General features: G+C 67.7%; 44 protein-coding genes (1 of these 44 running past the window's edge). 23 read left to right on the forward strand and 21 right to left on the reverse strand.

Going from position 1 to position 57,671, the window contains the following annotated elements; genetic code table 11:
- Together LLH23_04420 and LLH23_04425 are read left to right on the forward strand one after the other, a co-directional pair.
- Positions 1-838 (forward strand): CPBP family intramembrane metalloprotease (locus LLH23_04420; protein MCE5237718.1); only part of this gene is annotated, 838 nt, incomplete at its 5' end.
- A gap of 35 nt (positions 839-873) precedes the next feature.
- Positions 874-2,178, forward strand: coding sequence for a hypothetical protein (locus LLH23_04425; protein MCE5237719.1), 1,305 nt, complete (start codon positions 874-876; stop codon positions 2,176-2,178).
- A gap of 66 nt (positions 2,179-2,244) precedes the next feature.
- Here the strand turns inward: LLH23_04425 and amrA are convergent, their stop codons facing one another.
- Entirely contained in the window at positions 2,245-2,793 is a 549-nt protein-coding gene (gene amrA / locus LLH23_04430; protein ID MCE5237720.1) for an AmmeMemoRadiSam system protein A, read from the reverse strand.
- Positions 2,794-2,857: 64 nt separating this feature from the next.
- Positions 2,858-3,880 carry a site-specific DNA-methyltransferase gene (locus tag LLH23_04435; GenBank protein ID MCE5237721.1) on the reverse strand — a complete coding sequence of 341 codons (1,023 nt, stop codon included), beginning with the start codon at positions 3,878-3,880 and terminating at the stop codon, positions 2,858-2,860.
- Between the two features lie 117 nt (positions 3,881-3,997).
- On the opposite strand from LLH23_04435, the gene LLH23_04440 reads away from it, so the two are divergent.
- From LLH23_04440 to LLH23_04450, 3 genes are all read left to right on the forward strand, one after another.
- Positions 3,998-4,474 (forward strand): hypothetical protein, encoded by a 477-nt coding sequence (locus tag LLH23_04440; GenBank protein ID MCE5237722.1) that lies wholly within the window; start codon positions 3,998-4,000, stop codon positions 4,472-4,474.
- A 147-nt stretch (positions 4,475-4,621) separates the two neighbouring features.
- A complete protein-coding gene (locus LLH23_04445; GenBank protein MCE5237723.1) occupies positions 4,622-5,827 on the forward strand; it encodes an argininosuccinate synthase in 1,206 nt (401 codons plus the stop codon).
- Between the two features lie 114 nt (positions 5,828-5,941).
- On the forward strand, positions 5,942-6,280 hold the full coding sequence (locus tag LLH23_04450) for a hypothetical protein (GenBank protein MCE5237724.1): 339 nt from the start codon (positions 5,942-5,944) through the stop codon (positions 6,278-6,280).
- 111 nt (positions 6,281-6,391) lie between these two features.
- Here the strand turns inward: LLH23_04450 and LLH23_04455 are convergent, their stop codons facing one another.
- From LLH23_04455 to LLH23_04520, 14 genes are all read right to left on the reverse strand, one after another.
- Positions 6,392-7,108 carry a ThuA domain-containing protein gene (locus LLH23_04455; GenBank protein MCE5237725.1) on the reverse strand — a complete coding sequence of 239 codons (717 nt, stop codon included), beginning with the start codon at positions 7,106-7,108 and terminating at the stop codon, positions 6,392-6,394.
- 59 nt (positions 7,109-7,167) lie between these two features.
- Positions 7,168-8,304, reverse strand: a complete 1,137-nt coding sequence (gene mnmA, locus LLH23_04460) for a tRNA 2-thiouridine(34) synthase MnmA (protein ID MCE5237726.1) — start codon at positions 8,302-8,304, stop codon at positions 7,168-7,170.
- A gap of 214 nt (positions 8,305-8,518) precedes the next feature.
- Positions 8,519-9,382 carry a metallophosphoesterase gene (locus LLH23_04465; GenBank protein MCE5237727.1) on the reverse strand — a complete coding sequence of 288 codons (864 nt, stop codon included), beginning with the start codon at positions 9,380-9,382 and terminating at the stop codon, positions 8,519-8,521.
- Positions 9,383-9,404: 22 nt separating this feature from the next.
- On the reverse strand, positions 9,405-10,415 hold the full coding sequence (locus LLH23_04470) for a hydrogenase expression protein (protein MCE5237728.1): 1,011 nt from the start codon (positions 10,413-10,415) through the stop codon (positions 9,405-9,407).
- The gene (locus LLH23_04475; GenBank protein ID MCE5237729.1) at positions 10,412-12,523 is read right to left on the reverse strand and encodes a right-handed parallel beta-helix repeat-containing protein; all 2,112 of its coding nucleotides are present in this window, start codon (positions 12,521-12,523) and stop codon (positions 10,412-10,414) included. Before LLH23_04475 ends, LLH23_04470 begins: the two co-directional genes overlap by 4 nt.
- Before the next feature lie 14 nt (positions 12,524-12,537).
- Positions 12,538-13,206, reverse strand: coding sequence for an HAD family hydrolase (locus LLH23_04480; GenBank protein MCE5237730.1), 669 nt, complete (start codon positions 13,204-13,206; stop codon positions 12,538-12,540).
- A gap of 65 nt (positions 13,207-13,271) precedes the next feature.
- Entirely contained in the window at positions 13,272-16,265 is a 2,994-nt protein-coding gene (locus tag LLH23_04485) for a UPF0182 family protein (protein MCE5237731.1), read from the reverse strand.
- Between the two features lie 53 nt (positions 16,266-16,318).
- Entirely contained in the window at positions 16,319-16,828 is a 510-nt protein-coding gene (locus LLH23_04490; GenBank protein ID MCE5237732.1) for a bifunctional nuclease family protein, read from the reverse strand.
- Between the two features lie 152 nt (positions 16,829-16,980).
- The gene (locus LLH23_04495; GenBank protein ID MCE5237733.1) at positions 16,981-17,769 is read right to left on the reverse strand and encodes a hypothetical protein; all 789 of its coding nucleotides are present in this window, start codon (positions 17,767-17,769) and stop codon (positions 16,981-16,983) included.
- A 403-nt stretch (positions 17,770-18,172) separates the two neighbouring features.
- Positions 18,173-19,162, reverse strand: coding sequence for an MtaA/CmuA family methyltransferase (locus LLH23_04500; GenBank protein ID MCE5237734.1), 990 nt, complete (start codon positions 19,160-19,162; stop codon positions 18,173-18,175).
- Between the two features lie 99 nt (positions 19,163-19,261).
- The gene (locus LLH23_04505) at positions 19,262-24,607 is read right to left on the reverse strand and encodes a fibronectin type III domain-containing protein (GenBank protein MCE5237735.1); all 5,346 of its coding nucleotides are present in this window, start codon (positions 24,605-24,607) and stop codon (positions 19,262-19,264) included.
- 208 nt (positions 24,608-24,815) lie between these two features.
- Complete coding sequence (locus tag LLH23_04510) at positions 24,816-27,563, reverse strand: hypothetical protein (GenBank protein ID MCE5237736.1); 2,748 nt, start codon at positions 27,561-27,563, stop codon at positions 24,816-24,818.
- A 63-nt stretch (positions 27,564-27,626) separates the two neighbouring features.
- Positions 27,627-28,052: a protease inhibitor I42 family protein gene (locus LLH23_04515; GenBank protein MCE5237737.1), complete on the reverse strand. Its 426-nt coding sequence runs from the start codon at positions 28,050-28,052 to the stop codon at positions 27,627-27,629.
- A 27-nt stretch (positions 28,053-28,079) separates the two neighbouring features.
- Positions 28,080-29,105: a hypothetical protein gene (locus LLH23_04520; GenBank protein ID MCE5237738.1), complete on the reverse strand. Its 1,026-nt coding sequence runs from the start codon at positions 29,103-29,105 to the stop codon at positions 28,080-28,082.
- Positions 29,106-29,254: 149 nt separating this feature from the next.
- Between LLH23_04520 and LLH23_04525 the strand changes: the two genes are divergently transcribed.
- The 17 genes from LLH23_04525 (at position 29,255) to LLH23_04605 (ending at position 46,262) form a co-directional block, all read left to right on the forward strand.
- Positions 29,255-30,772: a DUF2817 domain-containing protein gene (locus LLH23_04525; protein MCE5237739.1), complete on the forward strand. Its 1,518-nt coding sequence runs from the start codon at positions 29,255-29,257 to the stop codon at positions 30,770-30,772.
- A 67-nt stretch (positions 30,773-30,839) separates the two neighbouring features.
- Complete coding sequence (locus LLH23_04530) at positions 30,840-31,607, forward strand: sugar phosphate isomerase/epimerase (GenBank protein MCE5237740.1); 768 nt, start codon at positions 30,840-30,842, stop codon at positions 31,605-31,607.
- A gap of 53 nt (positions 31,608-31,660) precedes the next feature.
- On the forward strand, positions 31,661-32,371 hold the full coding sequence (locus tag LLH23_04535; GenBank protein MCE5237741.1) for a glycosyltransferase family 2 protein: 711 nt from the start codon (positions 31,661-31,663) through the stop codon (positions 32,369-32,371).
- 79 nt (positions 32,372-32,450) lie between these two features.
- Positions 32,451-32,615: a hypothetical protein gene (locus LLH23_04540; protein ID MCE5237742.1), complete on the forward strand. Its 165-nt coding sequence runs from the start codon at positions 32,451-32,453 to the stop codon at positions 32,613-32,615.
- 99 nt (positions 32,616-32,714) lie between these two features.
- Positions 32,715-33,374: a methyltransferase domain-containing protein gene (locus LLH23_04545; GenBank protein ID MCE5237743.1), complete on the forward strand. Its 660-nt coding sequence runs from the start codon at positions 32,715-32,717 to the stop codon at positions 33,372-33,374.
- A 48-nt stretch (positions 33,375-33,422) separates the two neighbouring features.
- Positions 33,423-34,376 (forward strand): uroporphyrinogen decarboxylase family protein, encoded by a 954-nt coding sequence (locus LLH23_04550; protein ID MCE5237744.1) that lies wholly within the window; start codon positions 33,423-33,425, stop codon positions 34,374-34,376.
- Between the two features lie 77 nt (positions 34,377-34,453).
- A complete protein-coding gene (locus LLH23_04555; protein ID MCE5237745.1) occupies positions 34,454-35,488 on the forward strand; it encodes a hypothetical protein in 1,035 nt (344 codons plus the stop codon).
- Positions 35,489-35,500: 12 nt separating this feature from the next.
- Entirely contained in the window at positions 35,501-36,721 is a 1,221-nt protein-coding gene (locus LLH23_04560) for a hypothetical protein (protein MCE5237746.1), read from the forward strand.
- A 61-nt stretch (positions 36,722-36,782) separates the two neighbouring features.
- Positions 36,783-38,093: a hypothetical protein gene (locus LLH23_04565; protein ID MCE5237747.1), complete on the forward strand. Its 1,311-nt coding sequence runs from the start codon at positions 36,783-36,785 to the stop codon at positions 38,091-38,093.
- Positions 38,094-38,107: 14 nt separating this feature from the next.
- Complete coding sequence (locus LLH23_04570) at positions 38,108-39,886, forward strand: long-chain fatty acid--CoA ligase (GenBank protein ID MCE5237748.1); 1,779 nt, start codon at positions 38,108-38,110, stop codon at positions 39,884-39,886.
- Between the two features lie 3 nt (positions 39,887-39,889).
- Positions 39,890-40,756, forward strand: coding sequence for a hypothetical protein (locus LLH23_04575; protein ID MCE5237749.1), 867 nt, complete (start codon positions 39,890-39,892; stop codon positions 40,754-40,756).
- A gap of 4 nt (positions 40,757-40,760) precedes the next feature.
- Positions 40,761-41,885 (forward strand): cellulase family glycosylhydrolase, encoded by a 1,125-nt coding sequence (locus LLH23_04580; protein MCE5237750.1) that lies wholly within the window; start codon positions 40,761-40,763, stop codon positions 41,883-41,885.
- A gap of 11 nt (positions 41,886-41,896) precedes the next feature.
- A complete protein-coding gene (locus tag LLH23_04585; GenBank protein MCE5237751.1) occupies positions 41,897-42,589 on the forward strand; it encodes a creatininase family protein in 693 nt (230 codons plus the stop codon).
- A 46-nt stretch (positions 42,590-42,635) separates the two neighbouring features.
- A complete protein-coding gene (locus LLH23_04590) occupies positions 42,636-43,910 on the forward strand; it encodes a hypothetical protein (protein MCE5237752.1) in 1,275 nt (424 codons plus the stop codon).
- Between the two features lie 44 nt (positions 43,911-43,954).
- On the forward strand, positions 43,955-45,106 hold the full coding sequence (locus tag LLH23_04595) for a hypothetical protein (GenBank protein ID MCE5237753.1): 1,152 nt from the start codon (positions 43,955-43,957) through the stop codon (positions 45,104-45,106).
- A 9-nt stretch (positions 45,107-45,115) separates the two neighbouring features.
- Positions 45,116-45,979 (forward strand): hypothetical protein, encoded by an 864-nt coding sequence (locus LLH23_04600; protein ID MCE5237754.1) that lies wholly within the window; start codon positions 45,116-45,118, stop codon positions 45,977-45,979.
- Between the two features lie 64 nt (positions 45,980-46,043).
- Entirely contained in the window at positions 46,044-46,262 is a 219-nt protein-coding gene (locus tag LLH23_04605; GenBank protein ID MCE5237755.1) for a ribbon-helix-helix domain-containing protein, read from the forward strand.
- A gap of 4 nt (positions 46,263-46,266) precedes the next feature.
- Here the strand turns inward: LLH23_04605 and LLH23_04610 are convergent, their stop codons facing one another.
- The 5 genes from LLH23_04610 to LLH23_04630 all read right to left on the reverse strand — a co-directional run bounded on the left by LLH23_04610 (position 46,267) and on the right by LLH23_04630 (position 56,711).
- Complete coding sequence (locus LLH23_04610; GenBank protein ID MCE5237756.1) at positions 46,267-49,848, reverse strand: hypothetical protein; 3,582 nt, start codon at positions 49,846-49,848, stop codon at positions 46,267-46,269.
- Between the two features lie 40 nt (positions 49,849-49,888).
- A complete protein-coding gene (locus LLH23_04615) occupies positions 49,889-50,665 on the reverse strand; it encodes a PHP domain-containing protein (GenBank protein ID MCE5237757.1) in 777 nt (258 codons plus the stop codon).
- A 129-nt stretch (positions 50,666-50,794) separates the two neighbouring features.
- Positions 50,795-52,408: an FAD-binding oxidoreductase gene (locus tag LLH23_04620; GenBank protein ID MCE5237758.1), complete on the reverse strand. Its 1,614-nt coding sequence runs from the start codon at positions 52,406-52,408 to the stop codon at positions 50,795-50,797.
- Positions 52,408-54,069, reverse strand: a complete 1,662-nt coding sequence (locus tag LLH23_04625) for a M48 family metalloprotease (GenBank protein ID MCE5237759.1) — start codon at positions 54,067-54,069, stop codon at positions 52,408-52,410. The genes LLH23_04620 and LLH23_04625 overlap by 1 nt, the downstream gene beginning before the upstream one ends.
- A 14-nt stretch (positions 54,070-54,083) precedes the next feature.
- Positions 54,084-56,711, reverse strand: a complete 2,628-nt coding sequence (locus tag LLH23_04630) for a hypothetical protein (GenBank protein MCE5237760.1) — start codon at positions 56,709-56,711, stop codon at positions 54,084-54,086.
- 282 nt (positions 56,712-56,993) lie between these two features.
- Here LLH23_04630 and nifS point away from each other — a divergent pair, with 282 nt between their 5' ends.
- On the forward strand, positions 56,994-57,671 hold the 5' portion of the coding sequence (gene nifS, locus LLH23_04635; GenBank protein ID MCE5237761.1) for a cysteine desulfurase NifS. Its footprint extends 498 nt past the window's final position; 678 of the gene's 1,176 nt are visible here — the first part of the coding sequence; it begins with the start codon at positions 56,994-56,996; the stop codon falls past the right edge of the window.

Genomic DNA, 57,671 nt, shown 5'->3' on the forward strand with positions numbered 1-57,671 from the left:
CGCCCCCCCCCCGCGACCATCGCCCGCAGGAGCCGTTGTGGGAGCGATCACCGACCGCGACCATCGCCCGCAGCAGCCGTTGTGGGAGCGGTCACCGACCGCGACCTGCCAGGAACACCACATGACCGACGAGACCACCGCTGACCAGCCCGAGCCCCAGCCCCGTGCGCCCTCCTGGTTACCGGCCTTTGACTGGAAAGGCGCCGTCATCCTCATCCTCGGCGTGGTCGCACTCACCATCGCCCACTACCACCCCGACCCGCTGGGCCTCGACCAGCGCTACCGGCTGTTCTCGTGGCATGCGCTCAACTTCCTGCTGCTGTTTGTGGTGCCGGTGCTGGTCATCAAGTTCGTCTTCCGCGAGCCTCTGGGCGACTACGGGCTGCAACTGGGCGACTGGCGCACCTGGGGCAAGTGGCTCCTGCTGTTCCTGGTGGTGTTCATCCCCTGTGCGGCCATTGCGTCGCGTCTGCCGGATTTCGCCCACTATTATCCGCGCTATCGGGCGATGCTCTTTGACCACCGGCTGGTCTTCGCCTCCATGGCCGGGTGGCTGGTGTACTTCTGCGCCTGGGAGTTCTTCTTCCGCGGCTTCCTGCTGTTCGGGCTGGGCAAGCGCATCGGGGCGCTGGCGATCTTCGTGCAGATGCTCCCCTTTGTGATGGCGCATTTCCCCAAGCCCGAGCTGGAATCGTGGGCCGCGGTCATCGCCGGCGTCGCGCTGGGGCTGATGGCCTGGCGCGGCAAGTCGTTCGTCGGGACCTGGTTGCTGCACTGGCTTGCAGCCACGGCGATGGACCTGTTCGTGGTCTTCTGGCCGCTGCTGCCTCCCAGGTAGTCCTGGCCGACACCTCGTTATCGGGAGTGTTCGTCATGTGGCGTTTCTGCCTGCCGTGCCTGCTGTGCGCAACGGTCGCCTGTGCCGCCGAGGCTGCCAACCCCTTCCCCCTCGGTGTCTACTGGCCGTGGGAGCGGGTGTGCGGCCATGCCCAGCGTCTCGGGATGGACAAGTGGCAACTGGTGGACCAGCGCCTGGCCGACATGCAGGCCCACCACGTGGACACCGTGTGGGTCGTGAACCTGAACATCAAGGACCTCGGGCCGCTGGCTGAGGCGTGCGTGGCCCACAAGATCAACCTGATCCCCGCCCTCGGCGAGCTGCACTACAGCCTCGAGTGGCGGCGCAACAACTGGGACTACCTGGAGAAGCAGTCGAAGGCGGCCCTGGCCGCTGCCGGCGAGAGCCCGGCGGTGATCGCCTGGGCCCTGTGTGACGAGCCCCGCAAGCCCATCGTCGCCGAGATGGAGCAGTTCCGCGTCAAGTTCGGCGCATGGGGCGCCAAGCAGCCCGGGATCGTGGTCACGATGTGGCCCGACACGCCCACATATGCCCGCGAGACGGGCTTCCCCCTCATCTGCACCGACATCTACCCGTTCTTCTCGGACAAGAACCCCAACGGCCCCAACCCCGCGAATGTCTCGCGCGGGTGGTACCGCCGGCAGGCGCAGATGACGGTCACCTCCGCCCTGGAGAACGGCAAGACCCCCTGGGTCATGCCGCAGATGTTCGCCGATGTCTGGGGGCCGTGGAAGTACGACGCAAAGGGTGACATGACGATCCTGCCGGGCGGGGTGATGCACTGGCGCGGACCGAGCGTCGGGGAGACGCGCTGGCAGATCTGGAGCGCTCTGGGCCTGGGCGCGCAGGGCGTGCTGTTCTATGTCCACGAATCGCCGGTCAAGGACAATGCCGACAAGCCGCCGTATGAGGGCAAGACGTTTCCTGAGAGCATGAAGGCGACGGAGGAGAAGGCGCTGCACATGGCCGGCGGGCTGATCCACCCCGATGGCTCGGCCACGGCGCAGTATGGCGCTATGTCCGAGGCCTTTGCGCAGGTGCGCAAGCTGCTGCCGGCGCTGCAGGGAGCGAAGCCGGTGGACATGTGGCCGGTGCAGGTGAGTGCGCCGGGCTGGATCGGGTTGCTGCAGACCCCGGACAAGAAGCAGCTACTCGTGGTCGTCAATGACGACACTGACCAGGCGCGGGAGCTGAAGCTGACCGGTGAGGTGAAGGGGCTGCGCAGCCTGCGGACGGGGAAGGTCCTGAAGGCGGGCAAGGACGGAGCGGTCCTGCTGAAGCTTGAGCCGGGCGACGGAACGGTGCTGGAGGCGCGGTAGGCCATCACGCCCGCCGCTTCGCGGCACCCCCTCTCCCACTGGGAGAGGGGGACAGGGGGATGAGGGCTACTTCTCCTCCCCAAACACCTCCGCCTCGAAGCACTCGATCTTCGTCGCGCTGTCTCTCCAGGCGTCCGAGGGCAGGCCGGCCTTCAGGCACGTATGCTCCAGGAACTCCTCACGGCCCCAGTTGTACTCCGTGGCGACCTGGGGCAGCAGCAGGCCGCGCCGGAAGCCTTGGCTCACGATGAGCCCGTGCCGCCCCACCTCGATGTCCTCGACGTCCCGCACCTCCGCGATGGGCGACATCACCGAGATCTCGAGCCGCAGGCCGGACACCTCAGCACACCGCACCGTGGGGAAGCGTGGGTCCTGCGTGGCGGCGGCGACGGCCATCTCGTGGACGGTCTCGATGAGCGGCAGGACGCCCTCGATGTGGCCGATGCAGCCGCGCAGGTCGCCGTCGGCGGTGTGGAGGGTCACGAAGGCGCCCTGGACGGAGGTCAGCATGGGGTCATCGGTCCGCAGGTCCGGGTCGGCGTCGCCGCAGCAGACGGCCCGGATAGACTGGCGGGCAACTTGCAGAAGACGCTGACGCTGCTGGTCGTTGAGCATGATGCACCTGCCGTTAGGTATTGCCCCGCAGACGGGGACAGACCCCCTGCGGGGTCAGCCCCCTTCAGACCTTCTGGTGTATCAGTATGTACTGATGGTGCACGTTCGACACGAAGGCATTCGGCACGCCAAAGGGGTACAGGTTCTTGCTGTCCTGCAGCAGGATCGTGATGCCCTTGAGCGGCACGCCGACTTGCTCGATGCGCCGGGCCAGATCGGCATGGAAGAGCACGAAGTGCGGGCCGTGGCGGAAGTCTGAGACGATGACCGCCATGTACCGCTTCGGCTTGAGCACCCGCCCGCACTCGCGGAAGATGGCGGCGAGGCGGTCCAGGAACTCGTCGTAGTCGGTGACGTTCCCCAGGTCGCTCTGGTCCTCGCTGTACTTGGTCGGTAGATCCTTGCTCGTGCGCTCCGCCTCCACCTTCATCCCCCGCTTGTCCAGGATGCTCCAGTACGGCGGGCTGGTGACGATGAAGTCGAAGGAGGCCCCCGGGACTGTGCCGAGCGTGGCGAGTGCATCGCCCTGGATGACGGTCTGCCCGGGAGTCAGGTACGCCGGACACTCCTGTCCGGCCTCCTGCGCCATGCGCCCGACAGGAGTGTCGGGCGTACCGGACTGCGCCAGTCGCTCCCGGGCTATCTGCGCCCATTGCTCGATCAGCTCGACGCCCGTGCCCACCCGCCCGCTGTCGCGGCAGGCGACCAAGGTCGAGCCGCTGCCCAGGAAGGGGTCCATCACGGTCTCCCCGGCCTTGGTGAAGAAGCGGATGAGGCGCTCGACATCCCGCTCGGAGAAGGTGGCCGGGTGCAGCAGCTTGCGCTTGTCGCGGGGCGGAGCGATGGAGGTCATGTAGCTGGGGAAGAGCTGACCGAGCATGTCCTGAGCGCGCTCGTCGCCCCGGGTCTCGCGCAGCCAGGCGGCGAGGTCGGCGACGTCATCCAGGGCCCAGCCGGGAGGGGCGTCCGGGCTGTTCGCGCCCACGCGGTCCGGGTCGGCGCCGGCGCGAGTCCACCAGAAGCTCTTGGTCTCCATGAGCCACTCGCGGTTTGTCAGGTCGTTGAGCTTGTTCGTGTACTTGGCCATGGCTGACGGGCCCGCTCCGGTGGGCGATTCGGCGGGAACTTGACGCTGGGCCGATTGTAGCATAAGGTGACTCGCAGTCACAACCGCCCCGGGCACGCAGTATGTGCGAGGTATGCCATGCGCAGTCGGCGCGCGCTCATCGGTGTCAGTCTCCTGATCCTCCTGGCCCTCGCCGCAGGGACCGCGCACTTCCTGGGGCGCCCCCCGCTTTCCGACCAGCAGAAGATCTACGCCCTCGTCGTGCAGGCCCAGAAGGCGGTCGAGAACCACAGCTCTGCCGGGCTCACCCGGTTGCTCTCCCGCGACTACGTGGACAGCTACGGCACCACGCGCCAGCAGCTCGTCGCCATGATCGTGCAGTGGATGCACGGGGGCGAGGAGGTGGTGGTGGTGCCCGAGATCACCGACCTGCAAATCCGGGAGCCCTTCGCCGACATGCACGTCCAGGTGCGCCTGTGGGAGGGGCGCGAGCCCGTGGGTCCGGGAGCGGAGTACGCCCTGGCGGTGCGCCTGCGCCGCGAGGGGCGGACGTGGAAGGTCATTACCGCCGACGGCTGGGCCGCGGCCCAGGGCGATGTCATGAACGACGAGTGAGGGTGGCCTTCGTCCGGAAGGCTTCCGCTGTCTCCGCCCGCCGTGCTATAATGCAGCCAAGGGAGCTGTTGCAGCGTTCCCTGGCGGTCCTGACCGGTACGGTCAGGACTGTTCTTTCCGCGCAGTCTGCGCCAGGAGTGAGCCGCCATGTCCAAACCGAAGTGCGTTCTGGCCTATTCCGGGGGGCTTGACACCTCCGTCGCCATTCGCTGGATCGCCGAGAAGTACGGTGTAGATGTCATCGCCGTGGCCGTGGATGTCGGCGAGGAGAAGGACTACGAGGGCATCCGCGTCAAGGGCGAGCAGGTCGGCGCGGTCGAGTCCCTCGTCATTGACGCCAAGGACGAGTTCTTCAACGACTACATCACCCGCGCGCTGCGCGCCAACCTGATGTATGAGCACAAGTACCCGGCCTTCACAGCCCTGGCGCGGCCGCTGCTGGCCCAGAAGCAGGTGCAGGTGGCGCTCGACACCGGCGCCGACTTCATCGCCCACGGCTGCACCGGCAAGGGCAACGACCAGGTGCGCTTCGAGGTCACCTACGCCGCGTTGGCCCCGCACCTGCAGGTCATCGCGCCGGCGCGCGAATGGAACATGACCCGCGAGGAAGAGATTGACTATGCCGAGGCCAACGGCATCCCCGTGCCGGTGGGCAAGAAGTCGCCCTACTCGACCGACACGAACATGTGGGGCCGCTCCATCGAGTGCGGCGTGATCGAGGACCCGTCGCTGGAGGCCCCCGAGGATGCCTGGGTGTGGACGGTCAGCCCCCAGAACGCCCCCGACCAGCCGACCTATGTGACCATTGACTTCGTCCAGGGCGTTCCCGTGGCGCTCGACGGGCAGCAGATGGGCGGCACGGAACTCGTCACCAAGCTCAACCAGATCGCCGGCGCCAACGGTGTGGGGCGGGTCAACATGATGGAGAACCGCCTGGTGGGCATCAAGAGCCGCGAGCTATACGAGACGCCGGCCGCAACCGTGCTGCTGGCCGCTCACCGCGACCTGGAGAGCCTGACCCTCGACCGCGAGACCGCGCACTTCAAGCCGATGCTGGAGCTGCGCTGGTCCGAGCTGGTCTACTACGGTCTGTGGTTCACGCCGCTGCGCGAGGCCATTGACGCCTTCATGACCGAGACCCAGAAGCTGGTCTCGGGCCAGGTGACAGTCAAGCTGTACAAGGGCAACTGCGAGGCCGTGGCGCGCACGTCGGAGAACTCGCTGTACGACTTCTCCCTGGCCAGCTACGGCGAGGCCGACACCTTCGACCAGAGCAAGTCCAAGGGCTTCATTGACATCTGGGCGCTGCCGGCCAAGGTGGCTGCGGCGGTGCGGCGCAGTCAGGAGCGCTGAGGGCGGGGGGGCGAAAAAGGCGGAACTCTGACCGTCACTTCCTGCGTCTATGTCCATAGTCCCGGACAGTCGCTAACGCTTCTTGACGAGCGTGGAGCACAGGAGGTAGACACGATGAGCCGCAAGGTGCTGTTGGTCGCAGTCGTGCTGTTGCTGGTGATGGCCCTGCCGGCCTTCGCCCAGCAGGCCGGACAGGGCGAGCAGGGCGGGCAGCGAGGTTTCCGCCCCGGCATGATGGGGCCGATGATGATGGGCGGCGGCCAGACCCCGGTCATGATGATCGCGGAAGGCAGCATCTACGTCATCTACATGGGGCAGTTGTCCATGTACAACGCCAAGACCCTTGAGCTGGTCAAGACCATTGCGCTGCCGATGCCGCAGATGATGGGTGGTCCTGGCGGCCCGCCGGCTGCCGGCGGACAGGGCGGTCCGCCGCCCGCGCCGCCCGGTTAGCCCGAAGGCTGTTGCCGAGAAGCACCAGGCCCCGACCATGATGGTCGGGGCCTTTCTCTTTTGCTCCTCCGCACAGCCGCCCGTACGGCAGGCGGCCTCGCCTGCCAGGCCCTACAGCGGTTCCAGCGGCGCCACATTGCCACGGGTGATCCGCGGCGGGTCGGTGGGGGCGGCCCAGTGTGTCGCGTTGGCGATCACACGCAGTACCTGCTCGTGGTAGTAGACGGGGTATGTCTCGTGGCCGGGCTGGAAGTAGAAGATCTTGCCCTGCCCGCGCGTGTAGCAGCAGCCGCTGCGACAGACCTCGCCCCCGGGGAACCAACTGATGAACACGAGTTCGTCCGGCGCGGGGATGTCGAACGGCTCGCCGTACATCTCCTCGTGCTCGATCTCGAAGTACTCCGGCAGACCCTCGACGATGCGGTGTCCGGGGGCCACGACCCACACCCGCGACTTCTCCCCCGCCTCCCGCCACTTGATCTGCCCGGTCGTGCCCATGAGCCTGCCGAAGAGCTTGCCCACGCACGCGGAGTGCAGGAAGACGGCGCCCATGCCATCGAGGATGCGCTGGTGCACCCGGGCGACGATCTCGTCGCTGAAGTCGGCCTGCGCGATGTGGCACCAGTAGACGAGCACATCGGTCTCGGCCAGCCGCGCCTCAGTCAGGCCGTGCTCAGGCTCGTCCTGGGTGGCGGTGCTGACCTGCAGGTCGGGGAAGCGGTGGAGGTAGTTGGCGATGGCCCCGTGGATGCCCTCGGGGTAGACCCTGGCGATGTGCTCACTCGTCTGCTCGTGACGGTTCTCGTTCCAGACCAGGACGCGGATCATCAGGGCACCTGCCTGCGGGAGATGGGCGCAGGTTCGCCACGGCGCGCCGCGGCCCCTGCTCAGGTAATCGTCCCGCCACCGAGAACATGGCCGTCGTCAGGGTCGTACAGCGTGAGGAGCTGCCCGGGGGCGGCCACCGCGGGGCGCTGCAGGGCGAGTCGCAGGCAGCGCGCGGCAGCCTCTGCCCGCTCCACGCCGGCCGCGATGGGCTGCTGCCGGTAGCGCAGCATCGCCAGCACCGGCCGCCCGGTAAGAGCTTCCGGCCAGCCGCCCTCGGGCAGGTCGCACCAGTTCACGTCCTCGATCTCGACCTGCCCCCGGCACACGTCGCCATACTCGCCCACGACCAGTGTGCCGTCAGCGACCCGCTTCTCGATGACGTACATGCGTCGGCCGCTGCTCAAGCCGAGGCTCTTGCGCTGCCCGACCGTGTAGTGGTGTAGGCCGCGATGCTCGCCCAGGACGTGGCCCTCTCGATCCACGATGGGGCCGGGGGCGTCGGGCAGGTCGTGCCGTCGCAGGAAGTCACCATAGTGCCCGCGCGTGATGAAGCAGATGTCCTGGCTCTCGGCCGTCTCGGCGGTGGGCAGACGCGCCTCGCGGGCCAGTTGCCGCACCTCGGCCTTCGTGTACTCCCCCACCGGCAGCCGCACATGGGGCAGTGTCGTCTGGTTGAGGTGGCTCAGGGCGTAGGACTGATCCTTCTCGGGGTCGCGGCCCGGCAACAGGAGGCAGCGGCCGGTCGCGGTCGGTGACCGCTCATACAGACGCGGCTCCTCGCAGTGGATGCGGGCGTGGTGGCCAGTGGCGATGCAGTCGGCGCCGATGGCCAGGGCCTGGCGCAGGAAGCGGCCGAACTTGAGGTGGCGGTTGCAGCACACGCAGGGGTTGGGGGTGCGACCGTCGGCGTACTCGCGCACGAACGGGGCAATGACGCTGTCGCGGAAGTCGGCGACGAAGTTCATCACATAGTGGTGAACGCCCAGGGCGTCGCACACGCCCCGTGCGCGCTGCACGCTGTCGAGCGAACAGCAGGGAGTGTGGGTGTCCAGGTCCGCCTCGACCTCGTCGGCGAAGAGCTTGAAGGTGACGCCCGTGACCGCGTACCCCTGCCGCTGCAGCAGCAACGCGGCGACGGAGCTGTCCACGCCGCCGCTCATGGCCACGAATACCTTGTGTGGTGGCGACTGGGTCATCGTTGCGGTTCTCGTCGCGGTCGGTGAGGGCTCGTACACCGGAGCTCCGGGGAAGGGCCGTTTCCCAGGGCCGTAGTGCGGGCTTCCAGCCCGCCAGAGAGGGGAAAGGGGGCGTCGGGTGACGGGGGCTTCCGCCCCCGCCTAGCATGAGCCGCGCCTCCGGCGCTGACGGCCCCGTTCCCGTCTTACCGTTCCCGCCTCACTGTTCCCGCCTCTACAGATTCAGCCGCTTGACTTGCACGCTGAAGCTCTCGTCGGTGCATTCCACCAGCAGGTAGTGGTAGAAGCCGCCGCTGGGCGCCTCGGCGTACAGCGGGGCGCCGCCCCCGCCGCTGATGAAGTAGTGGACCCCATCACGCTGCTGGTGGTTGTAGAGATGCTCGTGGCCACTGAAGACCGCGCTGACCTTCTGTCGGGCGAAGAGCATGTGCAGGCGGTCGCGGTAGTTGGGGTAGCGGTCCAGCGCGGAGCCTCGGTGGACGCTGACGGGGAACAGCGGCTGGTGCAACGTCACGAAGATGAACCGCGCCTGCGCCGCCGCGGTCAGGTCGGCGTTGAGCCACTGCCACTGTGTGCCGGTGATCTGCCCGTACTGACCAGGCTGCTGGGAGTCGAGGATGATGACATGCACATTGCCGACGTTGAACGAGAAGTAGCGCCGGCCGAAGTACCGCTCGAACAGCGGGCTGCCGTCATCGTGGTTGCCGATGGTCAGGGCCAGGGGGATGGGCGTCGGCTGCATCAGGGGAGCGATGGCCGCGAAGAAGCGCTGCCACTGCTGCTGAGTGGCGGCGAGGCCCTTGGCGCCGTCAATGTAGTCGCCCAGACCCATCACGAACTGGGGCTGCTCGACCGCCATGGCCCGGGCGATGCTGCTGGTGATGCGGAAGCGCGAGGCATCGCCGGCCGGCTGGCAGTCGCCGAAGACGCAGAAGGCCAGCCCCTGTCGGGTCGGCGCCAACTGGGGCTTCTGCCGGTTGATGGAGGACGGGAACTCGTCGGCCTGCAGCGCCAGCGGCAGGAGCAGGACGACCAGGGCAACAGTGATGCGGCGCAGCCGGCAAGGGTATCTCGGCATTCGTCAGCGTCCCAGCGCGGGGTCAGAGGATCCGGGTGATCTCATCCTGGTCATAGCGCGGCATGGCCCGCGGGCGGCCGCGCTCCACAAGTATAACACCGTCCGCAGCCTCAGTGGCCGACCCGATCTGCGCGCAGGGCACACCCACGGCCGCGCACGCCGCCACGGCCCGGTCCACATCGTCCGCCGCCACCGCCGCCAGGAGCGAGCCGGAGGCGATCAGGCCCAGCGGGTCAGCGCCGTACTCCGTGCACAGCCGCTGCCCCTCGGGCAGGATCGGGAGCCGCTCGGCCTCGATCCGCAGGCCCACACCGGAAGCCTCGGCCATCTCCCACAGCCCGGTCGCTACCCCACCCTCGGTGGGGTCGTGCAGGGCGTGGGGGCGCAGCGCCCCGCACAGCGCCCGGGCCTCGGGCAGGACCATGATCCCGGGATCGAGCAGCAGCCCCGCACAGCGGTCCAGGAAGGCGGGCTCGTACCCGCGCCCGAGCAGGTCCTCCCGCTTCTCGCGGGCAATGAGCGACACGCCCTCCAGCGGGAGGCCCTTGGTCAGCAGGATGGCGTCACCCGGGCGGGTCCCGTCGGGCCGCACGAGGGCGCCACGGGCAACCGTGCCGAGCATCTGCCCGATGAGGATCGGCCGGTCCAATCCGACCGTGATCTCCGTATGCCCGCCGATAAGGCTGATCCCCGTCGTGGCGCAGGCCTGGCGGAGCTGGGCGAAGATGTCCTCCACCCGCGCCTCGGTGGTGTGCTTCTCGGGCAGCAACGCCGTCACGAGCAGCCAGCGCGGCACGCCCCCGCTGGTGGCAAGGTCGTTGCTGTTCACCGCCACCAGGTAGTAGCCGATGGCGTCGGTGGCGAAGGTGATGGGATCGGTCTTGGTGAGGAGCAGCTCATCGTGGCCGAGGTCGAGGACGGCCACATCGCGCCCCACGCCGGGGCCGATGACGACCTCCGGCGGCAGCTCAACCTGCGCCAGCAGGCGCGCCAACAGGGCGGCATCCAGTTTGCCCGGGGCCAGGGTCTTCATCGCTGCTCAGGCGGACGCGGACCCACGTCCGACAGGTCAATTGGCACAAAGCCCAACGCGATGGCCGGCGAACCCTCGGCCAGCGTGAAGTCCGCATGGGCGGGATCGGCGCACTGCGGGTCGGCCACGACCGAGTGCAGTTCCAGCCCCATGCCGCGCAGTTGCGCCAGGCTCAGCTTCTCCTCGCCCTGTCTGGCGAACGGCGCGCCCGCGACGTCCCAGATCAGGTTCAGGTCGCTCTGCATGTTCGGCTCGGCGAGCTTGTGCCCGTAGCCGCCGATGTGGATCGGCTGCCCGTCGCTCAAGATGATGTTGCGCTCGAAGGTCAGCGAGTTGTGCACCTCGCCCCGGCGCGAGAGCTGGACCATGCCCTCGCGCCCGAAGGCCCAGATGTTGTTGCGCACGATGTTCTCGCGGCCGTAGTGTTGGTGGAAGACCGTGCTGCTCGTATTGTAGCAGACGTTGTTCTCGATGAGGATGTGGCTGCTGCCCTCGTCGGGGTAGATCGCCCAGCCGCCGTAGTTCGACTTCTCGATGTCGTGGATCAGGTTGCCGCGCAGCACCGTGCCCGGCTGCACCCCGAGCGTATAGATGCCCCCCATGTCGCTCAGGATGCCCTTGCCCAGGTCGTGGATGTGGTTCTTCTCGATGTGGTTGTCGTGGCTGATGTTGTCGGCGAAGCCCCAGATCCAGCCGCACGAGATGCCCGTGTAGTAGAAGTCGTGGATGTGGTTGTGGCTGACGTTGTTGCCGAAGCTGTGCAGCATGGCCACGCCACAGGCACTCAGGTACACATGCCCGCCATCGTGGAGGTGGTTGTCGGTGAGCTGGTTGTGACCATTGCGCCAGGCGGGGTTGCCCTCGAAGTCTGCGCCGTCGAGCTTCAGCCCACCGGCGCCCAGGTCAGTGATCTCGCAGCCGACGATGCGGTTGGAGAAGCAACCCTCCTGCATGTCGAGCCCATACCCGCCGACGTGGGCGATGCGGCAGTTCTCGAACGCGCACTGCTCCGCGCCCTGGAGGACGACCGCGCCGGGCACATGGAACGCCGCCTGCGGCATCGCGGCGTACTCCTGGTAGGGGTCAGCTTCATTGGCGAGGACGAAGTGGCGGAAGGAGTCGCGCTGGCGCCACTGCTCTTCGGGGCGGTACGGGTCCACCCAGCGGCCGAAGCCGGTCGTGTCCCGCCAGTCGGTGTGCTCGAAGGCGAGCCCTTCGAAGCGCAGGCCGGTGACGGGCTTGCCGCCGTCGAGGTCGCCCTGCACGCGCAGCAACTGCTGCAACTGCGGGGCCACGACGGTGGTGTTCTCCGGCGTCTCGCCTTCAAGGGGAAGGTAGTAGAGCTTCCGCTCGACGGGGTCCAGGTACCACTCTCCGGGCTCGGTCAGCGCCTCGAAGACGTTCTCGACGTAGTACTTCGCTGGGGAGTTGTGCACATCGTCTTTGAGCACGAAGATGCTGCGGTGGCACGAGTGAACCCATCCGGTCTCAGGATAGAAGTAGTCTATCGGCATGCGTTCCTCGACCCAGAAGTGCATGACGATGACGTCAATGTCTGTATAGTTGCGCCACTGCTGGATGTCGCCCGCCTGGGCGCGGAACCGGTCGGCGCCCTCGAAGAGCTGCCCATCAGGCACATGCGGCGCCTCGGCCATCCAGAAGAAGCCTTCCTTAGGCAGTCGCGGTCGCATAGCCCGTCGGCCATTGACGAACAGGGAGCGGAACGTCTCCCCGTCCTCCAGCAGGGCCGAGACGTCCGCCACCCAGGCCCGGACGCCGTTGACTTCCGTCTCGCCCCAGCCGGTGATCTCGACGCCGCCGTCGAAGACCGGCTGCTCGCCCGGATAAGCCGCGTACGTCGTCGGCCCGCTGTCTTCGGGGCCGAACTGCAGGGGCTTGCTCAGGCGGGTGCGCCCGCCGCGGATCCAGACCGTCAGCGGCCCGAGGCAGGCAGCGCTGCGCCGCAGGGCGCGCACCTTCTTCTGCGCCGCGCCAATGGTCGCCAGCGGACCGTCGGTCTTGTTGACGTTCGGCTCGGCCAGTCTGCCCGACCAGCCGTCGTTGCCGTCCGGCGACACGAACAGATCCTGGGCGCCGAAGTCGGACATGGTGCGGTCTCCTCTCAGCCAGACGCCAACAAATCCTCCACAAACGCCGGCACATCCGCATAGGACGCCTCGGCTCCGAGATCGGCGAAGTGCTCGGCCGTGGCGCCGGTGGTGTAGACGCCCACGCCGCGGCTGCCCGCCGCGTGGGCGCACTCCACATCGCTGCGGTGGTCGCCGACCATCACGGCCTGTCCGGGCGCGACCCCGAGCTGCGCCAGAGCAGCCAGCAGGTGCGCCGGATGGGGCTTGACGATGTCCACGTCATCCCGCGTCAGGCGCACGTCATGCGGCAGCGGGTGGCGCGCCAGCAGTTGCTCCACGCAGGCGCGGCAGTTGCGGGTGACGATGCCGATCTTCAGCCCCGCGTCGTGCAGGCGCTGGAGCGCCTCCGGCACGCCGGGATAGGGTGCGGCCAGCGCGCAGGTCTCCATCTCGACATCCACCAGCACCTGGGCGGCCTGGGAGGCGAACTCGTCGCGCCGGGCCGGGTCGTCCAGCTTCGCCGCGGCCGACTCGATCACTTCCAGGACATAGCGGTTCTCGCCCATGCCCTCTTCCCACAGGCCCCACTGGCGGACCAGGTCATAGATGCGGCGGCGCATCTCGCCGAAGTCAATGTTGGTCTCGGCGAGCGTCCCGTCGAAGTCGAAGATGACGGCCCGGATGTTGGGTGGGTGGTCCATGGTCCAGTCTTAGCCAAAGGGCGACACGTAACGTGCCGCCCCTGGGATGGTCACAAGAGCCGACCCTACTGAACGCCTTGCAGGGCCCGCCGGATCAGTTCCTGCTGCTGGCGCTGCTTGGCCTGGTAGCCGGCCAGATCGCCCTGCGCGAGGGCCTGCTGGGCCTGCCGATCCAGCTCCACAGCCTGCTCGAGCAGTTGCCTCACCGTGGACACGCCCGCACCGGCGACCGCGCCGGCGACCGGGGGCGGCGCCGGAGTGGCCGTGGCGCCCCCGCCCGCCGGGCGAGCGATGACTGACGACGCCTCCTGGCCGAACATGCGCGCCAGGGCCTCGTTGAGCGTCGATGCATTCACGATCCTGTCGCCGTAGGCCATGACGACCAGCTTGAGCTGCGGCAGCGGGCTGTTGGGCGCCTCGAGGTAGAAGGGCTCCACATAGAGCAGCGCGCTGTTGATCGGGATGACCAGCAGGTTGCCGCGGATGATGCGCGACTGTTGCTGACCCCACAGGGTGATGAGCTTGGAGATCTCCGCATCCTGCGAGATCAGGCTCTCCACCTGCATGGGCCCCGGCACCAGGGCCGCCTTCGAGAACTGGTAGACGACGAGTTGCCCGTAGTTCGGGGCGTCGCAGCGCCCGGCCATCCAGGCCACCATGTTCTTGTCGGCGCGCCCCGCCAGCGTGAAGGGCACCATGAGCAGGAACTCCTGGTGGGTGTCCGGCTCGCTGGGCAGGCTCATGTTGACGTAGTACGGCTCCACTTCCCGCTGGCTGTTGGCGTACACTTCGGGCGGGATGGCCCACATGTCTTCCTTCTGGAAGAACGTCTGCGGGTTCTTCATGTGGTACTTGGAGTAGACCTCCGCCTGCACCCGGAAGAGCAGCGCCGGGTAGCGGATGTGCCGCTGCAACTCCGGGGCCATCTGCGCGAAGTCGCTGAAGAGCGTCGGGAAGACGTGCCGCCAGCACTCGACGACGGGGTCCTGGCGCTGGCCGGGCCCCGGGGGCATCACGTAGAACTGGGGCAGCCCGTCATAGGCGTCGGTGACGACCTTGACGGAGTTGCGCACATAGTTGGCGCCGAACCACGAGGTCCGCGCGGAATACGGGTACAGGTTGCTGGCAGTGTAGGCGTCGCTGATCCACTTGAGTTCGCCCCCGGAGACGACCAGGTAGGGATCAGGGTCGTAGCCCATGATCGGCGCCAGAGCCATCAGGCGCTCGGGCAGCGCGCGGTTGAACAACACGCGGCTCTCATGTGTGATGGAGGGTGTGAGCAGAATGGGCAGGTGGCGGAAGCGCACGAAGAAGCAGAAGCGCCGGAAGAAGCTCGAGAGCTGTACGTCGCCCTTGCCGGTGTAGCGGGTGGTGGCATTGCCCGCCGCCGGGCTGGTACCGGGGTCCACCTCGCCCTTCTCATCGCCCTGCGGAAAGTCGAACTCGAGTTCCTTGGTGTTGACGATGGCGTACGACACGTCAGCCGTGGCCGGGCGAGCGCTGCGCGAGCCACGCGCGCTCTGAGAAGCCGGCTGCTGCTGGCCCGCCGGTGACGGCGGTCCCTCCGGCCCCGGCTCGGAGGGCGGCGCCGCGGCAGGAGCCTTCTCAGGCTCGAACTGCTGCTCATACGAGGTGATGTACTCGATCAGTCGCGGGTGCAGGCTGGTGTAGTAGTACAGTTGCGGGCGCTTGACCGAGAAGCCGACCGAGGACTCGGGCGGGAAGTCCTTCACCCAGTAGTTGGGCAGCCCGTCGCCCACGATCTCATTGACCGGCGCCATGCACAGCCCGTAGCCGTGGGTGTACAGCAGGTACTGGCTCACCCAGGTGGGCCGCACAATGCCCGAGTGATCCAGCTCGCGCGCCGCCAGCATGACCTGGCGCTCGCGCCCGTTCACCGTGTAGCGGTCTACATCCACGTCGCTGAACCGGTAGTAACTGCGCAACGCCTGCGTCTGCTGGAACGTCGTCTCCAGGGGCCGGTGGTCCCACAGGCGGATGTTCTCGAGCGTCTCGCGGTTCCGCACCAGGTGTTGGGTGGTGAGGGAGTTGAGCACCGTATGGGGCTGTGCCCTGACCGTGTCCAGCCCGTAGGCTTTGAGCGTAGCCGTGATGTTGTGGTTGATGTACGGCGTCTCCAGGCGAAGCTGGTCCGGGCGTACCACAAACTGCTGCACCATCGCCGGGTACATCCAGCCGCCCAGCAGGGACACCAGCAAGACAACCGCCAGCGCCCCCAGGGGGAGGTTGAAGCTACGCAGGCGCGTGCTGATGAACATGACGATGCCGGCCACCGCCGCGAGCACCACGAGGGCGTACAGCACCGGCAGCCGCCCATGCACATCGGCGTACGAGGCGCCGGCGAACTCCTGGCCGCGGGTCGAGTACAGCAGGTTGTACCGCGCCAGCCAGTACGAGACCGCCTTGACCAGCAGAGCCAGGCCCAGCAGGCTCAGCACCTGCACCCGCGCCCGCGGGATGGCGTGCAAGGTGTTGCCGACCAGGCGAATCGACTCCTGGTAGACGTGCACCAGCACGGTCACGACCAGCGTGATGGCGACCGCGTAGAAGACCGACTGGACGAGGTAGTTGAGGAAGCCCAGGCGGAAGACGTAGAAGCCCACATCGAGCCCGAACAGGGCGTCGCGGTCGCCAAAGGCCCCGCCGTGGCGCAGCAGCAGCCACTCCCGCCAGCGCCCGGAGGCGACGATGCCGGCCATGACGGCGCCGGTGAGGGCGAAGATCAGCAGGCCGCGGTCGGCATACTGCTCGATCTGCTGGCGCTCCTCCTCGGGCAGCAGGCGCTTGCCGATCAGCGTCAGGTCAGCGGGCAGGGGCCGCCGCGCCAGGCGCAGGTTCCAGTACAGGAACACCAAGAACAGCGCGCCCAGCAGCAGGCCCAGCCAGACCCGCGTGCCCAGGATCGTCACGAACACCGGGGCCTGGCCCAGAGCCTGGTACCACAGGTAGTCCGTGTACATGATGAAGGCTTTCTGAATCAGAATGAGAGCGAAGACAGCTCCCATCCCGTACGCCATCAGTCTACTCGAACGAGTCACGCCATTCCTCCAGTCATACACCCCGGGGGCGGACGAGGCCGTCTGCGGCCCGCCTACTCCTCCAGGTCCTCATTGTCCAGCAAGTCCGGCCCGGCGGGGAGGTCATCCAGTAGCTCCTGCAGCCGCGCGATCTCGGCGCGGTTCTGCCCGCCGGCTTCCACCTCATCATACAGTACCTGCGCCTCCGCCAACACCTCTTCGGCGACATAGATCGGCGCGTCGACCCGTAGGGCGAGGGCGATGGCATCGCTGGGGCGCGCGTCAATCTCCAGCGACCGCTCACCCGCTTGCAGGTTCAGCGTGGCATAGAAGGTGCTGTCGGCCAGCGCCGTGACCGCCACGTGGTCCAGACGGGCGCCGAGTTCCTCGATGACGGCGCGCAGCAGATCGTGAGTCAGCGGGCGTGGGAAGTCCTGTCCCTGCAGTTGCGTGGCGATGGCGTTGGCCTCAAAGGGGCCGATGCAGATCGGCAGCAGCCGGCGGACCTGCTCGTCGGCCAGCAGCACGAACGGCACCCGCCGCTGCGGGTCAACCCCCACCCGGTAGACTTGCATCCTGACCATGGCATACGTCTTCAACTTTCTCCCGGACGAATCCTGCCTGCCCCAGAGCGCTCCGCCGGGGACCGGCGGGGCGAACGCTCAGTAGGGCAGGCGATCTGCCTGCCCTACCAGGGGGAAGCGTCATCTTGAGGGAGGTTTCGCCGTCCGCCGCGCTATCCCTGCACACTCTCGTCATACGCGATGCCGGCGGCGCGCACGGCCTCGGCCCAACTGCCGAAGTTCTCGGTGCGACAGGCGGCTTCCATCAGTCCGCGGTAGCCCAGCCGGCGCATGTTGCCGTTGTGCACCGATTGTCCCTGTTCGTGCAGGCCGGAGATGGTGTGGATGATCTTCTCGCGGGTCCAGCGGTTGATCTTGCGGATCTGGTCGTAGTCCAGTCCGGCGGCGCGAATGGCTCCGCCCCAACTGCCAAAATAGCGGGGGCTGCTGGCGGCGGACACCAGCGCGCCGTGGTAACGCTTGGCGTCCTCGTGACTGAGCGACTCGCCGGCCTCGTGTAGCTCGCGGATGCGCTCACAGATGCGCTCGCGGTCCCAATACTCGTGCTTGCTGACCTCTTCGTAGTCAATCCCCGCGGCCTCGATGGCCTCGCGCCAACTGCCGAAGAAGCGGTCGCTGATGGCGACGACCACCAGGTACTGGTGGTTGCGCTTGGCGGCCGAGTGCGACAGGTCTTCACCGCTCGCGTGTAGCTGCCGGATGCGCTCGAGGATATGCTCCTTGGTCCACTTGCGCTTGCGGCGGCAGACTTCCTTGGGGTCCAGCCCCGCCTCGATGATCGCGTTGCGCCAACTACTGAAATACTCGGGCTTGTACGATGTGGTGACCATGCCACTGTAGCCCAGTTCGGCCATGCTGCGGGTGCTCAACGAGTGTCCTGCAGCGGCCAGAGTCCGGATGTCCTCCATGATCTTTTCCCGGGACCATTTCTTGCGGCTCATCTCAAACCTCCGTGGAATAGCAGCAACTCAGCAGCGTGGGCTGCTGATCTGGACGAGGTGTGGCGTTTGCTCGTCTGCTGTGGCCAAACTGCGAGGGCTGTGCCCTGGTGTGATCGGGCACCAGGGCGCGACGAGGGAGCAATACGGTCACTGAGTGCGCCCCGACAGTCAGGTCAATAAACCTGAGAAATGTACCACAGCCGTCTGAGACTGTCAACTGAACCTACGTGACCCGTCTGCCTGCCTGTCTGCGATCACCTCCGCTCTCGTGACAGGTTCGCCGTCACACGCACTCCCGGACATGCACGCACCCGAGATGCGGCGCTGGCGTATCAGTACACGAGGGGTATGACGCTCGTGCCTGGCGCGGGGTTCCTTCGTGCGAGCGAAGACGTCCGCGGGCTCAGAGGAACGCCTCGGCGATGGCCCGCAGGTTGGCCGTGGGCGTGGTCAGCGGCACGGCACACTCCGGCGCGACAATGTCCACCCCCGCCTCGCGCGCCTGGCGCACCGCCGTCCGCACGGCTTCCGGCGTGCCACGCAGCAACAGCTCCGGGTTGTTGAGGTTGCCCATCAGCGCGAGGCCTTCGCCGGCGAGCTGCCTCGCCGTCCCTGCCGGTACCTTGGACTCGAAGTGGAAGCAGGCGAGGCCGCTGCGCGCGATCAGGTTGATGCGGTCGGCGGTGTTGCCGCAGATGTGCAGGATCAGGGGCACGCGGCTCTCCCGTGCCAGACGGCAGTGCAGCGGCCACAGGAACTGCTCGTACATCGCGGCGGAGACCAGGTCGCCCGTGGCGTGGTCGGCCAGCGTGACCACATCGGCCCCCGCTTGCCGTTGAGCCTCGGCGAACAGCAACGGGACCCGCATGAGCGCCGCCAGGATGCGGTGCACCTCGGCGGGGTCGTCCAGAGTCAGCATCAGGAACTGCTGCACTCCGAACAGATGGTAGGCGAGCGTCCAGGGGCCGAAGACCTTCCCCACGAGGGCCACCTCGTCGCCATACCGTCCCTTCAGTCGGGCGAGAGCCTCCAGAATGACGCGCACCGGAGCGCGCTGGAGCAGGTCGTCGGGAATGACAATGTCCGCCGCCGTCCGGCACGGATGGGTGGTGGCGTCCGGCATCATGTCCCGTCGCCCCCAGTCCACCTCACACCCCAGGGCCGCTGCCTCGTGCTGGACCGAGAAGTATGGCATGGCTGTGTCGTAGCCGAGGATCTCGACACTGGTCGCCGCCAGCCCGGCCATGAGGTCGGGATCGAGGTGCGCCTCCGGGAAATGGCACCCACAGGCGTCCATGAGGCTCGTGGTGGCAGCGGACACGCAGTTGCCGACGGCGGGCCGGTCGGTGGGCCGACGCTGCAGGGCCGCGAGGAAACGCTGTCGCGAGTTCATGGGCCTAGGTTCGCTCCGGGGCCAGGCCAACCTGCACCCGTAAGCGATGGGGCCGCCGGCAAGCCGGCGACCCCATGCGGGGCGTGTTCGTCACACAACCTACGGACTGGCCGTGGCGATGGTCGCGATGGGCGAGGTGGCGGTCTCCTGTCCGGACACGGCCACGGCCCGGACCCGGATCGTGCTCCCCGGTGGCAGGGAACCGATCCTGAGCTTGAGCTGCGCCTGGTAGCTGCCCTGCCCGGTCACCGCGGCGGTGCGAGCCGCCGGAGCGCCGTTGATGCTGTACTGGAGGTAGACGCTGCTACCGCCGGTTCCCGTCACGTCGGCGCTGAGGACCAGGTCCTGGCCCACCAGCGCTGTCCCGGGCGTGTCGCTCAACTGCACCGACAGCGTCGCGGCGGCGGTGCTCAGGCTGCTGCTCTCGACGTCCGTGGACGACGGGCTCGCGCTGCTGCTCGAGGAGGTGTTGTTGACCGGGATCGCCGAGACCTCTGCGGTGAACCCCGAGATCTGGTTGTAGCGACGATAGCGCATCTTGTAGTAGTAGCGGGTGCCATTGGTCAGCCCGCTGTCCACGTACGTCATCGGGTCGGTGGTGCCAGCGGCCGACACGATGATCGTCGGGGCCGCGGTGTAGGCGGTGGTGCCCGTGCGGCGGTAGATGTCGTACTGGCCGCCATAGCCGCCTTCGGTGGTCACGGTCGAGGTGGAGAACGACGGGGGCGGCGGCGGCGGGCCTACCTCGTCCTCGCTGTCGGAACGGTACCAGGTCAGCAAGAGCTGTCCGCCCGAATCGGCCGCTACGTCCGCGACCGTGAAGCTGGTCGGCGGATCGAAGGCCAGCACGTTGTTGTTCTCGGAGGCGCACTGGGCGGCAGTGCAGGCCTCGGACTCCTGGCCGCCGTTGGACACGGCTGTGATCGTGTACTCATACAGAACCAGGTCTATGGGCACCGTGGTGTCCGACCAGGAGTAGCTGGCGGCATTTGTCGCCGTCACCGTCCCGACCACACTCGGCGTCTGCGACACGTTGGCCATGCAGCGGTAGATGCGGTACGAGGCGACGTGGTCGCGCCCGATGCCGTCGTCACTGGATCGCGTCCAGGTCAGGTCAATGACCTTCCCGGTGTCATACGGGTGGTCCACGGCGGTCAGACCGGACGGGGGCAGAACGGGGCGGTTGTCCACGGGCACGCCCGCTACCCTCGCGCTGGGCGCCGACGTTCCGGTCGCGCCGATCGCGACGGCCCAGCAGTAGTAGGTCTGGCCGGCGGTCAGGCCGCTGACCTGCGCTTCGTACCGCGCCGCCCGGGTGGCGACGACGGTGGCCCCGAACGTGCCGGCCCCGGTGGTGCTGGTGGCCCAGAAGACCGTGTACTGCGTGACCTCGGGGTCGGCGGCGGTGTCGTCGGTCGAGGCGGCGAACGAGACCTTCAGAGAGGTCCCCGCGTCGCTCGGCCAGTCCTCGACCACGACGCCCGTGGGCGCGGCCGGCGGGGTGTTGTCCACTGGCACACCGATGGCGCTCGCCCGGGTGGACTCGTACTGGCCGTCGTACGCCGACACGCTGATGTTGTATGACGTGCCGGCGGTGAGCCCGGTCACCGTGTAGGCGTAGCTGGCCGACTTCGTCGCCGTGATCTCGCCGATGTATGTCGGGTCGGAGGCGTCGGCGGTGGCGACGACACCGGTCACGCTCTTGTAGACGAAGTACTTGGTCACATCGTTGATGCCCTTGCCGTCGTCGGCCGAGGCGTTGAAGGTCAGCCGCAGCGCCACCCCGTCGTCTCCGGCGACATCGGCCAGAGCCACGCTCTGCGGCGCCCCGGGCGGCATGTTGTCCACCGGCGTGGCGTTCCCGCCGACCCGGGCTGACTCGTAGGCGCCGTCAAAGGCGGCGACCGTGATGTTGTAGGCCGTGCCCCGCGTCAGGCTGCCGATCGTGTAGGCGTAGCTGGCGGCGTCAGTCGCCGTGATGACCGCCACGCACACCGGGTCGGCCGTGTCGCTCGCGAGGCGCTTGTAGACGCGGTATCTGCTGACATCGTTCGCGCCCGCACCGTCGTCGGCCGAGGCGTCGAAGGTGAGCGTGAGTGACGTCCCGGTGTCGCCCGGGGTATCCGCCACCACGACGTTGCGCGGCACGCCAGGTGGCAGGTTGTCCAGCGGCGTGCCGTTCGCGCCTACTCGAATGGACTCGTAGGTGCCGTCAAAGGCCGCCACCGAGATGCTGTATGAGGTGCCCCGCGTCAGTCCGCCGACGGTGGAAGAGTAGCTGGCGGCCCCGGTCGCGGTGATGACCGCTACGCAGGTTGGGTCGGCAGTGTCACTCGCCAGGCGCTTGTACACGCGGTACCGCGTGACGTCCCTGGCGTTGGCCCCGTCATCGAGCGAGGCGTCGAAGGTCACGATCAGGGCCGTGCCGGCATCGCCGGGGACGTCCGCCACGACCACATTCCGCGGCGGGTCCGGGGCGATGTTGTCCGTCGGTACGCCGGAGACCCGCCCGGTCGGCGCCGACGAGCCCGTGGGAGCGACGGCGATCACCCAGAAGTAGTAGGTCTGCAGGGGCGTCAGGCCGGCGCACTTGGTCGCATACGTGGCCGAGCGCGTGGCCGTCACTTCCGCGACCTTGCTGCCCGCCGAGGTGGCGTCCGGCGCCTGGTAGATGTCGTACCGCGAGACCTCCCGGTCAGCGCTGGTGTCGTCGGTGGAGGCGTTGAAGGAGACGCGCAGCGCCGTGCCGTCATCATTCGGCCAGTCCACCACGGCCAGGCCCGTCGCGGGCGCCGGCAGGGTGTTGTCCAGAGGCGTGGCATCCCCGCCGACGCGAGCCGACTCGAAGGCCCCATCGTACGCGGCCACGGTGACGTTGTATGACACCCCGTTGGTCAGACCCGTGAGGTCATAGACATAGCTGCCCGCGCCGGTGGCGGTGATGACGGCCGCGCAGATCGGGTCGGCGGTGCTGCTGGTCGGCCGTCTGTAGATCCGGTAGCGCGTCACATCCTTGGCGCCGCTGCCGTCGTCCAGCGAGTTGTCGAAGGCGACCCGCAGGACGCCGCCGTCGTCATTGGGCACGTCCGCCACACGTACGTTCCGCGGCGCCCCCGGCGCCAGGTTGTCCAGCGGCGTGCCGTTCACGCTGACCCGCGTGGAGGTGAAGGTGCCGTCGTACGCCTCCACGCTGATGGTGTACACGAGGTTCCGCGTCAAGCCGCCGACGGTGTAGGAGTAGCTGGCGGCATTCGTCGCGGTGATGACGGCGACACAGGTCGGCTCGGCGGTGTCGGTGCCCAGGCGCCTGTAGACGCGGTATCGGTTCACATCATCGGCCCCGGCGCCATCGTCTGCCGAGGCGTTGAAGGTGAGCACCAGAGCCGTCCCGGCATCGTTGGGGGCGTCCGCGACCGCCACGTTCTGCGGCGGCCCGGGCGCCACGTTGTCCACCGGCGTACCGTTCGCGCTCACGCGTGCGGAGGCGTAGACGCCGTCAAAGGCCTCGACGAAGATGGTGTAGGTGGCGTTCCGGGTCAGGCCGCCGACCGTGTAGGAGTAGCTGGCGGCATTGGTCGCGGTGATGACCGCGATGCAGGTCGGCTCGGCCGTGTCGCTGGCTAGGCGCTTGTAGAGGCGGTAGCGAACGACGTCGTCGGCGCCTGTCCCATCGTCAGAGGAGGGCTGGAAGGTGACGTTCAGGGCCGTCCCGGCATCGGCCGGCGCATCGGTCACCGCCAGGTTCCGCGCCGGCCCCGGCGCCAGGTTGTCGAGCGGCACACCGTTCGCGCTCACCCGCGTGGACGTGAAGACCCCGTCAAAGGCCTCCACGAAGATGGTGTAGGTGACGTTGCGGGTCAGGCCGGTGACGGTGTACGAGTAGTTGGAGGCGTTGGTCGCGGTGATGACCGCGATGCAAGTCGGCTCGGCGGTGTCGGTGCCCAGGCGCTTGTAGACCCGGTACCGGTTCACGTCGTCGGCGCCGGTGCCGTCGTCGGAGGAGGCCTGGAAGGTGACGTTCAGGGCCGTCCCGGCGTCGCTCGGCGCATCGGTCACCGCCAGGTTCCGAGGCGGGCCCGGCGCCAGGTTGTCGAGCGGCACACCGTTCGCGCTCACCCGCGTGGACGTGAAGACGCCGTCAAAGGCCTCCACGAAGATGGTGTAGGTCGTGTTCCGCTTCAGCCCGGTGATGGTGTACGAGTAACTGGGGGCGTTCGTCGCCGTGATCACGGCGATACAGGTCGGGTCGGTGGTGTCCGTGCCCAGGCGCTTGTAGACCCGGTAGCGGTTGACATCGTCGGCGCCGGTGCCATCGTCGGAGGAGGCCTGGAAGGCCAACTGGAGCGCCGTTCCGGCGTCCCCCGCCACATCCGACACGGTCACATTGCGCGGAGCGCCGGGCGCCAGGTTGTCCACCGGCGTGCCGTTGGCGCTGACGCGCGTGGAAGTGTAGACGCCGTCAAAGGCCTCCACGAAGATGGTGTACGTCGTGTTCCGCTTCAGCCCGGTGACGGTGTAGGAGTAGCTGGACGCGTTGGTCGCGGTAATGACGGCGATGCAGGTCGGGGCCGTGGTGTCCGTGCCCAGGCGCTTGTAGACCCGGTAGCGGTTCACATCGTCGGCGCCGGTGCCGTCGTCCGAGGAGGGCTGGAAGGTGACGTTCAGGGCCGTCCCGGCGTCAGCCGCCACATCGGTGACCGCCAGGTTCCGCGGCGGGCCCGGCGCCAGGTTGTCGAGCGGCACACCGTTTGCGCTCACTCGCGTGGAGGCCGACGTGCCGTCGAAGGCGTCCACGAAGATCGTGTAGGTTGTGTTGCGCTTCAGCCCGGTGATCGTGTACGCGTAGCTGGCGGCGTTGGTCGCCGTGATGACCGCAATGCAGGTCGGATCGGTGGTCTCGGTGCCCAGGCGCTTGTAGATCCGGTAGCGGTTGACATCATCGGCGCCGGCGCCGTCGTCGGCCGAGGCGTTGAACGCCACCCGCAGCGCTGTCCCGGCATCGCCCGCCACGTCAGTCACCGCCAGGCTCTGGGGCGTCCCCGGCGGGGGGTTGTTGTTGACCGGGGTGGCATCGGCCGCGACTGCGCTGGACTCCGATACCCCATCGTAGGCCACGACGGAGATGTGGTAGGACACACCAGCGGTCAGGCCGCCCAACGTGCAGGCGTAGCTGGCAGCGTTCGTCGCGGTGATGGTGTAGGCGCAGGTGCCCAGCCCGGTGCCGCTGGTCAGCCGCTTGTAGACGCGGTACCGGATGACGTCGTCGGCGCCCGCGCCATCGTCGGCCGAGGCGTTGAACGCGACGCGCAGAGCCGTCCCGGAATCGCCGGCAACGTCAGTCACTGCCAGGCTCTGTGGCGCCCCCGGGGCAGGATTGTCGGCCAGTGCGAAGCCGGCCAGCAAGAGGATGAAAGCGAGTGACACGGCGAATCTGTGTGACCGCATAGACCACCTCAGTAAGGGGTGCTCAAGAACAAGACTTGCGACAGCCCGAGCCTGGCGCCACGCGGCATCGGGACAGCCCAGGCACGAAGCTGCCGCTCGTGGTTTCTGACCGCCGGCAACGGCGAAATGTTCCGTCACAACCGCATCTTGTTGGCGTCCTGTCCCCCCGTGGGACGGGATGTTGCCACGAAGGCTCGCCCGGACCCCACTACAGGGCTGCCCGGGCCACCTCGTCAGCCGGTGGCTCGTCGCCGTCGTCCGTAAGCAGCAGTGCATCCAGGCGCGGGTTGACGGCGGCCGTGCCGCGCCCCTCCCGGGCCACCACACGGAACGTGAACGGGCCTTTGGGCAGTTTCAGGCGGATGGGCGCTCCCGGCGCCTCGCTCGTTGAGCCGCCGCCGCGGCCCGTCCAGTGCCATTTGTCCACCCCGATGCCGCAGTTGCCGATTGCCTTCCCGCCTTCGAGCGACAGCGGCTCGGGCGGCAGCCACAGGCCAAAGGACATATCGCCCCCGCCAGGATACATGACGCGCGACCACAGCGTCCACATGCCCTCGTGCGGGATGTCCACCTTGTACTCAGCGTACCACTCCTGGGCCCGGTCGAAACTCGGGTGCGCCGCGCAGACGACGAAGTCCCCGAAGGCGCCCGGCTCGGACACCCCGGCCTTGCTGCCGAGGGTCATCTGTCCCACCAGCTTGCCGCTCTCGGCCTGGATCCACAGGCACTGCACCGGCCGATGGATGGCCTCGGCCGTCTCCAGCGCCGTCTGCAGTTGGGCCGCCGGCAGCGTCGAGATCAGCGCCAGTCGCCGGCTGCCCACATGCAGGCGCAGCTTGCCATTCAGTGCCTGGACAGGCACCGGCTGGCCGGCCACGTCCACCACGCGAAGCTGCTGCGGGGTCAACGGCAGGGCCAGGTCCGCCTCGCGGACATAGTGCCACAGAGTCGCGACGGAGCCGCCGCCCAGCGCCCCGATCGCCCCGCGCAAGTCATGACCGCCGGCGATGGTCGCTAAGGGCGTCACCGGCACGAAGTGGCGCTGCTTCCCGTCCACGACGAGTGCGAAGTCCCGGTCCTTCTCCTGCAGGCGCAGGCGGGTCTGCTCATCCACGCGCCGGTTCATGCGCAGGTCCTCGTAGGCTCCCACGATCTCCAGCACCCCGGGCGTCAGGGGGTGCTGCTCCATCTGGCCGAAGCCCGTCTCGAGCGAGATCGGGACATCGTGGCCCAGCGACTTGCACATCAGGTACTCGATCTCGTCCAGTTGCAGGCCGTCGGTGTTCTTCTGCTTGGGCCAGATCCCGAACCAGCCCAGCTCGCCCGGCATCATGTCTTCGCCGACGGACAGCATGTAGGCCACGGACTTGTTGATGTGCTCGCGCACGGTGGGCCACTTGTCAATCTGCGCCCCGGCCTGGATGGCCCCGTGCAGCGTGGCGAGGTAGACATCCACGGTGCTGCTGCGAGCGAAGGAGTGCCACAGCAGATGGGTCATGATCGTGCCCATATGGATGATCGGGCGCTTGGTGATCTTGCGCATCAGTGTCCCCTGGAAGTTGGAGACATAGGTGTTGAAGCGCGTACGGTCCACGTCCTCGCCGCCGTCGAAGTAGATCATGTCGAAGCCACAGTTGTTGAAGATCGAGGCCAGGCGGCTGGTCGTTTCATCCAGTAGCGTTGTCTCCTGGTCCACGATGTAGCCGTTGATGCAGCCATCCACGCCATAGTGGCGGGCCTCGGTCCCGGACGCGTGGGCGGCGGCCTTCGTCCCCCACGCCCCGCGCTTGCAGCCCAGGAAAGTGTCGTAGACACCCTCGGGGCCGATGCTCTCGTACTGGATGATCTCATCATCCAGGATGACCTCGCGGTGCTTGGCCACCCCGCCCTCCCACAGCTTCTGCGTGGCGACAGGGCTGCCAGGCCAATGACCTAGATCACCCGCCTTGATCTCGCTCTGGTCGGCCGTGATGCCGGCGGCGAGCGTCGTGCGACGGTCCACCCAGAAGCGCCGGTCGGGTACGGGCGTGACGTACGCATCGGTCTTGCTGATCTTCGAGGCGAAGCAGTGCATGCCCACCTTGATGCCGGCGGCGTGCAGCTTATCCACGAAGGCCTTCAGCGCCTGCTCGTCGCGGAAGCGCGTCTCGTTGAACGTGTAGTGCCCCACGTGGCGGCACCAGGAACCCGAGCCCATCATGACCTGCCTGAAGCCCGTCAGCTTGCAGTACTCGATTATCTTCTCGGCGTCCTGCTCGCCCAGCGTCATGAACCAGTACGAGCCGCGCCGCAGTTCCGTGTCCTTGGCCGGCGTGCCGCTGGCGTCCTCGTTGGTCAGGAGCCCGAAGGCGTGCGAGGCCTCGCGCAGGATCGGCTTGAGCTGCGGGGTCGGGCAGACGATCAGGGCGCAAGCCGCCCCCTCGATCTTGGGCCCGGGAGCGTCCTGGGTCTGGGCGCGGAGGGTCGAGACACCCTTGCCCCGCGCCGCCCCGCAGTCCGCCTGGTGGTTGGCCGCCATCAGGCACACGGCGCGCTGCGCGTCATAGGCTGCGCTCAGGCGCCGGCCGACCTTCTCGGTGAGGTTGACGGGGATCTGGCAGAGGGTCAGGCTCGTGGGCCGCTCGCCCGACACCCCGACGAGCTTGAGGACGAGCCAGTGAGCCGACGGTGTCACTTCATACGTCAGCTCCGTGCCCGTCTTGGCGAAGCCGAGGGTCAGCGTGTCGCCGGCCAACCGGGCCGACGAGCAGGGCCCGCTGCCCCTGGCGGTGCTGACCTGGGCGATGGGCAGATTGGCCGCCGCCACGCACAGCTCGGCCCCGTCAGCGCCCTGCAGTGACTTCCAGAGGCCTTCGTCACTCAGCGTGACCGTGGCGGTGGGCGCCTTGATGACGACATCGGCGGCGGCCAGCGAGGCAGCCGCCAGAAGGGCAACCAGCAGCGTAGTCCTGGACATGGGGGTCTCCTGGTAGAGGCTTGGGGGCCTTCAGGCCATCCGGGCGTCACGCGCCCCGGGGCGTTAGGGCACGACGTTGATGGTCAGCGTCTGCGGATCCTGGACCTCGCCGCCCGGCCACCAGCGTCCGTACTGCAAGGTCACCACGACCTGCCCCTCCTGGGCGGCCTGCAGCAGGAAGTAGCGCGTGCCTCCCCCGCCGACCAGCCACGGGCTGGCGGCATCGGCCACATAGGTGTCGCCGGCGAGGGTCAGCCCCGCCTCGGGCACCCACGTGCAGTGCCACGTGAAGCCCGTGGTGGGGTTCTCATCCAGCGCGACCTCGACCGTCTCCCCAAGGGCGAGGTTGATGGTGCCACCCAGGCCGCCCCCATCCACGCGGACCGTGGCCTCGAATGGATCGTCGGACAGGTTAGCGTTCCCGCCACCGCCACAGCCGGCCAGACACATCCCCAGAGCAACGATGGCAGCAACCTTCAGGACCTTCATAGGCTTGCCTCCCTCCTGTAGGTGCAGCTACCAGATCAGCAGTCCCTGCTGGTCTACCGAGCAGTCGAAAATGCGGGCATCGGCGTCGCGCAACGCGGTACGCACGGCGTACTCGCGGTTGGGGGCGGCCATGAAGAGCATGGCCCCGCCGCCACCGGCGCCACACACCCGCCCGCCGGTGGCGCCGGCCTTCGTGGCGATATCGTAGAGCTGCTCAATCCGCTCGTTGGTCACTTCCGGGTGCAGTCGCTTGTGCTGTTCCCAGACATTCGACAGTAGCAGCCCGATCTCGGCGATCTCGCCGGCCGCCAGACGTTGCCGGATGTCCTGCGACAGGGCGCTCATGTTCTGCAGCGCCTCGACCACCCCGGGGCGGCCCTCCTCGAAGCCCTCGGCGACCGCGTCCAGGATGACCTTGGCGGGCCGGCTGATCCCCGAGAAGCACACCACCATGCTCTTCTCCAACTCGGCCAGCCAGGCCGGAGGCATCAGCACATGGTTGACCTCCACATGCCAGCCCACGCTGTCGGGCCAGTACTTCATGAACTTCACCCCGCCACCGGTCACCGGCGAGTACTGGTCCTGCCAGCCATATGTCACCCCCAGGGCCACCGTCTCGCACTCCCGAGCCATCTCGGCCATCTCGTGGTCAGTCATGCCCCGGCCCGTCAGCGCGTCCAGCGCGGCGATGATGGAGGTGGTGATCGTGGACGAGGAGCCCAGTCCGGCGCCGGCCGGCATCTCCGAGTAGGTCGTCATCTCGATGCCGTGCTTGAGGTCGAAGCGCCGGATGATCTCCTGGGCCAGGCCCAGTTCACCATGTACGTCCAGTGCTGCGGGGTCAGGGATCTCCACCCGCTTGTCGTCGCGGTCGGGGGCGTGCAGCACGATCCGCCGGTCGTAGCGCTGCACCAGGGTGCAGTAGATGTACTTGTTGATCGTGGCATTGACGATGGCGCCCCCGAAGGCCTGGCAAGCCGGGACGTAGTCCGTCATGCCCACGAAGTCGATGCGCAGCGGCGAGCGCACGTTGATGAACTGGCGCCGGTTCATGTCCGCACTCCTGATGGCCTCAGGCGGCCGCTTTGCCCCCCGTGTGCTACTTCGGCGTCGGCTCCGGGAGTCCTTCCGCAAGAGGAGCAGCAGGCCCGCGCGGCGAAGCGGTCCTCACGCATCACCAGCTTCCCATGAGGCGAGACCACATGCCCGGCAAGCAACGCATCCTGCTGCTGTCCGACAGCCCCACCAACCAGTTCGCCCAGCACCTGGCCCTGCTCTACCCCAACCGCGTCACCGCCCTGGATTTCACCACCGAGGGCCACAGCCTGTCGGTGCTACGCAAGTATGGCTATGTCGTGACGATGGTGACCCAGCGACGCAATCTCGACAAGCTGGACTACGCTGCCGTCCGGGACTTCGCCGCGGCCGGCGGCACGGTCGCGTCGTGTCTGGCGGAGTACGCCTACTTTCTGGGCGCCTCCCTGCGCAAGTCGGTTGTCCCCGAGGGCGACATGCCCGGCCTGCGCCTCTGCCGCCGCAGCGACCTCACCGAGGGCTTCGAGGTCGGCGATGTGACCGCCTGGTTCGGCAAGGTCTCCGGCGCCGTCGGCAATGACAAGAACGAGAACCAGTACTACCAGCGGCAGATCATGGGCCTGGAGGGGCGGGAGAACCTCAGCATCCTCGGCGTCTCGACCCTCAATGCCGGCGCAGTGCTGACGGAGGAGCGCGTGGGGCCCGGACGCATCATGGCTCTGGACATGCTTAGCCCTAGAGAGCCGTTTTTCGACTCGTACGGCAGCACGTACAAGTACCTGTTTCTGGGCAACCTCATCGGCAGCACGGTCCACTATGGCAAGCACTACCCGCGCAAGCTGCCCTATGGCGAGTTGCTCGTCCACATGCAGCAGTTGGCCGCCCGGCACAAGGCGCTGACCTACACCGAGGAGGGCCGGTGCAGCGACGGGCGGCCTCTGGCGAGCCTCAGTATCGGCGACCGGCGCAAGCCTGCCTTCCTGTTCTTCAACGGCATCCACGGCTGGGAATGGGAGGCCGGCTACGGCCTGCTGCACCTGATGGAACTGCTGGCCGAGGACCCACCTGAGGGCCTGTCGCTGCAGGACTTTTACCTCAAGGTCGTCCCGCAACTGAACCCCTACGGCTACGACCACGACTTCCGCCACAACGCCAACGGTGTGGACGTGAACCGCAACTTCCCGTGCGGCTGGGAGGATTACGTCGGGGGCGACGACGTCTATCAGCCCTGGGACTTCGATTACAAGGGCCCACTGCCCGCCTCGGAGCCCGAGACACAGATCGCCATGCGGCTGATGGAGGAGGTCGGGCCGGTGTGTCTGCTGGACTTCCACACGGCCCACTATATCTTCTGCAAGACCAGCCATGGCGACCGCAAGCTGATGAGCGCCATCCACCAGGATGTACGGCGCCGCTGGAAGAACCGCTACCTGACCCAGCGACCGTACTCGACCGAGTACCAGCAGGTCAACATGGACCGCGCGACGACCTTCGGCGACACGCCGCACCTGGTCTGCCAGGGCTCGCAGCAGGGCATCCCCGCCGCGATTCTCATCGAGATGTCCGGCAATCGCACCGGGGCGCACGCGCTGGTGATGAACACCGATACGGCGATTGACATCTGCCTGTCTGCCATACAGAATGGGCTGCGGTGGGCAGCGGCACGACAGGACGCGAAGGCCTAGCCTGCACTGCTGTCAGGCACTATCCCGGTCGCTCTCACACGCCGACTCGGGGAACGGGTGATCTGAGATGAAGCTGAGTCTCCTCACATACCTGCTGGGCAAGGACATGGAGCTGTCCGAGGTGCTCGACATCTGCCGGCACGCGGACATCCCGGGCGTGGAGTTCCGCGCCGAACTCGACCACAAGCACGGTGTCGAGCTGGAGCGCACCGCTGAGGAGCGCGCCGAGATCCGCGTGCGCTGCGCCGACGCCGGGGTGGCCGTCGCCTGCGTGGCCACCAGTTGCCGCTTCGAGTACCCCGAGGCCGCCAAGCGCCAGGAGGACATTGACCGCGCGAAGCGCTACGTGGACCTGGCGGCCGATGTCGGCGCCCCGCGCATCCGCGTCTTCGGCAACGCTTTCCCCGCTGAGGGGATCAGCAAGGCCGAAGTCGTGGAGAACGTGGGGGCGGCGTTGCGCAGCATCGCCGAGCACGGCGCCACCCGCGATGTGGATGTCTGCCTGGAGATGCACGGCGACTTCTACTGGTGGGAGCATACGCTCAACGCCGTGCGCCTCGCCGACCATCCCCGCGTGGGCATCGTGCACAACTGTGATCCGCGCGAGATGAAGTTCGGCCCCATCGCCAACTTCTACGAGCCGGTCAAGACACACATCCGCCACGTGCACATGCACGACCTGGAGAACGGCTACCCGTACGCGGCGCTGATGGCGATGCTCAAGCGGGACGGCTACAGCGGCTACCTGTCGCTGGAAGCCAGCGCCAGCGAGGAGCCGCGGCGGGTCATCGCCATCTACGCCGAGCTGTTCCGCGCCTGGCTGGCCGCCCTCTAGCCGGCGTCTGTGCGAGACGGAGCCTCATACCACAGCCACACTTCGGAGCGCCCATGACTGACGCAGCAACTGCCGCCAAGCCCACCGTGTGCGTCGTGCTCCCGGTCTACAACGAGCAGGAGACCATCGGGGAGATCCTGGCCCGCGTCTACGCCAGCCCCTTCCCCTCCGAGGTCATCGTCGTGGACGACGCCTCCACGGACGGCACGGGTGACTTGCTGGTTGAGCTGCAGAAGCAGTATGGCTTCACGCTGCTCTCCCACGAGCGCAACCAGGGCAAGGGCGCGGCCCTCCGCACCGGCTTCGCCGCAATCACCAAGGACCTTGTCATCATCCAGGACGCCGACTTGGAGTACGATCCGCACGATTACCCCACGGTGCTCGAGCCGCTGCTGGAGGGCAAGGCGGATGTCGTCTTCGGTAGCCGCTTCCTGGGCGGGCCGCACCGCGTGCTGTACTACTGGCACTCGGTGGCCAACCACTTCCTGACGACCCTCTCGAACATGCTGACCAATCTGAACCTGTCGGACATGGAGGTCGGCTACAAGGCCTTCCGCCGGGAGATCCTCGACCGCATCCAGTTCAAGTCCAACCGCTTCAACTTCGAGCCGGAGTTCACAGCCAAGGTCTCGCGGCTGCGCCTGCGCATCTACGAGACCCCCATCTCCTATTCAGGCCGCACCTACGAAGAGGGCAAGAAGATCGGCTGGCGCGACGCCGTGCAGGCGATCATCGCCATCATCCGCTACCGCTTCTTCAGGTAGCGGCGCGATTCATCGCGCCGATCCCTGCCATCACGCGCCTCCGGGGCGCGACAAATCGCGCCGCTACAGGAGGCTTCTCGTGACCCCACGCGAACGCTTCGTCGCCGCCCTGAACCGCCAGCCGCTCACGGGCCTCGTGCCCCACTTTGAGCTGGTCTTCTTCCTCACCATGGAGGCCTTCGGCAAGGTCCATCCGAGCCAGCGCAGCTATGGGCAGTGGGATGACAAGGTGTGTAACTACTGAGGTTTGGGTATGTAACGAAACACCCACGGCCTGTTTCCCTACTTGTACAAACCTCAGTAAGAGAAGCGGCGACGGACGTCAGGGAAACGGGAAGAGACCATGGCCAAGCCCAGCCTGGATGTGGCTGCCCACTATGAGTATCTCGCGGAGGCCTTTGCCGATCCAGACCGGCCGAAGATGGTCGATCCGTTCCATGATCCGCCGAAGGTCGCAGCCTGGTTGGCGCAAGCGGATGGGCCTGAGTTCTGGGACACGGTCGGGGATGTGACCGGCAAGGCTGTTCTGGAGGTCGGCATCGGCACAGGCCGCGTTGCCCGGAAGATGCTGGATCGAGGCTGCGCAACGGTCACCGGTCTCGATGTCTCGCCGAGAACTCTGGCGCTGGCTAGAGCCAACCTGTGCGACGACCGGCGGGTGGATTATGTGCTTCAGGATGTCGTGGACTTCGTACGCCCGGACGCCTTCGACCTGGCCTACAGCGTCTGGACCTTCTTTCATGTTCAGGACAAGCAACGAGCACTGAGCAACATCGTGACCTCACTGAAGTCCTCGGGCCGCCTCGTGCTGTCACTCGAACAAACGCCCGAATGCCTGGATCATGGGACGCATCTGGTGCAGCAGTACCCGGTCGAGGCGGCGAGATACATCGCATGGCTGCGGGACTTGGATTGTGAGGTAGTACAGCCAGTGCCAGTGCCCGACAGGGAGCAAGAGTGTAACGCTCTCCTGACTACCATCGTCTCGGCGACTAAGCGGTGAAGCTGTCGGCGAGATTCATCTGCGCGCATCAGTCACGGAGACTCGACAATGACCCCTCGCGAACGCTTCATCGCCGCCCTGAACCGCCATCCGCTTGCAGGCCTCGTGCCCCACTTCGAGCTGGTCTTCTTCCTGACGATGGAGGCCTTCGGCAAGGTCCATCCCAGCCACCGCGCCTATGGGCAGTGGGACCAGATGGAGGAGCAGGAGCGCGACCTGCACCTCCGGGACATGGCGGGCCTCCACGTGGCGACCGCGGAGCGCTACGAGCACAGTGCCATCTTCCTGCACCCGAACCCCGCGCGGCCCGAGGTCACGCGGCGCCTGATTGACGCGGTGCGGGAGCTGTCGGGGGATCGCTACTTCCTGATGATGCACGGGGACGCGACGTACGGGATTCCCAGCGGGAAGGGCATGACGGACTTCTCGTACCGGATGGTGGACGACCCGGCGGGGCTGAAGGCGGGGGCGCAGGCGATGGTGGACAACCAGATCCGCAACGCCGAGGCGCTCGCGGCCCACGGCGGCCTCGATGGCTTCGCGCTGTGTGCCGACTACTGCCTCAACACCGGGCCTTTCCTCAGCCCCGGCCAGTTCGCCGAGTTCGTCACCCCGTACCTGGCCCGGCTCATCCAGGCCGAACGCGACCTCGGCTTCCACGTCATCAAGCACACCGACGGCAACATCATGCCGATCCTGGACCAACTGGTGCAGTGCCGGCCCCACGCCCTGCACTCGCTAGACCCCCAGGCCGGCGTGGACCTCGCCGAGGTGAAGCGCCTGTATGGCGACCAGGTCTGCCTGATCGGCAACGTCAACTGCGGCCTGATGGACACAGGCACGGAGGACGAGGTGCGGGAGAGCTGCCGCTACGCCCTCAAGCACGGCATGCCCGGCGGCGGCTACATCTTCTCGACCAGCAACTGCATCTACACAGGCATGCGCCTGTCGCGCTACGAGCTGATGCTGGATATATGGCGCGCCGAGGGCCTCTACGCATAAGCCGTTGCCGTTACTGGGACCGCGGGCATCCTGCCCGCAGCCGCTGCCGCTGGCCGTTACCCACGGGAGTTGATACCATGCGCCTCACCCTCCCCCTCCTCATCCTCGCCTCCCTCCCCCTCCACGCCGACGGCCTGCAGTGGCGCGGCGTCTGGGAGTGGTCGCTACCCAAGAAGACCGAGGCCGATCTCGTCCGCATCGCCGACAGCGCCCAGGCCCTGGGCTTCAACGCGCTGATGATGTACCCGCCCCCCGCGCTGATCGGGTTCATGCGCGACCAGTGCCACCAGCGCGGGATCAAGCTCTACTACTCCACCGTGTTCTCGTACAGCAGGCCGGAGTGGGCACAGGTGATCCTGCCCGAGGAGAAGGAGCGGGCGGCCCAGGCGCTCCCTGAAGACTACATGTACGGCGGACGCCCGGTGGAACGCGGCGAGGTCTTCACGAGCCGCCTGCCGTGCTACAACCAGCCCGAGGCGCGCGAGTACTTCCGCCAGATGGTCAGCAAGTTCGCGCAGCTTCCCGTGGACGGCCTCGCCTTCGACGCTGCCGGCTTTCAGAACTACCGCCGCTGCTACTGCCCGGTGTGCCAGGCGCAGGTCGCGGCCTATCTCCGCGCCTACCCCAGCACGACTGACCGCTACGCCGGCGACGTCGTGGCGGAGTGGACGCTGGTCAGCTTCATCAACGACATGGCCGCCGTCACACGCCAGACGAACCCGCAACTGGACCTGACGATCCATATCTACCCGTGGTTCAGCCCCCGCCCCTACTATGGCCACGGAACCGACATAGATGTCGTCGGCCAGACGGTCTCGTGGTTCTTCCGCCCCCACTGGTCGCTGGAGCGCGTGCAGAGCCTGACGGAGCAGCTCGTGCGCGACCAGCACCGCTGCTACCGCGACCACTGCGCCGCGCCGTTCATCGGCTTCGATGCCCGCCAGCAGCGCAACTACCGCTCCAGCCGGCGGATCCACCGGGAGCTGCAGATCGTCAAGCGGAGCGGCGCGCAGGCGCTGCATGTGGCCGAGTTGGGCTATCTGCTACACAAGCCGCTGATCGCGCAGGCCGTGGCGGAGGAGCTGGGCGGCAGCTACCGCGCGGACCGCTGAGAGGGAGCCCCCATGAGCCTGCAAGCCGGCGCCCGGCAAGCGCCTCTGAACCTGCCCGACGGCCCCACCACGACGGATGGCACCTCCCTGGCGGTGCGCGTGCTGGTGCTGGACGACGGGCAGACGCGACTGGCGCTGGTGTCGTTGACAGTCATCTGCCTGCGCCGCGAAGAGGCCGACCTCATCCGCGCCGCGGTGGCGGAGGCCGCCGCTGTCCCGGCGCCCCATATCCTCATCGCCTGCACGCATGTCCACAGCGGCCCGTGGGCGGTCTACTCGGGCGAGCCGCCCGTGCGGGCGGAGTTGGCCGAATGCCTGGCCCGGGCCGCCGCGGAGGCCGCGCGGCAGGCCCTGCCGCTCCAGCCTGCCACGCTCGGTGTCGCGACGAGCCACCTGCCGGGTGTCTCGCGCGTGCGCCGGGTGCTGCGCCGCGATGGCAGCGTCATCACGCTCCGCCGGGCCTGGCCGCAGTTCTGGGGCTGGGCCACGGACCCCGAGACCGTCGGTCCCGAGGAGCCGCTCGATGACCTGCTGACCGTCCTCCGTGTCGAGGGCGTGAACGGGACACCCCTTGCCGCCGTCGCGCACTTCACCGCCCACCCCATCCCCGACTTCCTCGGCTATGCGGCTGACCTCGTGGAGCGCACGCACCCCGGCGTGCCCTGTCTGCTCCTCAATGGCTGCCAGGGCACGGTGGACACCCCCTTCGAGGTCCCCCTGCGCGGCCGCACGCAGGCCGACCAGTTGCCGATCCTGGGCGACATCCTGGGGTATCGCGTCCTCGAGCAGATCGCGCGGGCGGAGACCTCGCCGGATGTGCCCCTCGGCGTGGCCTCGCAGGAGGTCTTCCTCCCGGCGCACCCGCACGTGCTGCGGAACGCCGCCGCGCGCGCGAACATCTGGCCGCGCCTGGCGGCCGAGGGGGGCTTCCACACGCTGCTGCAGGCGCTGCGGCTGGGCGACCTGGCGCTGGTGGCCATCCCGGGCGAGCCGCAGCTCAGCTTCGGCGCCCGTCTGGCCGAGGTCTCGCCCTTCCCGCTCACGCGCGCGGTGGGGCTTGCCAATGACGAGTGCGGCTACATGCTCTGGCCCGAAAGCCGCGCCCGCGGGGGCTACGAGGCCGACCCGGAGGGCTATGCCGTGACGGACGAAGGGGCGCTACAGATTCTCCTCGACACCGCCCGGGAGGCCCTGACGCAACTCCAGGCGGCAGGGCAACCGCGCACCTCGTAGCAGGTCTCCCCCTCCCCCGGAGCGAACTGCCTGACCGCATTCCGACTTGGAGAGGGTTTCTATGTCTGAGCTTATGGTCGGCGCTGCCGAGAGCGTCATCACTCCGCCCGTGGGCACTGCCCTGGCGGGCTACTTCACCCCCCGCATCTCCGAGGGCGTCATCTACGATCTGAAGGCCAAGGCCGTCATCGCCGGAGAGGGCGACCAGGCCGTGGGGATCGTCGCCTGCGATGTGATCGGCCCGCCGGCTGATCTGGTGCAGCCGGCGCGTGAGGTCTTCGAGCAGGCCACCGGCATCCCCGGCAACCGGCTACTGATCTGCGGCACCCATACCCATACCGGCCCGGAGGTCCGCCGGGGCCGGCTCATCCCCGTCAATGAGGACTACCTCGCAGGCCTGCCCGCACGCATCGCCGCGGCGGCCATCGAGGCCGCGGGCAACCGCCGCCCGTGCGCGCTGCGCATCGGGACCGATCACGAGGAGGGCCTGGCCTACAACCGCCGCTTCCGTATGCGCGACGGCTCCGAGCAGTTCGGCCCCGGCCCGGACCTGGACCACCTGGCCGGCGTGGCCGGGCCGACTGACCCCGAGCTGGGTGTGCTGGCGTTTGCCGAAGAGGGGCACGACCCCTTCGCCGTCATCGTCAACTACTCGCTGCACATTGACGTGACCAGCGGCAACCTGATCTCCGCCGACTACCCCGCGGTCATCACCGAGACCATCCGCGCCGCCTACGGCCCCGACACCATCGTGCTGTTCGTCAATGGCGCGTGTGGCAACATCAACCACGTCCCCTATCTGATGGACCGGCCCTGGCCGCTGAAGGGTAATGCGAAGTCCACACAGATCGGCCGCGCCCTGGGCGGCAAGGCGCTCAACATCGCCGAGAAGGCGCTGCCCAGCGTGGACCAGACAGTAGACGTCGAGGGCGAGATCCTCGATGTCCCCTTCTTCGACTGGCCGGACGTAGTCGAGAAGCGTGTGGCGGAGGCCCGGTCCAAGCCCGAGCCGAACTTCTTTGAGAAGACGCTACTGGCGTGGTACGAGGACTGGGACCCGCGGGGGTCGCGGCCCGTCGAGACGCAGGTCGTGCGCTTCGGCGATGCCGTGTTCTGTTCGGCCCCGGGGGAGCTGTTCGTGGAATGGGGCTTGCAGATGAAGCAGTGGTCGCCCTTCCCGTTCACCTTCGTCGCCGAGCTGGCCAACGACAGCGTCGGCTACATCCCCACCTATGAGGCATTCCGGCGCGGCGGCTATGAGACCACGCCTGTGGTCAGCGTCAAGCTCACGCCGGCCCTGGGGCAACTCGTCACGGATGCCGACTTCCGATCCTGTCAGAAGCTCTGGCGGCGCCGGGCGACGAGCAAGTAGGCGCGATGGTTCCCATGGACGAGAGCAACGCGCTGACACTCATTGACATGTTGCGGTGCAGCGCCCGGGCGCATCACGACAGCCCGGCGCTGTCCTCCTGGCACGACGGGACATGGCAGACCATCGCCTACGGCGAGCTGTGGGACCTGGTCCGACGGTTCGGCCAAGGGCTGCGTAGTCTGGGCGTCAAGCCCGGGGACCGCGTGGCTGTGGCCGCGGAGAGTTCGCCGCACTGGGTCATCGCCGACTTCGGCATCCTCGCGGCCGGGGCGATCAATACCGCCATGTTCCCCAGTCTCCCCCCGGCGCAGATGGAGTACATCCTCGCCGACAGCGGCGCCTGGCTCATTCTCGTCGGCGACGCCCAACTGCTGCAGAAGGCGCTGACCATCCGCGAGAACATGCCGGACCTGCAGATCGTCCTGCTGGACGGCGAGCCGCCCGAGGGCGCCGACGTGCTGTCCTTCGAGCATGTCGTCGAGAGGGCGGGGCCGGAGGTGGAGAACCCCCTGCCCGCCCGGCCGACGGACCTGGCCTCGCTCATCTACACCAGCGGCACGACGGGTCGGCAGAAGGGCGTCATGCTGACCCACCGCAACCTCGTGGCCAATGTCGAGCAGTGCCAGGCGGTGCTGATGTTCCAGCCCGACGATGTGCTGCTCTCGGTCCTCCCGCTCAACCATGTCTTCGAGCGCACGGCCGACTGCTACCTGCCGCTCAGTTGCGGGGCGCATGTGTACTACTGCGGCAGTCTCCGCCGCCTGCGCGAGCATCTGCCGCAGGTCCGCCCCACCTACTTCATCCTGGTCCCGCGCTTTCTGGAAGCGCTCCATGACGCCCTCGTGGACCGCATCGAGAAGGCGCCTCCGTGGCGCCGGAGTCTGATCGCCTGGGGCATGGCCGTCGGCCGGCGACGGTTGCGGCATCTGCTGGCCCATGGCACGGTCCCGCCCCACGTCGCTGCCGAGTACCGCCTGGCCGACCGCGTCGTGCTGCGCAAGATCCGTGAGGCCATCGGCCTGGACCGCTGCAAGGACGCGGTCTCCGGGGCGGCGGCGCTGCCGAGGCACCTCAACGAGTTTTTCCAGTCGCTCGGACTTGAGGTGCTGGAGGGTTACGGGCTCACGGAGGCAGCGCCCGTGGTTGCTGTGAATCGCCCTGGTGCAGTGACGGTCGGCACCGTCGGCCCACCGCTGCCGGGCGTGGAGGTGGCGCTGGGCGAACACGACGAGGTCCTCGTCCGTGGCCCCAACGTGATGGTGGGCTACTACAAGCTGCCGGAGGAGACCGACGCGGCCCTCGATGCCGAGGGATGGCTGCACACCGGCGATGTGGGCGCGATGCGCGGGGATTGCCTGTGCATCACCGACCGCCTCAAGGACCTGCTGGTGCTGACCAACGGCAAGAACGTGGCGCCCCAGCCCATCGAGATGCAGTTGTGCACCAGCCCGTACGTCACCCAGGCGGTCGTGCTCGGCGATTCGGAGAGCTACGCGACGGCGCTGATCGTGCCCGCCTTCGCGCGCCTGCGCCACTGGGCGCAGACGCAGCGTCTGTCGCTGCCCGACACGCCCGAAGAGACCATTGCCCACCAGGCCGTGCAGGACCTCATCCGCCACGAGGTCCGCCGCCTGACGGCACACCTGGCCGACTTCGAGAAGATCCGCGACCTCCGACTGCTGACGCAGGACTTCACCGTGGAGGGTGGCGAACTCACTCCCACCCTGAAGGTCAAGCGACGGGTCGTCCTGCAGACTCACCAGGCGCTGATTGCCGACATGTACGGGCGGTGATCCGTGAAAGACCTCACGATCGCGGCGATCCAGACGAACGCCCCGCTGGGGGCAGTGGAGCAGAACCTGGCGAACCATGTCCGCCTGGCGCACGAGGCCGCCGATGCCGGCGCCGAGTTGATCTGCTTCCCGGAGTTGGGGATCACGGGCCACTGGTGCGCGGGCGCAGTCTGGGCCGCCGCCGAGCCCGTGCCCGACGGTCCCAGCACGCGCCGTCTGCTGGACCTGGCCGCCGAGCGCGAGGTCTTCATCAGCTTCGGCCTGGCCGAACGCGATCGCGGGATTGCGTACAACACGCAGGTGGTCGTCGGCCCGGCCGGCCTGGTCGGCAAGCAGCGCAAACTGCACATGTCCGCCGACGAGTACTTCCACTTCCGCACCGGCGCCGAGGTCGTCGTGCTCGACCTGGGCAAGTGCGTGCTCGGCCTCGGCATCTGCTATGACAACATGTTCCCCGAGGTGGCGCGCATCGCGGCGCTCCGGGGCGCCGAAGTGTACCTAATGCCCCACGCCGCGCGCTGCGGCAGTTGGCCGAACACTGCCCGCCGCCAGGCCCAACGCATCTCTCCCCTCAAGACCGTCTGGCGCAAGTGCTACACTGCCCGGGCGTACGACAACGGCATGTTCGTCATCGCCAACAACCAGGTCGGCCACGCCGGTGATGAGCCCGAGACCAACCACGCCGGCGGCATCCTCGTCTTCGACCCCAACGGCGACGTGATCGCCGAGTCGCAGACCCAGCGCTTCACCGAAGAGATGGTCGTGGCGCGGCTGAAGGCTCGAGCCTACGAGGCCCGGCGCACCGGCTGCTGCTTCAACCTACAGACCCGGCGCCCGGAGATCTACGGCGACCTGTGCACGGGAGACTGACGCGATGGCGCGGCTACTCGTAGTGGCCTTGCTGCTGCTGCCCGTGGCCACGGCGCTGGCCCAGCCCTACGGCCTGCACGTGGATGAGGAAGGCCGCCTGCTCAAGGACGGCAAGCCCTACCGCGGCTACGGCGTCAACTGGTACGATGTCTTCCTGAAGCTGCTCGCCGACAAGAACTGGACGGGCTACGATAGCGGCTTCCAGCAACTGGCCGCTGCGAAGGTACCTTTCGTGCGCTTCATCGCCTGCGGTTTCTGGCCCAAAGACGCCCGGCTCTACCTCGACGACCCGACCGAGTTCTTCCGCCGCCTGGATCTCATCGTGAGGTCTGCCGAACAGCATGGCGTCGGTCTCATTCCCTCTCTGTTCTGGCACACGCCGACTGTCTGCGACCTCGTCGGGGAGACCTGCGACCAGTGGGGGAACCCACAGAGCAGGACCCAGGAGTACATGCGCCGCTACGTGCGTGACGTTGTGACCCGCTACCAGGATTCCCCGGCGATCTGGGCCTGGGAGTTCGCCAACGAGTACAACCTGGGGGCGAACCTGCCCAACGCGAGGGAGCACCGTCCGGCGGTCTGGCCCAACCTCGGCACCGCCGTTGCCCGCTCTGAGAAGGACGAGTGGACCTACGAGATCATCCGCACCGTCTTCGCCCCCTTCGGCCAGGAGGTGCGCAAGTACGACCCCTACCGCGCCCTCAGCTCAGGAGACAGTGTCGTCCGCGCTGGTGCGTGGCACAACTGGACAGAGAAGACGTGGGGGCCGGACACGCTCGAGCAGCAGATCGAGATGACGATCGCCGACAACCCCGCGCCGGTTGACCTCGTCAGCGTTCACATCTACCCCAGCGCCCTCCCGCAGTTGCCGATGGCGGTCCAGGCAGCGAAGCGCATGCGCAAGCCGCTCTTCGTCGGCGAGTTCGGCGCCCCCGGGCCGCCGGAGAAGAGCGAGGCGCCCTTCCGGGAGCTGCTCAAGGCCCTGGAGGACCAGGGCGTGCCGCTGGCCGCCCTGTGGACCTTCGGCGGCAACCAGAAGGACACGTATACGGTGACCGTCGAGGGGGACCGCGCCTATCAGTTGCAGTCCCTGACCGAGGCCAATGCACGCCTGCAAGGCACGCCGTGAGAGGAGTTACCATGCCCAGGGTCCGCTACGAAGAGATGCTCCCGCACGAACTCGATGCGGCCGTAGCCGCCTTCCCGGTGGCCTACTGTGCCTTCGGCTCGCTCGAATGGCACGGCCAGCATCTGCCGCTGGGCAATGACACGCTCAAGGCCGACACCCTCCTGCGCATGACCGCCGAGAAGTACGGCGGGGTGGTGGTGCCGCCGACCTACTGGGGGTTCCTGGAGCCCTGGCACCCCTGGACGTCGTCCGGACTGGGTGCGACCATCACCGAACTGCTCTATCGCCGCATCTTCGAGTGTCTCGTCGAGGTCGGCTTCCGAGCCGTGATCGGTGTGACCGGCCACGACGTGGACCCTCAGCGCGCGGCGATCCAGAAGGCCGTGGAGGCCATCAAGGAGAACACTGGCGCAACCGGCTTCGCGATGGAGGAGGGCGACTTCTACGACCTCACCCAGGACAGGATGGACCACGCGGCCCACTGGGAGACATCGCTGCTGATGTACCTGCGCCCGGAGCTGGTGGACCTATCGCGGATCGCCGGCGAGGATCTGACGACCGACGAGGGCCGCAGGGCGGCCGGCATCTTCGGCAAGGACCCGCGCCAGTTCGCCTCCCGCGAGCTGGGCGAGACCATCGCCAACGCCATCGTGGACTTCATCGGCCACAAGGCGCAGGAGCTGCTGGCCGAACTCGTCCGTTAGCCGTTCCCGATTCCAGATTCGCGATACCCGTACCCCGGAGCCTCCCATGACCCCTCGCGAACGTTTTCTCGCCATCGCCAAGCACCAGCCCGTAGACCGCATGCCGTATGCCTTTGGCGGTCCGCGCGCCTCGACCTTCGCCGCCTGGCGCAAGCAGGGCCTGAGTGAAGAGCAGCAGCGCAACTGGCACATCTTCACCGGCGCCGACGGCGGCATGGGCCTCGGCAAGCTCTACTGCGGCCCGGTCCCGCCCATGGAAGAAGTGGTCATCAAGGAGGAGGGCAACTACCGCTGGTGGCGCGACCACTGGGGCGTGTTGCGCAAGGACGCCATCAAGCAGCCCACCGATGGTTTTGTGACGCGCAGCTACATCGAGCACTTCGTCAAGGACCGGGCCACGTGGGAGGAGATGAAGACCCACTTCGACCCGCACTCGCCCGAACGCACCGGCCCGGGCGGCGATGGCGCCCCGCTGACGGACCTGAACCCCAACAAGTACCGCCACGTCGGCGACGGCCCCGGGTGGCAGGCGTATGTCGAGCAGGCCAATGCCAGCGAGTACCCCGTCGGCCTCACGGTGCCCTTCCTGTACTGGACGCTGCGCGACATGTGCGGCTTCGAGGGCCTCTCCATGATGTTCTACGACCAGCCCAAGCTCATCCACGAGATGATGGAGTACTGGACCTGGTTCGTCATGGAGCTGCTGGAGGAGCCGCTGTCGCACATCACGGTGGATCACATCATCCTCAACGAGGACATGGCCTACAAGGGCCAGTCCATGATCTCTCCGGCCCACATGCGCGAGTTCATGCTGCCGCGCTACAAGCGCCTCTACACGTTCCTGAAGGAGAAGGGCGTCGCAGTCGTAGACATGGACTCCGACGGCTACAACGGGCAGATCCTGCCGGTCATGTACCCCGGAGCGATTGACGGCATCCAGCCCATTGAGATCGCCGCCGGCAACGACCCCGAGGTCATCCTGCGCGAGAACCCCGGCATCTACATCCAGGGCGGCATTGACAAGCGCGAGCTACGCTTCGACAAGGCCCGGGCCCGCGTGGAGGTCGCCCGGCGCTACAAGGTCGCACGCGAGTACGGCGGCTACATCCCCACCGTGGACCACGGCGTCCCGCCGGATATCCCCCTGCGCACGTTCCTGTACATGGTGGAGCTGCTCAAGGGCTTTGCCGACGATGAGGACCTCGACACATACGAGCCGCCGTGCGAGCTGGAGCAGCAACTGGGCCCCATCGAGGAGATGTTCGACCCGCGCCAGGCCATCGCCGCCGCCTATGGCATGGACGACGGCCCGGAGGGCTGACGTAGGAGCGCCAGCTTCCAGCTGGCAGTCGTGAGGAGGCGCCCATGTGGCAATGGCTGACAGCAACCACACTCCTGATGGGAGTGGCCGTCCTGCCCGCCCTGTCTCGCGAAGACGACGTCCCCCTGCCTGACCTCGGACAGACGTGGGTGGAGATCGGCGGCCAGACCTACGGGGCGAAGCCTGACGCCACCGGCCCGATTGGCGGCGGGCCCGGCTACACGAGGATCGTGACCGACGGCCAGCACAAGGTGAAGACCCCCGAGGAGCTGGTCGCGGCTCTGGCCAAGGCGCAGGCGGGAGAGGTCGTGTTCATTGACCCGCAGGCGGAGCTGGACTTCACCACACTGGTCTATGCCGAGAAGCTCACGCTGAAGGTCCCCGGGGGCGTGACCATCGCGAGCAACCGGGGGCAGGACGGCTCACCGGGCGCCCTGCTCTACACTGACGCCTTCCAGACGCGCCCGCTGTTCACGGTCCTGGGTCCCGACGTCCGCTTCACGGGCCTGCGCCTGCGCGGGCCGGACCCCAAGCGTCGGATGGATCACCACCGCCGCTCCTTCAGCAGCGGGCGCGAAGCCAAAGACGCGAGTGCGTACTACTACGCCTTCCCGGTCTCCGAGGGGATCTTCACCGACCAGCCCGGTCTGGAAGTGGACAACTGCGAACTGTCGGGCTTCAGCCACGCCGCGCTCATGCTCTCCGCCGGCGACCGCCATCACATCCACCACAACTACATCCATCACAACCAGTATCACGGGTTGGGCTACGGTGTGGACCACGGCTACGGGGCGAACTCGGTGTCGCTCATCGAGGACAACATCTTCGACTACAACCGCCATTCCATCGCCGGGACGGGCAAGCCCGGCAACGCCTACGAAGCGAGCAACAACGTCGAGATGGGCCACGCGAACGGCCACTACTTCGACATGCACGGCGGGAGCGACCGCGGGGACGGCACGACCGTCGCCGGGGACTGGATGAAGGTCCACCACAACACCTTCATGCTCTCCGAACAGGCCACGATCGTCATCCGTGGCGTGCCCCAGCAGCAGGCTGACATCCACCACAACTGGTTCGCTCATACAGCAGTCAGTGGCCCTGTCCGCCCCTGGCCCGTCGGTGGCGAGACACACGTGACCTGCCACGACAACGCCTACGGCCGCGACAAGCCGGCCGTGCTGGCGACGCAGTAGGAGCACACGATGGCCGGCTGGGCCTGCGTCCTGACACTCGATCAAACGCGGCAGCCTGTTCAGGGCAGCGCCGAGGCCCTCGTTGCCGCCATCGGCAACGCCGCCGACCTCCGTATCGCCACCGCCTTCCGCCACAATGAGCACATTGACACGCTGTCCGACAGCGCCGAGCTCATCGAGGAAGTCGCGGAGTTCGGCGTCACGTACCTCGTGGACAACCGCTGGGCCGCAGGCATCATGAGCCTGCGCCAGCCGGTGGAGCTGCCGCACGGCTTCGGCGAGCGCCCCTCGATGTCGTTCTTCATGTACAACCAGAACGGCGAGCAGGCCATCGCCCGGCCATACCTGGACGGCCAACCCACGAGCGGCACGCGCGGGCCGTCCACCCCGGCCGCACCAGAGAACATGCCCCGCTACCATGCGTTCGACAACTGGGATGCAGAGACCAACGCCCCCAGTCATAACTTCACCTATGACTTCGACGTCTTCCGCTACCGCGTGCGGGATGACTGGCAACAGGTGCAAGGCGAGGAGTTGGTCGAGGCCTTCCGCGGCGGTTGCGCGCTCAAGATCGGCGTCAGCGGGCTGTGCGATGATCTGGCGCTTGATGGAGAGACGCCCCTCCCCCACGAGGTGTTCGTGCAGACCGGCTCAGCCTACTACTACACCGAGCAGCACCTGTTGATGGTCGGCTCGCATCCTGTGGTCCGGGTGCGGCCCGCCATCCCGATGCGCTACGCCACCGGCAACTGGGACTTCGGCTGGCTCTTCGCGCGGACCGACGGCCACGTCGTCTACCGCCGCTGCGACCCCTACACGCTGCGCTTCGCCGACCGGACGTTCCGCCGCCCGGTCCGGTGGTTCGCAAGGTAATCTGAAGGGGTGGAGGTATGCGACGCAGAAGGGACGAAGTTGTACCACTCACGGAGACAACATCATGCCCAGCCGCGTGACGATCAAGATCCCTGAACCGCTGTACGTGCGCCTGAAGAGGATCATCGAGGGCACCGGCTTCTCCAGCGTGACGGAGTTCGTCGTCTACGTCCTGCGCGACCTGGCGGCTGCGCATGATGCCCGCGGAGGCTCCGCCGAACCCACAGAGGCCGAGATGCGCGTCATCATCGAGCGCCTCAAGGCCCTCGGCTACCTGGACTAACACGCTACGGCGCCGTCAGCTTCGCCACGGTCCCATCGGCCGCGGCGGCCAGCACCCCTTCCCCGGTGGCGATCAGGCCTGTCACAGCCGCCGGCGCTACCTCGCACTGACCGACCACCTTGCCCGTCACCGCCTCCATGGCCCACGCCCGCCCTCGCTTCGTGCCGACCCACACGACCTCCTGGCCACCCAGCTTGCCCACCGCCAGCGCCGTGACCTTGTCCCCCACCACCTGGCACCACTGCGTCTCCAGGCCGATCCACTCGTTCCTGGGCGCTGCCGCGCAGCGATAGGCGATGACGGCCCCCATATCCGTCGCGCCATAGCCCCACGGGAAGCCCGCGGCCGGCTGCCACGAGGTCAAGTGCAGGTGGCACCCGGTCCGGCGCACGCCGCTCGTCCCGGCGTTGGGCCCGTGCGCCCAGAAGGCGTACAAGTACTTGTCGGTGCCCAGCAGCATCTGCGGGTGGCCGGAGCCGAACAGGTCGGTCAGCAGGGCGCAGTGCGGCCGGTCAATGTTCATCCCGTAGTGCTTCTCGGGGTTGTAGTCCGTCGGCAGGATCACCTGGCCGGCGGCGTCGAACACCAGCGCGACGGGGTAGCTGTAGTTGAACAGGGCCAGGATGTCGTCCCGCCCGTCGCCGTTGACATCGGCGATGTCGCCCGACTGGAAGTCGCCCACGATCATCTTGCGCCAGTAGCGCAGGTACTTCTCCCACTTCACCCGGCCCGTGCGATCCAGGCAGTGCACGTAGTTCGCTCCGACGATGATCTCCGGCTGCTCGTCGTGCTCGAGGTCGGCGATCCGCACCCAGTCCACCGCCGGCGGTGCGTAGCTGGCCGTGGCCGTCTTGCACCGGAAGCGCCACAGCTCCTTGCCATCATCATCCAGCGCGTACACCTGCTCGTCGTCGCACCCGGCGACGATCTCCAGGCGCGGGTCGTTGTCCAGGTTGCCCACGTCGAGCGCCCGGCAAGCCTGTGGCAGCCGGAACTGCCACAGCAGCTTGCCGTCGGCCGTGCTGCAGCTCACCCCCGCGGGTCCATACCCCACCCACTCGTCCTTGCCATCACCATTGACGTCGGCCACCCGCAGCCCGTGCAGCGCCTGAGCCAGCTTTGCCGTGCATGCCGTCACGCCGAACGCCGCAGCCGGGGCCGGGGCCGCGCTCTGGGGCTGAGCCAGCGCTCGCAGGTCGGCACACACCGCCGCCAGGGCCGGCTGGGCCTGCAGTTCCCGCAGCGCCGCCTGCAGTTCATCACGCAGCGGCGGCGCCTGGTCGAGCGCCGCCTCACTCTCCCCGGCCCGCAGCAGGCCGATGAAGCCGAGCGTCTCACCGGCCTTCAGATCGGCCGCCAGGTCCTCCTGCAACACCGTGGCCTGCGGCGTCGCGTGGCGGTACCACATCTGCCACTCTTCCGCGTTCTGGTACGGCTCCTGCACGACATCCATGCTGGCGCCGGGAGTGAAGACGATGTCACAGGCCTTCCCCGCCTGCTTGAGGCGCAGGCGGTCCGGCTGCAGGGCGTAGTCGCCCAGCCCACGGAAGCTCCGCCGCACCACATACCGCCCCGGCTCGCGGGCAATGACCCGATCGGCCACGATGAAGCTGGCCCCCCGATGCCAGATGATCGTGCGCTCCCAGTCCGCCCCGGAGTAACCGCTGAACACGGTCTGGCACAGGCTGTAGCGCGGCCCCTCAACGAACTGCTTCAGCTTCGCCTCGTGGACGCGATACGATACCTGCCCGTCGCGCATGATGTACAGGCCCGAATGGTCCTTGATGCCGCGCTCGGCGTACGTGTGATCCACCAGCCACATGCGGCCCTGGGCGGTGAAGTTGACGATCGTGTTGACGTCCTCGTGCATGTGGCCGGCCGGGCCGTCGGGGTATCCCTCCAGACTCCCGAACTTCCCTGCTCCGTCGAGCAGCAGGTACTGGTCCTCGGGCTTGAGGCCCGAGCGGAAGACGATCTTGTTGAACCACTCGTCACCGACGCCCTCGTTCGGGCACGTCACGAACTCCTTGCTGCCTTCGCCCTTGCGCAGCGTTTGCTTGACGATCGCGAACCGCTTCATGCCGATCCAGTCGGTCGGCTCCTGCGGCGTGACGCTCAAGTCCACCGGCAGGCTCTTCTGGAAGATGCGCAGCCCGCAGGCCGCCGGCAGGAACTCCCGGGAGGCCCAGGCGAGCTTCGGGTCGCGGGTGAACCACGCCACGGGCGCAATCGCCTCGAAGAACTCGGGATGCACAAGCGAGGGCGAGTCCCCGAAGCCGGTGGCCAGCCCGAGGTTGTTGACACAGCACTGGGCGATGAACTCGGCGTACGTGCGCGCGATGCCCAGATCGAAGAAACGCAAGTCGCGCGCCCCGCAGGCATACAGCATGGTGCTGTGCGGGCAGTAATTCAGGTAACCCGAGGCGTCTTCGAGGATCTGGTGGCTGTGGCACTGCCCGGCGAAGGTCGCCCGTGCCACGCTCATCCAATACGCGGTGTCGGGCAACTGGTAGTACTTGTCGAAGTACTGCCACGCCCGAAAGCTCATGGCGGCGGAGCTGGTGCCGTGGTTCTCATCCACGACCTGCACGAAGCCCTGCTTCACCAGTTCGTGCACAGCCCGCTTCTCGGGCCCCACCCGCGCATCGGCCAGCAGCGCGTTGGCAATCGCCAGCCGGTCCTCGTCGCTCCACACCGGCAGCTCCTCCAGCACATCCCACATCGGCGTCAGCACGCTGGCGACGCCCTCCTGCTCCGGCCCCGTCGCGGGCCGGGTCAGCAGCGCCCGGTTGGCGTCCACGAGCTGCTTCATCAGCGGCGGCAGGTCGGCGTTGCCGGTGCGCAGCCACGTGTCGCCGAGGCGAGCGAGTGCGGCCATCAGGCTCAGGAAGTTGCCCCCCTGGCTGGCGATGAGGCGCCCCTGCTCGTCCATGAAGCCTCCCGCCTGCAGGAACGTGCGGAAGTACGTGAGGTCGCTGTATTGCGGTTGGCGCTTGGAGCCGGCGGCGTCCGGCGGCGGGGGAAAAAAGCGGAGTGTGACAGGGGTGAACTTCACCTCATTGACGGGCTGCGGGAGCACGACCTCGCCACGGGGCGGCACGTGCCTGGACAGGAAGCCCTGCACTGCCAGTCGCACACCTGCCTCGTCCGATCCCGCCAGCTCCAGCACGTTCACGCCGGTGGCGAAGGGGTCGTGCACCGTGCGGACGACGCTGCCGCCGGGGCCGGGGAACAGGGAGTCTTCAGCGACGTAGCCCTGTCCCCACAGCACCGCCAGCAGACGATTGGTGTTGACATTGCCCAGCGCCACGAGGTGGCGCTTCCCGGCCCGCGCCAGGTCAAGCGCCCAGTGCTCGGAGACCAGATCGGTGTCGCGGATGGTCTCGGGCTTCGCGCCATGCGTCGCCAGCGCCGCGGCCAGCTCCTCCCCCACTGGGCGCAGGCCCTCGGGGCACACGATGGCGCACCGGGCCTGCCCGCCGACGATCAGTTCGGTCCGCGGGACCAGGGGCTTGAGCTGCGTGATGGGCTGGGCCTGCGCGGGCAGGCAGGCCAACAACGTCACCAACGCCAGGAAGCTCCGCATGGCACGCCTCCGCCCCCCTCGATTCCCGATTCCCGATTCCCTACTTCGGCTTCTTCATCTCCGGCGTCCAGAGCTGGTCTCGCGTCACGCCCACGCTCTCGAGGACATCCATCATGTGGTGGATGCCGTCGAGGCTGTTGATGTCGTGGGCGTCCGTCGAGACGCTGATCTTCACCCCGCGCTGGGCGATGCTCGCGATGTAGTGCCGGTAGGACTCGCGGAAGGCCTCGCCATACTGGGCCGCGGTGAAGAAGGCCGAGTGGTTCGCCTCGATGGCGGTGCCATGGGCTAGCGCTGCGTCGGCGATCTCCCGGGCGTGCCAGTCAGGGATCTGTCCCATGTCCGTCAGCCACTCCATCGGCCCGCCCGGCTTGAACTCCCCGGCCCCGAACCACCACGGATGCACCAGCACGTCCACCAGCGGGTTGGCGATGACTTGCAGCATCAGTTGGTGCTGCAGATCGATGATTGCGGACTTGTCCGGCTCGCTGAAGTATGACGTGTGCGGCCCGCCGATCACGGTCTCAAAGCCGCCCTGGGCCAACTGCTCGCGGTCAATGGACACCGCCCCCGTGTCCTTGTTGATGACATTGACCTCGACCCCGAAGTAGATCTTCATCCGGCTGTTGATCTGGGCGAGGTCCTGCTTGATCAAGTCGTGCTTGGGCAGGAACTCGGGGGCGTTGAGGTGGTCGGTGATGGCGATGGCCTCGAGGCCAAGACCCTCGCAGCGCTCCACGAGCGCGGGGACGGTCATGGTCTCATTGGCACAGCGCAGATACGTGGTGTGAATGTGGAAGTCGAACGGTGCGGGCATTGTGTCTCCTTGCGTGTCAGGGCGGGGTGTCGGCACAGCCGACGGGGCCCCGCCGTCTGGGATAGGTACAGGGCGCGACAAAGGGCGGGGGCGCCGTCGCCTGCACCGACGCCCCGCCCTGGCATGGGCCTACATCCGTCCGGGGATCATGTTCCCGGGGTTCAGAATCCAGTTCGGGTCCAACACTTGCTTCACCGCGGCGATCTGGCGCAGGCCGTCCTCGCCGTACATGATCTGCAGGTACGGCACGTTCCGGCCGTTCACCTCGGCCGTCTTCTTGCCGAGGCCGTGCTCGGCGGAGATGGTCCCGCCCAGCGCCGCGGCCTGCTGCGCCAGCCCGGCATACAGCCGCTGGGCCACGGTCAGCTCTTCGGTGTTGCGCGCCAGGAAGTTGAAGTGCAGGTGGTAGTTGCCCAGGTGCCCCCAGGTGGCGGTGTGCTCGCCCTCATGGGGGAACTGCGCGCGGAAGGAGTCGGCGGCCTCGATGCTGAGTGCCAGCAGCTTCGGGAACTGCTCGGCGGGCACGGCAAAGTCGGTGCCGAGCTTGTAGCTCCCCTGCCGCCGCAGGTAGGCGTTCACGCCGTCGGGCAGCGAATGCCGGAAGTCCTTCTGCTCCTGGCGCTCGGCGGCATCCTCGGCGAACCAGTCCTGCGCGACGTGGTTCTCCTCGAGCGCCACCAGCAGCGCCTCGGCGTCGTCCATGCTCCCGGCGATCTCGGTGTAGATCGCGGCGGCATAGTTGCCGCGCACGGTCGGGTGCTGCATGAAGTTCAGGGCGTGCCCGTCAAAGTACTCGATGGACAGCACTGGCAGCCCCTCCGCCTTGGCCTGCCGCAGGTCCGCCACGAAGCCGAAGGCGTCCTCCAGGCTGCTGAAGAAGGCGATCTCGGCGATGATCTCCCTGTCCAGGCGCGCCAGCTTCAGCCGCGCCTGCGTAACGACCCCCAGAATGCCTTCGGCTCCCACGAACAGGTCCACCAGGTCCATGTCCGGGGCGGCGTAGAGCCCGGCGGCGTTCTTCACGGCCGGCATGGGATAGGTCGGTATGGGGATGTCCAGGTCGCGGCCGCCCACGGCGAAGCGCAGGCGGCCGTCGCGCGCCGTGACGTCGCCGCGCTCCACGGTCAGCGGCTCACCTGTCGGCAGCACCAACTCCAGGGCCTCAACCCACTGCCGCGTCGCGCCATAGTGGAAGGTCCGCGCCCCCGAGGCATTGGTGGCGATGCTGCCCCCCAGCGTCGCGGTGCGCTCGGTGGGATCGGGCGGGTAGATCACTCCGGCCGGCAGCATCCCCCCCAACAACTCCAGCGTGAGCCCCGTCGGCGCCACCGCCTCCAACCGTTCCTCATCAAGCAGGATGCTGTACGTCCGCCCGAACTGCTCGTGCTCGACACGTGGGGGGTCTGTCCCCGCAGAGGGCTGACCCCGCAGGGCCTCCCCCTCGGGGTCAGCCCCCTGCGCGAGCGGCGCCGCCGCTCTCTCCGGGGACAGACCCCTGGCTTCTCGCATCTCCGCGGTGCTCAGCACCCAGCCCCCGCCGGTCGCTACCCGCCCGCCCGTCAGGCCGGTGCCCCCGCCCGAGGTGGTGACAGATACGCCCCGCGCGTTGGCATCGCGCAGCAACTGTGCGACGTCGTCCACGTTCTCGGGGAAATACACCGCCTCGACACCGGCGGCGTGGAAGGCCCCGCCCTCGTCGGTCTCAAACTCCGCTATGGCGTCTGCGTCTTGTTTGACCAGCATTAGCCTGACAACACCATTCCCATCCCGAACAGTATGCCGAACGCCGCGACGGCCAGCACCAAAACCGTGCCCCAGAACTTCATGGCCCAGTTGTGGCAGGTGTGCGTCGTGCCATCGGGCAGTTGGACCTTCCACAGTTCCAGATAGGGGATCGGGTAGCGCCGGTACCAGCCGCGCATCACCACATCCTGCCCGATGAAGCTCTCCGCGCGGAAGAGGCCGAACAGGAACTCCAGGAGGCGTAGCGGCTGCCGGTAGTCGGTGGTCATGAAGCCGCTGCCATCGTGGATGACGAGGTCCTCACTCCAGTAGAGCCCCGGGATGCCGCGCCCGATGACCTTGCCCCGCAGCGTCACCGGCTTGCAGCGAATGTGCGACACTTTGACCTCGCCCACCACGTCGGCGATTCGGGCCGACGGGAACTCCTGCTTGGGGTAGGCGAACCCAAGGCGGACCAGGTTGCACAGGGCCCAGCCGGCCACAGCCACCGCTCCGACCAGATACCAGCTCTCCTCCTTGACCCCTGTCATGGTCAGGGCCCCGATGCCCGCCACGAGGAACCCCAGCAGGGGCAGGTAGTTGAACAGCAGGTCGGTGGCGAAGTCGTCCCAGTAGCTCTCCGGCTTGGTGTCGGGCAGGTCGTACATGGGCCGCTGCCCGATCGCCGTCGCCAGCCGGTCCAGGTGCCCCAGGCGCTTGGCCGGCAGCGGGTGTGAGGACGATAGCTCGGCCACCGTGGCCCAGGGGTTCCACAGGTCCCAGCGCATCGCGTTCAGCGCCGTCCGGTGGTCGTACGACCGGGTGCTCTCCTGGTATCCACCGGCCACCGCCAGGGCCATGGAGCTGCCGTACTTGGGGTCGAAGATGCCCATCATCTTCGCGCCCCCGGCCGCCACCACGGACACCTCCGCCTGCTTCTTCTTGTCGGCCACCGCCGGGGCCGTGCGCGCCAGGCCGTAGGCGATCTTCACCAGCGCCGAGGCCAGCGCATTCGGGTTGCGGGTGACGACGGCCGAGTACTGATCGGCGTAGTACTCGCGCACGCGCGACAGGAACAGCACGATGTACTCGCTGATCAGATACGCGATGTACGAGGCAATCGCCACGGCCACGATGGCCCCGGCGTTCTTGCCCCGGCCGCGCCCGGCCCGGATGCCGAACCGATAGATGATGTACAGCACCAGCGGCACCGTCGCCGCCACCGTCATCACCACGAAGTCCCAGTGGGCAATGTGCCCCAGCTCGTGCGCCATGACCGCCTCGGTCTCGGCCTCGTCGCACATCTCCACCAGCCCGCGCGTCAGCACCAGCCGCGCATCGCTCGGCCAGTGGCCGAAGCAGAAGGCATTGGGGTTGCCGTCCTCGATGATCCCGAACCGCGGGACGGGCAGCCGCCGCTGCAAGCACATCTCGCGCAGTCTGCTGCCCAGCTGCGGACTCACCGTCTCCGGCGCGACCCAGTTGATCTTCAGGATCCACTGCAGGATTGTCGGCGAGATGGCGAACTGCAGCGCCGACATGCCGATGGCGATGCCCAGCGCCAGCGGCAGGGCCGTGGCGGTGGGCAGATCGGCGGCGTACAGCGCCGCCACCAGTACGGCAAACAACAGCCCGAACAGCACGCCCAGAACGGCAAACGAGCGAAACGCGAGGTTGAGCACCTCGGCCCTCCTTCTCAGGGCACGATCCGCACGTAGTCCAGCGCCACCGCTGCTCCCGCCACATCGGTCGGGTCCAGCCGCAGCCCCCTCAGATAGCCCTCCCACCCCGGCGCCTGGCTCAGGTCGAGCCGGTACTCGTGGACGGCCCCATCTGCGACTATGTCGAATGACAGACTGTGTTCTACAGTGAGCTTGCGCAGGCTGGTGCGCCACCAGAGCCGCCCCTGCTTGCCTGCTGATGCCGCCAGCCCGATCAGCGCCGTCTTGTACGGCCGCGTGTCCAGCATCGTGTCGCCGCCAAACATCGCGGGCTGGTCGCTGTCGGTACGGCCGGTAAGCTGCCCGTCGAGGATGCGCAGCACGCTCATGCCCATCGCCGACGTCCAGGTCTCCTTGGTGTCAAACTCCCAGGTCCGGGGCGGCGCCGGATAGGAGCGGTCATACGGCCCCATTCCCACCTCCCCCGGCAGCACCAACCGCGTGTCGTGGAGGGGCCGGCTACCAGCCGGCCCGCCGTCACCGGCGCTGGCCGCCACCCCCGTCGCCGCCGCCAGCGCATCGAGCCACCGCGTCCCCTCCGGCCGGCAGGGCTCGAGCCCCGGTGTGCCGTTCCAGTCCCCCGCGATCACCACCGGCAGGGCCAGGCTGTCGGGGCGTCGGCCTCGCAGCAGCGCGATCCGCAGCAGCATCTGCAGACGCTCGGGCGTCAGGTCGGCCTGCCACGCCGGCTGCAGGCACAGCACGTGGGGCACTTGCCGCTGCGTGGCGTCCTCCCAGGCTTCCAGCACGGGCTGGCACGCCGCCACGAGGTCCTCGGTATGCAGGTCGGCCGCTGCCACATAGCCTGCCGTCTGCAGCAGTTCTGCAGACGCCATGTTCAGCGGCATGCACGCCACCAGCGCCACCGCACCCTCGGCCGCCACGGCCCGCAGGTCGCTCAGGCCCCACCCCTCGCGGCCCCGCTGCAGGGCCTGTCCCACGAGCAGCACAGGCTTGCCCTGGTGGCGCAGGTAGTTCGGCTGGGCCATGATCGGCGCCAACTCGGCCAGCAACTCTCGCGCGGCGTCGGCGGTCGGCACCGGGTCGGTCCAGCGCAGGCACAGCCCGGCTTGCCGCGCCAGCCGCGACCCCAGGAAGGCGTCCAGCACCCTCCCCTCGTCCTTGCGCACGTCCACGATGAAGCCGCTCAGGCCGTGCTCCAGCCCCCACTTCACCTGCCAGTCCACGACCTCGGGGTCGAGGGCATAGTCGCCCAGGTACGGTCGCCGGTACAGCATCCGGTCCAGGATCGCCGGGCCCATGCCTGGCGGCGGTGGCTCGTGCAGGTGCGCGTACAGCGGCTGCGCACCCTTCGCCGTCGGCGCCGGCACACGCTCGGCCACCGGGATGCCGGACGCCGGAGCCGGCTCCAGTCGCAGGTCCTCCTGCAGCGTCCGGTCGCCGTAGTCGGCCCGCAGGTGCACCGTGCCCGGGCCGGACGCCTTCGCCAGCCACGTCACGGGCTCGGGCACACCGTGCGGCAGGCGCTCGACCACCGAGACGCCGTCCGGAATGGAGATACTGTCATCGGCGGTCACGCTGACGCGGATTGGTCGCGCCTCCACGCCACCCTCGTTCTGTAGCACCCACACGAACCGGAAGGCCCGCCCCGCCTCGATGGCGGGCTCCACCGGCCCCGCGAACGCCGTGCGCAGGTCCGCCGGCCCTTGCGGCGCATTGCTCAGCCGCAGGTCGTGGACCAATACCTCCGGCGTAGTGGCGCGATTCATCGCGCCTTCAGCCCCCACTGCCAGCGCCAACCCGGCCAGGTCCCCGTTCCACGACTCCTCATCGCTGCAATGCATGTTGTAGGTGTGCCGCCCCGGCCGCAGGGCCAGCGTCGGGCCGTGCAGACCGCGCTGCACGGTCGTGGCCCACTGCAGTTGCATGGACACAGGGTCGCGCACGGTCAACTCGAGGCTCAGCCACTCGTAGCGGTACGTCGGTACCGCCAGGGGCGGCGAAGCCAGCACGACGTCGCGATCCATCAGCCGCATCTGCGTGCCATCCACCCCGGGGCGCAGCACCGCTACCCCCAGCACCGGTAGCCACTGCCCGGCCTGGGCGGGGTTGTCGAACTGCCACTGGGCCTGGCCCGTTGGCTCCGCGTCCGGCCCCACCAGGCGCACGGTGCGCAGCCGCAGTTGCAGCCCGGGCGGCCCCATGAGGCGCAGCCCCGTCACAGTCCGCAGGTTCTGCCAGTGCGGCAGCAGGCGCAGATCATGGTTCTGCCCGTCAGCGGGGACCTGCACCGGGAGGGCCCCCTGCCAGCCCGTCGCTGCCCCCGTGCGGCTCTCGCCCTGCCACACCAGGTGGATCGGCCCGGCGCTGCGGACGCTCAGCGAGAGCTCGATGGTCTGGAAGGCCTGCGTGGGGACTTCCAGGGCCGGCGAGCGCAGCGACACGCCCTCATCCGAGCCCGGCCACAGCGTGCCCTCAGCGCTCGTCTGCGGCATGGAGGTGGCTTCATCGCGCCAGCCGGCCAGCCCCTTGGCGAAGTCCCATGACGCCAGCGTCTTCGCAGGCGCCAGGCTGCAGATGCAAGCGATCAGGGCCACGATCAGCAATGGGATCCGCATGGGCATGAAGATCTGGTTCCGCATCAGAATCACATCAGTGCCGGCGTCCCGCCGGCCCAGGCCCCTCTCCACTCCCGTTCCCTATCGGCCGCCCCAATCCCTCCGCCCGCGGGAAGAACCCCTCCGCCCATGGCCGGCGAGACGCCGGCACTGGGCGGAGGTATGCCTCCCGCCTCCCGCCTCCCGCCTCCCCAATCCCCAATCCCCAATCCCCGATCCCGCCTCCCCGACAAACGTTTGACTCCAACTGCATAACCTGCTTATGATTAGGCACCCAACCGACGCACCATGAGGCGAGGACACGGGATGATCTATCTCGACCATTCAGCAACCACCAAGGTTGATCCCGAAGTGCTGGAGCAGATGCTCCCCTTCTTGCAGGACCAGTTCGGCAACCCCAGCAGCGTCTACCGCCTGGCGGGTCAATCGCGTGCAGCCATGGACCGGGCGCGCGAGCAGGTTGCCGCGCTCATCAACGCCGACCCGCGCGAGATCATCTTCACCGGCGGCGGCTCCGAAGCAGACAACCTGGCCATCAAGGGCTATGCCTGGGCCCACCAGGACAAGGGCAAGCATCTGATCACCTGCGCCATCGAGCACCACGCCGTCTTGCACGCCTGCGAGCGCCTGCAGAAGATGGGCTTCGAGGTCACCACGCTGTGCGTGGACCAGCACGGCATGGTGGACCCCCAGCAGGTGGCCGAGGCCATTCGCGACGACACGCTCCTGGTGACGATCATGCACGCCAACAACGAGGTCGGCACGGTCGAGCCGGTCGAGGAGATCGCGGCGCTGTGCCACGAGCGCGGTGTGGCCTTCCACACCGACGGCGTGCAGTCGTTGGGCCGCATCCCCATTGACGTCAAACAGATGGGCGCGGACATGATGGCCTTCTCGGCCCACAAGATCTACGGCCCCAAGGGCGTGGGGGTGCTGTACCTGAAGAAGAGCACGCGGGTCTGGCCGGTCATTGACGGCGGCGCC

The sequence above is a fragment of the bacterium genome, from assembly GCA_021372615.1.
Lineage (GTDB): Bacteria > Armatimonadota > Zipacnadia > Zipacnadales > UBA11051 > JAJFUB01.

Excerpts from the sequence above, each read along its gene's own strand:
- LLH23_04470 (MCE5237728.1), bottom strand. The coding sequence starts at position 10,415 with ATGAAGACCCTGGCCCCGGGCAAACTGGATGCCGCCCTGTTGGCGCGC.
- LLH23_04425 (MCE5237719.1), top strand. The coding sequence starts at position 874 with ATGTGGCGTTTCTGCCTGCCGTGCCTGCTGTGCGCAACGGTCGCCTGT.
- LLH23_04550 (MCE5237744.1), top strand. The coding sequence starts at position 33,423 with ATGACCCCTCGCGAACGCTTCATCGCCGCCCTGAACCGCCATCCGCTT.
- LLH23_04530 (MCE5237740.1), top strand. The coding sequence starts at position 30,840 with ATGAAGCTGAGTCTCCTCACATACCTGCTGGGCAAGGACATGGAGCTG.
- LLH23_04475 (MCE5237729.1), bottom strand. The coding sequence starts at position 12,523 with ATGTCCGACTTCGGCGCCCAGGATCTGTTCGTGTCGCCGGACGGCAAC.
- LLH23_04505 (MCE5237735.1), bottom strand. The coding sequence starts at position 24,607 with ATGCGGTCACACAGATTCGCCGTGTCACTCGCTTTCATCCTCTTGCTG.
- LLH23_04620 (MCE5237758.1), bottom strand. The coding sequence starts at position 52,408 with ATGCTGGTCAAACAAGACGCAGACGCCATAGCGGAGTTTGAGACCGAC.
- LLH23_04440 (MCE5237722.1), top strand. The coding sequence starts at position 3,998 with ATGCGCAGTCGGCGCGCGCTCATCGGTGTCAGTCTCCTGATCCTCCTG.
- LLH23_04480 (MCE5237730.1), bottom strand. The coding sequence starts at position 13,206 with ATGGACCACCCACCCAACATCCGGGCCGTCATCTTCGACTTCGACGGG.
- mnmA (MCE5237726.1), bottom strand. The coding sequence starts at position 8,304 with ATGACCCAGTCGCCACCACACAAGGTATTCGTGGCCATGAGCGGCGGC.
- LLH23_04600 (MCE5237754.1), top strand. The coding sequence starts at position 45,116 with ATGGCCGGCTGGGCCTGCGTCCTGACACTCGATCAAACGCGGCAGCCT.
- LLH23_04515 (MCE5237737.1), bottom strand. The coding sequence starts at position 28,052 with ATGAAGGTCCTGAAGGTTGCTGCCATCGTTGCTCTGGGGATGTGTCTG.
- LLH23_04455 (MCE5237725.1), bottom strand. The coding sequence starts at position 7,108 with ATGATCCGCGTCCTGGTCTGGAACGAGAACCGTCACGAGCAGACGAGT.
- LLH23_04615 (MCE5237757.1), bottom strand. The coding sequence starts at position 50,665 with ATGCCCGCACCGTTCGACTTCCACATTCACACCACGTATCTGCGCTGT.
- LLH23_04525 (MCE5237739.1), top strand. The coding sequence starts at position 29,255 with ATGCCCGGCAAGCAACGCATCCTGCTGCTGTCCGACAGCCCCACCAAC.
- LLH23_04605 (MCE5237755.1), top strand. The coding sequence starts at position 46,044 with ATGCCCAGCCGCGTGACGATCAAGATCCCTGAACCGCTGTACGTGCGC.
- LLH23_04495 (MCE5237733.1), bottom strand. The coding sequence starts at position 17,769 with ATGAGCCGCAAGAAATGGTCCCGGGAAAAGATCATGGAGGACATCCGG.
- LLH23_04445 (MCE5237723.1), top strand. The coding sequence starts at position 4,622 with ATGTCCAAACCGAAGTGCGTTCTGGCCTATTCCGGGGGGCTTGACACC.
- LLH23_04595 (MCE5237753.1), top strand. The coding sequence starts at position 43,955 with ATGTGGCAATGGCTGACAGCAACCACACTCCTGATGGGAGTGGCCGTC.
- LLH23_04630 (MCE5237760.1), bottom strand. The coding sequence starts at position 56,711 with ATGCGGAACCAGATCTTCATGCCCATGCGGATCCCATTGCTGATCGTG.
- LLH23_04435 (MCE5237721.1), bottom strand. The coding sequence starts at position 3,880 with ATGGCCAAGTACACGAACAAGCTCAACGACCTGACAAACCGCGAGTGG.
- LLH23_04570 (MCE5237748.1), top strand. The coding sequence starts at position 38,108 with ATGGACGAGAGCAACGCGCTGACACTCATTGACATGTTGCGGTGCAGC.
- LLH23_04535 (MCE5237741.1), top strand. The coding sequence starts at position 31,661 with ATGACTGACGCAGCAACTGCCGCCAAGCCCACCGTGTGCGTCGTGCTC.
- LLH23_04560 (MCE5237746.1), top strand. The coding sequence starts at position 35,501 with ATGAGCCTGCAAGCCGGCGCCCGGCAAGCGCCTCTGAACCTGCCCGAC.
- LLH23_04465 (MCE5237727.1), bottom strand. The coding sequence starts at position 9,382 with ATGCCGAGATACCCTTGCCGGCTGCGCCGCATCACTGTTGCCCTGGTC.
- LLH23_04565 (MCE5237747.1), top strand. The coding sequence starts at position 36,783 with ATGTCTGAGCTTATGGTCGGCGCTGCCGAGAGCGTCATCACTCCGCCC.
- amrA (MCE5237720.1), bottom strand. The coding sequence starts at position 2,793 with ATGCTCAACGACCAGCAGCGTCAGCGTCTTCTGCAAGTTGCCCGCCAG.
- LLH23_04545 (MCE5237743.1), top strand. The coding sequence starts at position 32,715 with ATGGCCAAGCCCAGCCTGGATGTGGCTGCCCACTATGAGTATCTCGCG.
- LLH23_04450 (MCE5237724.1), top strand. The coding sequence starts at position 5,942 with ATGAGCCGCAAGGTGCTGTTGGTCGCAGTCGTGCTGTTGCTGGTGATG.
- LLH23_04610 (MCE5237756.1), bottom strand. The coding sequence starts at position 49,848 with ATGCGGAGCTTCCTGGCGTTGGTGACGTTGTTGGCCTGCCTGCCCGCG.
- LLH23_04500 (MCE5237734.1), bottom strand. The coding sequence starts at position 19,162 with ATGAACTCGCGACAGCGTTTCCTCGCGGCCCTGCAGCGTCGGCCCACC.
- LLH23_04590 (MCE5237752.1), top strand. The coding sequence starts at position 42,636 with ATGACCCCTCGCGAACGTTTTCTCGCCATCGCCAAGCACCAGCCCGTA.
- LLH23_04490 (MCE5237732.1), bottom strand. The coding sequence starts at position 16,828 with ATGGTCAGGATGCAAGTCTACCGGGTGGGGGTTGACCCGCAGCGGCGG.
- LLH23_04585 (MCE5237751.1), top strand. The coding sequence starts at position 41,897 with ATGCCCAGGGTCCGCTACGAAGAGATGCTCCCGCACGAACTCGATGCG.
- LLH23_04520 (MCE5237738.1), bottom strand. The coding sequence starts at position 29,105 with ATGAACCGGCGCCAGTTCATCAACGTGCGCTCGCCGCTGCGCATCGAC.
- LLH23_04555 (MCE5237745.1), top strand. The coding sequence starts at position 34,454 with ATGCGCCTCACCCTCCCCCTCCTCATCCTCGCCTCCCTCCCCCTCCAC.
- LLH23_04510 (MCE5237736.1), bottom strand. The coding sequence starts at position 27,563 with ATGTCCAGGACTACGCTGCTGGTTGCCCTTCTGGCGGCTGCCTCGCTG.
- LLH23_04580 (MCE5237750.1), top strand. The coding sequence starts at position 40,761 with ATGGCGCGGCTACTCGTAGTGGCCTTGCTGCTGCTGCCCGTGGCCACG.